Source organism: Streptomyces phaeoluteigriseus (assembly GCF_001896135.2).
In the GTDB taxonomy this organism is placed as follows: Bacteria; Actinomycetota; Actinomycetes; order Streptomycetales; family Streptomycetaceae; genus Streptomyces; species Streptomyces phaeoluteigriseus.
In genome coordinates, this window is sequence record NZ_MPOH02000019.1 from 249,077 (window position 1) to 305,783 (window position 56,707).

At 71.8% G+C, this 56,707-nt stretch carries 48 protein-coding genes and 6 pseudogenes (1 of these 54 only partly in view); 23 read left to right on the plus strand and 31 right to left on the minus strand.

Annotated features, from left to right (window positions below; genetic code table 11):
• Positions 1-72: 72 nt before the first annotated feature.
• Positions 73-426 carry an ATP-binding protein gene (locus tag BM536_RS30725; RefSeq protein ID WP_073499326.1) on the minus strand — a complete coding sequence of 118 codons (354 nt, stop codon included), beginning with the start codon at positions 424-426 and terminating at the stop codon, positions 73-75.
• Positions 427-565: 139 nt separating this feature from the next.
• Entirely contained in the window at positions 566-1,723 is a 1,158-nt protein-coding gene (locus BM536_RS30730; protein WP_073499328.1) for an adenosine deaminase, read from the minus strand.
• 113 nt (positions 1,724-1,836) lie between these two features.
• Here BM536_RS30730 and BM536_RS30735 point away from each other — a divergent pair, with 113 nt between their 5' ends.
• Complete coding sequence (locus BM536_RS30735; protein ID WP_073499330.1) at positions 1,837-2,598, plus strand: alpha/beta hydrolase family protein; 762 nt, start codon at positions 1,837-1,839, stop codon at positions 2,596-2,598.
• Positions 2,599-2,632: 34 nt separating this feature from the next.
• Here the strand turns inward: BM536_RS30735 and BM536_RS30740 are convergent, their stop codons facing one another.
• On the minus strand, positions 2,633-3,583 hold the full coding sequence (locus BM536_RS30740; RefSeq protein ID WP_073499332.1) for a LysR family transcriptional regulator: 951 nt from the start codon (positions 3,581-3,583) through the stop codon (positions 2,633-2,635).
• Between the two features lie 63 nt (positions 3,584-3,646).
• Between BM536_RS30740 and BM536_RS30745 the strand changes: the two are divergent.
• Both BM536_RS30745 and BM536_RS30750 read left to right on the plus strand, forming a co-directional pair.
• A pseudogene (locus tag BM536_RS30745) lies at positions 3,647-4,935 on the plus strand (MFS transporter).
• 164 nt (positions 4,936-5,099) lie between these two features.
• A complete protein-coding gene (locus tag BM536_RS30750) occupies positions 5,100-6,116 on the plus strand; it encodes a sigma-70 family RNA polymerase sigma factor (protein ID WP_073499334.1) in 1,017 nt (338 codons plus the stop codon).
• Here BM536_RS30750 and BM536_RS30755 read toward each other — a convergent pair.
• Positions 6,000-6,386: an STAS domain-containing protein gene (locus BM536_RS30755; RefSeq protein ID WP_143651041.1), complete on the minus strand. Its 387-nt coding sequence runs from the start codon at positions 6,384-6,386 to the stop codon at positions 6,000-6,002. The two genes, BM536_RS30750 and BM536_RS30755, sit on opposite strands and share 117 nt — an antisense overlap.
• A gap of 98 nt (positions 6,387-6,484) precedes the next feature.
• Here BM536_RS30755 and BM536_RS30760 point away from each other — a divergent pair, with 98 nt between their 5' ends.
• Together BM536_RS30760 and BM536_RS30765 are read left to right on the plus strand one after the other, a co-directional pair.
• Positions 6,485-7,063 (plus strand): TetR/AcrR family transcriptional regulator, encoded by a 579-nt coding sequence (locus BM536_RS30760; RefSeq protein WP_073499338.1) that lies wholly within the window; start codon positions 6,485-6,487, stop codon positions 7,061-7,063.
• Positions 7,064-7,067: 4 nt separating this feature from the next.
• Entirely contained in the window at positions 7,068-8,255 is a 1,188-nt protein-coding gene (locus BM536_RS30765; protein WP_094103761.1) for a GDSL-type esterase/lipase family protein, read from the plus strand.
• Positions 8,256-8,336: 81 nt separating this feature from the next.
• Here BM536_RS30765 and BM536_RS30770 read toward each other — a convergent pair whose 3' ends face one another.
• From BM536_RS30770 to BM536_RS30805, 8 genes are all read right to left on the minus strand, one after another.
• Positions 8,337-9,614 (minus strand): thymidine phosphorylase, encoded by a 1,278-nt coding sequence (locus BM536_RS30770; protein ID WP_211362981.1) that lies wholly within the window; start codon positions 9,612-9,614, stop codon positions 8,337-8,339.
• Positions 9,615-9,743: 129 nt separating this feature from the next.
• Entirely contained in the window at positions 9,744-10,145 is a 402-nt protein-coding gene (locus tag BM536_RS30775) for a cytidine deaminase (RefSeq protein WP_073498603.1), read from the minus strand.
• Positions 10,142-11,401 (minus strand): ABC transporter permease, encoded by a 1,260-nt coding sequence (locus BM536_RS30780; protein WP_073498601.1) that lies wholly within the window; start codon positions 11,399-11,401, stop codon positions 10,142-10,144. The genes BM536_RS30775 and BM536_RS30780 overlap by 4 nt, the downstream gene beginning before the upstream one ends.
• Positions 11,401-12,522 (minus strand): ABC transporter permease, encoded by a 1,122-nt coding sequence (locus BM536_RS30785; protein WP_073498599.1) that lies wholly within the window; start codon positions 12,520-12,522, stop codon positions 11,401-11,403. The genes BM536_RS30780 and BM536_RS30785 overlap by 1 nt, the downstream gene beginning before the upstream one ends.
• The gene (locus BM536_RS30790; protein WP_073498597.1) at positions 12,519-14,171 is read right to left on the minus strand and encodes an ABC transporter ATP-binding protein; all 1,653 of its coding nucleotides are present in this window, start codon (positions 14,169-14,171) and stop codon (positions 12,519-12,521) included. The genes BM536_RS30785 and BM536_RS30790 overlap by 4 nt, the downstream gene beginning before the upstream one ends.
• 254 nt (positions 14,172-14,425) lie before the next feature.
• Entirely contained in the window at positions 14,426-15,472 is a 1,047-nt protein-coding gene (locus tag BM536_RS30795; RefSeq protein WP_073498595.1) for a BMP family lipoprotein, read from the minus strand.
• A gap of 452 nt (positions 15,473-15,924) precedes the next feature.
• Positions 15,925-16,986 carry a BMP family lipoprotein gene (locus BM536_RS30800; RefSeq protein ID WP_158086569.1) on the minus strand — a complete coding sequence of 354 codons (1,062 nt, stop codon included), beginning with the start codon at positions 16,984-16,986 and terminating at the stop codon, positions 15,925-15,927.
• 336 nt (positions 16,987-17,322) lie between these two features.
• Complete coding sequence (locus BM536_RS30805; RefSeq protein WP_094103763.1) at positions 17,323-18,552, minus strand: amidohydrolase; 1,230 nt, start codon at positions 18,550-18,552, stop codon at positions 17,323-17,325.
• Positions 18,553-18,865: 313 nt separating this feature from the next.
• Between BM536_RS30805 and BM536_RS30810 the strand changes: the two genes are divergently transcribed.
• The gene (locus BM536_RS30810) at positions 18,866-19,549 is read left to right on the plus strand and encodes a class I SAM-dependent DNA methyltransferase (protein WP_245873882.1); all 684 of its coding nucleotides are present in this window, start codon (positions 18,866-18,868) and stop codon (positions 19,547-19,549) included.
• A gap of 472 nt (positions 19,550-20,021) precedes the next feature.
• On the opposite strand, the pseudogene BM536_RS30815 reads toward BM536_RS30810, so the two are convergent.
• The 4 genes and pseudogenes from BM536_RS30815 to BM536_RS30830 form a co-directional block, all read right to left on the minus strand.
• A pseudogene (locus BM536_RS30815) lies at positions 20,022-21,109 on the minus strand (hypothetical protein).
• Positions 21,110-21,164: 55 nt separating this feature from the next.
• Positions 21,165-22,103: an N-acetylneuraminate synthase family protein gene (locus BM536_RS30820; protein WP_073498228.1), complete on the minus strand. Its 939-nt coding sequence runs from the start codon at positions 22,101-22,103 to the stop codon at positions 21,165-21,167.
• A 12-nt stretch (positions 22,104-22,115) separates the two neighbouring features.
• The gene (locus BM536_RS30825) at positions 22,116-23,372 is read right to left on the minus strand and encodes an N-acylneuraminate cytidylyltransferase (protein ID WP_073498230.1); all 1,257 of its coding nucleotides are present in this window, start codon (positions 23,370-23,372) and stop codon (positions 22,116-22,118) included.
• Between the two features lie 56 nt (positions 23,373-23,428).
• Positions 23,429-24,790: a DUF6716 putative glycosyltransferase gene (locus BM536_RS30830; RefSeq protein ID WP_094103765.1), complete on the minus strand. Its 1,362-nt coding sequence runs from the start codon at positions 24,788-24,790 to the stop codon at positions 23,429-23,431.
• A 197-nt stretch (positions 24,791-24,987) separates the two neighbouring features.
• Here BM536_RS30830 and BM536_RS30835 point away from each other — a divergent pair, with 197 nt between their 5' ends.
• The 5 genes from BM536_RS30835 to BM536_RS30855 all read left to right on the plus strand — a co-directional run bounded on the left by BM536_RS30835 (position 24,988) and on the right by BM536_RS30855 (position 31,430).
• The gene (locus tag BM536_RS30835) at positions 24,988-25,989 is read left to right on the plus strand and encodes a glycosyltransferase family 2 protein (protein ID WP_073498233.1); all 1,002 of its coding nucleotides are present in this window, start codon (positions 24,988-24,990) and stop codon (positions 25,987-25,989) included.
• The gene (locus BM536_RS30840) at positions 25,989-27,323 is read left to right on the plus strand and encodes a polysialyltransferase family glycosyltransferase (RefSeq protein WP_073498235.1); all 1,335 of its coding nucleotides are present in this window, start codon (positions 25,989-25,991) and stop codon (positions 27,321-27,323) included. The genes BM536_RS30835 and BM536_RS30840 overlap by 1 nt, the downstream gene beginning before the upstream one ends.
• A 179-nt stretch (positions 27,324-27,502) precedes the next feature.
• Positions 27,503-28,810 (plus strand): hypothetical protein, encoded by a 1,308-nt coding sequence (locus BM536_RS30845; RefSeq protein WP_094103766.1) that lies wholly within the window; start codon positions 27,503-27,505, stop codon positions 28,808-28,810.
• On the plus strand, positions 28,762-30,093 hold the full coding sequence (locus BM536_RS30850) for a glycosyltransferase family 4 protein (RefSeq protein ID WP_073498239.1): 1,332 nt from the start codon (positions 28,762-28,764) through the stop codon (positions 30,091-30,093). The genes BM536_RS30845 and BM536_RS30850 overlap by 49 nt, the downstream gene beginning before the upstream one ends.
• A gap of 176 nt (positions 30,094-30,269) precedes the next feature.
• The gene (locus BM536_RS30855; RefSeq protein ID WP_073498241.1) at positions 30,270-31,430 is read left to right on the plus strand and encodes an acyltransferase family protein; all 1,161 of its coding nucleotides are present in this window, start codon (positions 30,270-30,272) and stop codon (positions 31,428-31,430) included.
• Positions 31,431-31,491: 61 nt separating this feature from the next.
• Here the strand turns inward: BM536_RS30855 and BM536_RS30860 are convergent, their stop codons facing one another.
• Positions 31,492-33,072: an acyl-CoA mutase large subunit family protein gene (locus tag BM536_RS30860; protein ID WP_073498242.1), complete on the minus strand. Its 1,581-nt coding sequence runs from the start codon at positions 33,070-33,072 to the stop codon at positions 31,492-31,494.
• A gap of 244 nt (positions 33,073-33,316) precedes the next feature.
• Between BM536_RS30860 and BM536_RS30865 the strand changes: the two are divergent.
• Positions 33,317-34,241, plus strand: a pseudogene (locus tag BM536_RS30865) (L,D-transpeptidase family protein).
• A 203-nt stretch (positions 34,242-34,444) separates the two neighbouring features.
• Here BM536_RS30865 and BM536_RS30870 read toward each other — a convergent pair.
• The 9 genes and pseudogenes from BM536_RS30870 to BM536_RS30910 form a co-directional block, all read right to left on the minus strand.
• The gene (locus BM536_RS30870; protein ID WP_094103768.1) at positions 34,445-34,942 is read right to left on the minus strand and encodes a hypothetical protein; all 498 of its coding nucleotides are present in this window, start codon (positions 34,940-34,942) and stop codon (positions 34,445-34,447) included.
• Positions 34,894-35,595 (minus strand): hypothetical protein, encoded by a 702-nt coding sequence (locus BM536_RS30875; protein WP_094103769.1) that lies wholly within the window; start codon positions 35,593-35,595, stop codon positions 34,894-34,896. Before BM536_RS30875 ends, BM536_RS30870 begins: the two co-directional genes overlap by 49 nt.
• Entirely contained in the window at positions 35,595-36,254 is a 660-nt protein-coding gene (locus BM536_RS30880) for an RNA polymerase sigma factor (RefSeq protein ID WP_073495401.1), read from the minus strand. Before BM536_RS30880 ends, BM536_RS30875 begins: the two co-directional genes overlap by 1 nt.
• A gap of 377 nt (positions 36,255-36,631) precedes the next feature.
• The gene (locus BM536_RS30885; RefSeq protein ID WP_211362982.1) at positions 36,632-37,531 is read right to left on the minus strand and encodes a hypothetical protein; all 900 of its coding nucleotides are present in this window, start codon (positions 37,529-37,531) and stop codon (positions 36,632-36,634) included.
• Positions 37,532-37,618: 87 nt separating this feature from the next.
• Complete coding sequence (locus BM536_RS30890; protein WP_073495395.1) at positions 37,619-38,236, minus strand: RNA polymerase sigma factor; 618 nt, start codon at positions 38,234-38,236, stop codon at positions 37,619-37,621.
• A 184-nt stretch (positions 38,237-38,420) separates the two neighbouring features.
• Positions 38,421-38,861, minus strand: a complete 441-nt coding sequence (locus BM536_RS30895) for a hypothetical protein (protein ID WP_245873883.1) — start codon at positions 38,859-38,861, stop codon at positions 38,421-38,423.
• Between the two features lie 279 nt (positions 38,862-39,140).
• Positions 39,141-39,454: pseudogene (locus tag BM536_RS30900) on the minus strand (hypothetical protein).
• A gap of 541 nt (positions 39,455-39,995) precedes the next feature.
• Positions 39,996-40,571 (minus strand): hypothetical protein, encoded by a 576-nt coding sequence (locus BM536_RS30905; protein ID WP_073495392.1) that lies wholly within the window; start codon positions 40,569-40,571, stop codon positions 39,996-39,998.
• A gap of 121 nt (positions 40,572-40,692) precedes the next feature.
• Positions 40,693-42,298, minus strand: a pseudogene (locus BM536_RS30910) (beta-N-acetylhexosaminidase).
• 237 nt (positions 42,299-42,535) lie between these two features.
• On the opposite strand from BM536_RS30910, the pseudogene BM536_RS30915 reads away from it, so the two are divergent.
• From BM536_RS30915 to BM536_RS30935, 5 genes and pseudogenes are all read left to right on the plus strand, one after another.
• A pseudogene (locus BM536_RS30915) lies at positions 42,536-43,089 on the plus strand (2-oxo-4-hydroxy-4-carboxy-5-ureidoimidazoline decarboxylase).
• 209 nt (positions 43,090-43,298) lie between these two features.
• The gene (gene sdhC, locus BM536_RS30920; protein ID WP_073495389.1) at positions 43,299-43,679 is read left to right on the plus strand and encodes a succinate dehydrogenase, cytochrome b556 subunit; all 381 of its coding nucleotides are present in this window, start codon (positions 43,299-43,301) and stop codon (positions 43,677-43,679) included.
• A 5-nt stretch (positions 43,680-43,684) separates the two neighbouring features.
• Entirely contained in the window at positions 43,685-44,167 is a 483-nt protein-coding gene (locus BM536_RS30925) for a succinate dehydrogenase hydrophobic membrane anchor subunit (RefSeq protein ID WP_073495386.1), read from the plus strand.
• 24 nt (positions 44,168-44,191) lie between these two features.
• Positions 44,192-45,946, plus strand: coding sequence for a succinate dehydrogenase flavoprotein subunit (sdhA, locus tag BM536_RS30930; protein ID WP_073495383.1), 1,755 nt, complete (start codon positions 44,192-44,194; stop codon positions 45,944-45,946).
• Entirely contained in the window at positions 45,946-46,719 is a 774-nt protein-coding gene (locus BM536_RS30935) for a succinate dehydrogenase iron-sulfur subunit (protein ID WP_073495380.1), read from the plus strand. The genes sdhA and BM536_RS30935 overlap by 1 nt, the downstream gene beginning before the upstream one ends.
• Positions 46,720-46,792: 73 nt before the next feature.
• On the opposite strand, the gene BM536_RS30940 is transcribed toward BM536_RS30935, so the two are convergent.
• From BM536_RS30940 to BM536_RS30950, 3 genes are all read right to left on the minus strand, one after another.
• On the minus strand, positions 46,793-47,056 hold the full coding sequence (locus BM536_RS30940) for a TM2 domain-containing protein (protein WP_073495377.1): 264 nt from the start codon (positions 47,054-47,056) through the stop codon (positions 46,793-46,795).
• Positions 47,057-47,406: 350 nt separating this feature from the next.
• Positions 47,407-47,817 carry a DUF2752 domain-containing protein gene (locus BM536_RS30945; RefSeq protein ID WP_245873884.1) on the minus strand — a complete coding sequence of 137 codons (411 nt, stop codon included), beginning with the start codon at positions 47,815-47,817 and terminating at the stop codon, positions 47,407-47,409.
• On the minus strand, positions 47,810-48,274 hold the full coding sequence (locus BM536_RS30950; RefSeq protein ID WP_094103770.1) for a TM2 domain-containing protein: 465 nt from the start codon (positions 48,272-48,274) through the stop codon (positions 47,810-47,812). The genes BM536_RS30945 and BM536_RS30950 overlap by 8 nt, the downstream gene beginning before the upstream one ends.
• 221 nt (positions 48,275-48,495) lie before the next feature.
• Here BM536_RS30950 and BM536_RS30955 point away from each other — a divergent pair, with 221 nt between their 5' ends.
• From BM536_RS30955 to BM536_RS30970, 4 genes are all read left to right on the plus strand, one after another.
• Entirely contained in the window at positions 48,496-48,906 is a 411-nt protein-coding gene (locus BM536_RS30955; RefSeq protein WP_094103771.1) for a VOC family protein, read from the plus strand.
• 136 nt (positions 48,907-49,042) lie between these two features.
• On the plus strand, positions 49,043-49,450 hold the full coding sequence (locus tag BM536_RS30960; RefSeq protein WP_073495374.1) for a hypothetical protein: 408 nt from the start codon (positions 49,043-49,045) through the stop codon (positions 49,448-49,450).
• 3 nt (positions 49,451-49,453) lie between these two features.
• Positions 49,454-49,984, plus strand: coding sequence for a thiol-disulfide oxidoreductase DCC family protein (locus BM536_RS30965; RefSeq protein ID WP_073495371.1), 531 nt, complete (start codon positions 49,454-49,456; stop codon positions 49,982-49,984).
• A complete protein-coding gene (locus BM536_RS30970) occupies positions 49,881-50,780 on the plus strand; it encodes a TetR/AcrR family transcriptional regulator (RefSeq protein WP_425444701.1) in 900 nt (299 codons plus the stop codon). The genes BM536_RS30965 and BM536_RS30970 overlap by 104 nt, the downstream gene beginning before the upstream one ends.
• Positions 50,781-50,786: 6 nt before the next feature.
• Here BM536_RS30970 and BM536_RS30975 read toward each other — a convergent pair whose 3' ends face one another.
• A complete protein-coding gene (locus BM536_RS30975; RefSeq protein ID WP_094103772.1) occupies positions 50,787-53,192 on the minus strand; it encodes an MMPL family transporter in 2,406 nt (801 codons plus the stop codon).
• Between the two features lie 159 nt (positions 53,193-53,351).
• On the opposite strand from BM536_RS30975, the gene BM536_RS30980 reads away from it, so the two are divergent.
• Both BM536_RS30980 and BM536_RS30985 read left to right on the plus strand, forming a co-directional pair.
• Complete coding sequence (locus tag BM536_RS30980; protein ID WP_073495368.1) at positions 53,352-54,077, plus strand: response regulator transcription factor; 726 nt, start codon at positions 53,352-53,354, stop codon at positions 54,075-54,077.
• 20 nt (positions 54,078-54,097) lie between these two features.
• Entirely contained in the window at positions 54,098-55,516 is a 1,419-nt protein-coding gene (locus tag BM536_RS30985; RefSeq protein ID WP_073495406.1) for a sensor histidine kinase, read from the plus strand.
• Positions 55,517-55,695: 179 nt separating this feature from the next.
• Here BM536_RS30985 and BM536_RS30990 read toward each other — a convergent pair whose 3' ends face one another.
• On the minus strand, positions 55,696-56,707 hold the 3' portion of the coding sequence (locus tag BM536_RS30990; RefSeq protein WP_425444702.1) for a metallophosphoesterase. The gene runs 350 nt beyond the window's last position; only the last 1,012 of its 1,362 coding nucleotides appear in the window; its start codon lies beyond the right edge, outside the window; its stop codon occupies positions 55,696-55,698.

Sequence of the window (56,707 nt, forward strand, 5' to 3'; positions counted from 1 at the left end):
GGCTGGCGAGCGCGACGCCGTCGGGGCGCGCCCGGAGAAAAAGGGCGCGCGAGGCGTACGTGCGGGGGTGGTTCAGCCGAGCGGGATCCCGTTCACCGGCAGCCCGTGCGTGGGCAGGCCCTGGAGCGGCAGACCGCCGAGCAGACCCGCGACGGGGGCGGTGGGGCCTTCGGCGAGCAACTGCTCGGCAACGGGCTGGACGGCGGTCAGACCCGCGCCGAGCGCCGGCTGGGCCTGCGCGAGGGCGTCCCCGGCGCCCGGCAGGGCCTGGGCGACGTTCTCCGCCGGCAGCGTCCTGGTGACACCGTCCAGGGTCTGGGTGGCGTCCGGGACGGCCGGGGCGGCGTTGGCGGCGCCCGCACCGGCGGCGGCGAAGGCGGCGCCGAGGGCGGCGACACCGAGGGTCTTGACTGCAGACTGCTTCATGATGAATGCGTCCTCGAATACGGGGAACTGAGCGGTCCACGACCGTAAACACGGGACGCCGCTCTCCGCAAACAACGAAATGCGGACGGATCGTGAAGACCCGTCCGCACCCGGAGCCGGAATTATCGGAAATTCGGACTCAGTTGTCCGTGGAACCGCTGGTGGAGGCGGTCTGCTGGAACAGCCATTCGGACTTCAGTTCCGCATATCCGGGCTTGATCACGTCATTGATCATGGCCAGCCGTTCATCGAAAGGGATGAATGCTGACTTCATAGCATTGACGGAGAACCACAGGAGATCTTCGAGCACATAACCGAACGCGTCGACAAGGTGCTCGAATTCCCGGCTCATATTGGTGCCGGACATGAGCCTGTTGTCCGTATTGACCGTGGCCCGGAAGTGCAGCCGCCGCAGCAGTCCGATCGGATGCTCGGCGTACGAGGCGGCGGCCCCGGTCTGGAGGTTGGAGCTGGGGCACAGCTCCAGCGGGATGCGCTTGTCGCGGACGTACGAGGCGAGCCGTCCGAGCTTCACCGAGCCGTCCTCGGCGACCTCGATGTCGTCGATGATGCGGACGCCGTGCCCGAGCCGGTCGGCGCCGCACCATTGGAGGGCCTGCCAGATGGACGGCAGCCCGAAGGCCTCGCCCGCGTGGATGGTGAAGTGGTTGTTCTCGCGCTTGAGGTACTCGAAGGCGTCGAGATGCCGGGTGGGCGGGTAGCCCGCCTCCGCGCCGGCGATGTCGAAGCCGACCACGCCCAGGTCGCGGTAGCGGTTGGCGAGTTCGGCGATCTCCAGCGCGCGGGCGGCGTGCCGCATCGCGGTGAGCAGGGCGCCGACGCGGATCCGGTGGCCGTTGGCGCGGGCGAGCCGCTCGCCTTCCCGGAAGCCCTCGTTGACGGCCTCGACGACCTCCTCGAGGGTGAGGCCGCCGTCGAGATGCTGCTCGGGCGCGTATCGCACCTCGGCGTAGACGACGCCGTCCTCGGCGAGGTCCTCGGCGCACTCGCGGGCGACCCGCACCAGCGCCGCGCGGGTCTGCATGACGCCGACGGTGTGGGAGAAGGTCTCCAGGTACCGCTCCAGGGACCCGGAGTCGGCGGCCTCCCGGAACCAGATCCCGAGCTTGTCGGGGTCGGCCTCGGGGAGCCGGGTGTACCCGGCGTCCCGGGCGAGGTCGACGATCGTGCCGGGACGCAGCCCGCCGTCGAGATGGTCGTGCAGCAGAACCTTGGGCGCCCGGCGGATCTGATCCGGGCTGGGGATGGCGCCCTTCTGGATGCTCTGGCTCGTCATTTTCGCACCCTAACTCCTACGCGCGTAGATCGCTCGGCGGTCAACTCGGTCGATACGCAACGGTGACCGCACGGCCGGGTGGAGTACACCGGCGCTTCTGACACTGTTCTGTCATGGGACAGCAAGCGACGCCGCTTCGGTCGGCCAGGCTGGGGAGGGCCATCGGTCCGGAGCCGCAGTCGGTGAGTGGGGCGGTGCTGCTGCTCCCCGAGGGCGAGGAGGTCTCCGCCCGCAGACCCTCACCGCTGTGGCCGAGCGCCTCCGTCCGCGCCCTCGGGCGCAAACTCGCCCGCGCGGGGCGGGAGGAGGGCCTGGCCGTGCATGTCGTGCAGTACCGCTACCGCGGCTGGAACGGCAGCGAGGCCCACTTGGCCGCCGACGCCTCCTGGGCGGCCGACGAGATCGTACGGCGCTACGGGGACGTCCCGGTGTGCCTGGCCGGGGTCGACATGGGCGGGCGGGCCGCGCTGCACGCGGGTGGCCACGAGGCGGTCACCTCGGTCCTGGCGGTCGCCCCCTGGCTGCCGGAGGAGGACGTGGCGGTGCCACCCGAACCGGTGAAGCAGTTGGCGGGACGGCGGGTGCTGATCGTGCACGGCACCAACGACGAACGGACCGATCCGGAGCTGTCGTTCCGGCTGGCGGCGCGGGCGAAGAAGGCGAACCGGGACGTGTGCCGGTTCGAAGTGCACTCCGACGGACACGGGTTGCATCAGCACCGCGCCGAAGTGCTGTGCCTGTGCGAGGACTTCGTGATGGGGGCACTGTTCGGGCAGGCGCTCTCCCGCCCGGTCGAGGACGCGTTCGCGGCTCCGCCGCCCCTGGGGCTGCGGATGCCGTTGGCTTCGGGGTTCGGACGGTCGTTGCGGCGGTAGGCGGCGGGCGGTGCGCGGCGAGTGAGCGCCCTGTCTACGGCAGCAGGTTGCCCCTTCTCGACAGCAGGAACTTCTTGAAGGCCGCCACCGGGGGCGTGTCCGGGTGGCCGTCCAGCCAGGCGACGCCGATCTCACGGGCCGCTCTCGGGGCCGTGACCGTCAGTTCGACCACTCCGGGGCGGGGGACGGCGGGAGGTGGGAGCAGGGCCACGCCCAGGCCCGCGGCGACCAGGCCGCGCAGGGTTTCCGCCTCCTCGCCCTCGAAGGCGATCCGCGGGCGGAAGCCGGCCTGCCGGCAGAGGTCGTCGGTGATGCGGCGCAGACCGTAGCCGGGTTCCAGGGTCACGAAGGTCTCGTCGGCGGCCTCGGCGAGGCGGACGCGCCGGCGGGCGGCGAGGCGGTGGTCGGCGGGGACGACGAGGCGCAGTTTCTGCTCGTCGAGGCGGCGGCCGACGAGGTCGGGGGCGTCCGGGACGGGCGAGGTCAGGCACAGGTCCAGTTCACCGGCGCGCAGCCGCTCCAGCATGGCCTCTCCGTAGTTCTGGACGAGGCTGAAGCGGACCCGGGGGTGGTCGGCGCGGAAGGCGTGGATCAGGCCGGGGACGGTCTCGGCGCCCATCGTGTGCAGGAAGCCGAAGGCGACCTTTCCGGTGGCCGCGTCGGCGTCGGCGCGCACCTCGTCGGCGGCCCGCTCGACCTCGGCGAGGGCGCGTTCGACGGAGGTGAGGAAGGTGCGTCCGGCGGGCGTGAGGGAGACGGTGCGGCCGCGGCGGGCGAAGAGGTCGACGCCGAGGTCCTGTTCGAGGCGGACCATGGCCCGCGACAGGGTGGACTGCGGGACCTGCATCTCCTGTGCGGCTCGCGTGACGTGCTCGGTGCGGGCGACGCCCGCGAAGTACGCGAGTCGCGGGGCGAGCAGTGTGACGATGTCTTCCGTGTCACCGGACGGTGACAGCTGACCCTGTGACCTGTGCTGATGCGCCATGGGAACGATTATGGCGATTCCATGCATTGGACGGATGAGCGGGGCGGTCCGTACGTTCGATGCATGTCTCCCGCCAGTACCGGGGCGTCCACCAGCGTGGGCGCGTCCCGACCGTTCCCGCCGCCGCCTCCCCCGCCTCCCCCTCCGACACCCTGATGGCTCCGGGCGGTCCCGGTTACCGCCGGATGAGCTTCGCCCTCTTCCTGGCCGGGGTGGCGACCTTCGCCCTGCTGTACTCCACGCAGGCGCTGCTGCCGCTGATCTCCGGTGAGTTCGGGGTCGCGGCGAGCGACGCGAGCTGGACGGTGGCGGCGGCGACCGGTGGGCTGGCCCTGTTCGTGCTGCCGATGAGCGCCCTGTCGGAGCGCTACGGCCGCCGTACGGTGATGACCGGCTCGCTGGCGGTCGCGGTGAGCGTGGGGCTGCTGGTCCCCTTCGCGCCTTCGCTGGGCTCACTGGTGGTGCTGCGGGGCCTCCAGGGGGCGGCGCTGGCCGGTCTGCCGGCGTCCGCCACCGCGTATCTCGCGGAGGAGGTCCGGCCTCGGTTCCTGGTGACGGCGATCGGCCTGTTCGTGGCGGGCAACAGCGTCGGCGGGATGAGCGGCCGGGTCATCACCGGCTGGGTCGCGCAGGAGTGGGGCTGGCGGGTCGCGGTCGGCGTGATCGGGGCGGTCGCGGTGGCCTGTGCGATCGCCTTCCGGCTGCTGCTGCCGGCGCCGAGGCACTTCACGCCGGGCTCGCTGCGTCCGCGGGTGCTGGCGCGCACGGTCCGCGATCACCTGGCCGACCCGCTGCTGTGCCGCCTGTACGCCATCGGCGCGCTGTTCATGACCGTCTTCGGCGGTGTGTACACGGTCATCGGCTACCGGCTGACCGAGGCACCGTTCTCGCTGCCGCAGGGCATCGTCGGCTCGGTCTTCCTGGTCTATCTGGTGGGCACGGTGTCCGCGTCGACGGCGGGCCGGCTTGTCGGCCGACTGGGCCGGCGCGGGGCCCTGTATCTGGCGGGCGGCACCACGGCCCTGGGCCTGCTGGTCTCCCTCGCGGACTCGCTCCTCCTGGTGCTGCTGGGTCTGGTGCTGATCACGGCGGGCTTCTTCGCCGGGCACGCGGTGGCGTCCTCGGCGGTCAGCAAGACGGCGACGACCGGCCGCGCGCAGGCCTCGGCGCTCTACCAGTCCGCCTATTACATCGGCTCCAGCGCGGGCAGCACGGTGGGCGCGGTGGCGTTCCACGCGGGCGGCTGGGCGGGCACGGTCGGCGTGGGCGTCCTGGCGGTGCTCGGCGTCGTGACGATCACGGTGTTCGGGACCCGGGCGGCACGCCGGCAGCCGCTGGTCGCCGCGCACTGAGGCGCTCTCCTCCCTGGGTGCCCCTTCGGGGGCACCTCACCACCACCCGCCCGACCTGCGGGTTCGCCGAGTCGGGGAGCCGTTGTCAGTGGGCTGCGGTAGCTTCCGAAGTACCGGGGCGCACAGGCGCGTGACAGAACGGCCACAGGGGTGGGTGGACGACGATGAGTGACAGTACGGCGACGGTGGACGATCTCGACGCCAGGCTGGAGAAACACCGGGTCGAGCTGACGGGGTACTGCTACCGCATGCTCGGTTCCTCCTTCGAGGCGGAGGACGCGGTGCAGGACACCCTGGTGCGCGCCTGGCGGAGCTACGACAAGTTCGAGGGCCGTTCCAGTCTGCGGTCCTGGCTGTACCGCATCGCGACGAACGTCTGTCTGGACATGCTGAACGCGGGCAACAAGCGGGCCCGCCCGATGGACCTCTCCGAGTCCACGCCCCTCGCCAGGGCGGCGCTCTCGCCCCGTCCGGACAACACCTGGCTGGAGCCCATGCCCGACGCGCGCGTGCTGCCCACGGTCGAGGACCCGGCGGAGGCGGCCGTCGCCAAGGAGTCGGTGCGGCTGGCCTTCATGGCCGCGCTCCAGCAACTGCCGCCGAAGCAGCGGGCCGTGCTGATCCTGCGCGAGGTGCTGGCGTGGAGGGCGAGCGAGGTCGCCGAACTGCTGGACACCTCGGTCGCCTCGGTGAACAGTGCGCTCCAGCGGGCCCGCGCGACCCTCGCCGAGCGCGCCGACCGAGGTGCCGAGGCGGCGGTCTCCGACCCGTTGGACGAGGAGCAGCAGAAGCTCCTGGAGCGCTATGTGGCGGCCTTCGAGGGGTACGACATGTCGGCGATGACGGCGCTCCTCCACGAGGACGCCGTCATGACGATGCCGCCGTTCGACCTGTGGCTGACCGGCCATGACGACATCGCGGGCTTCATGACGACGATGGGCTCGGCCTGCGAGGGGTCGCGTCTGCTGCCGGTCGAGGTCAACGGCCTGCCGGGCTTCGCGCAGTACAAGCCGGACCCGGAGAAGGGCGGCTTCACGCCCTGGGCGGTTCAGGTCCTGGAGATCTCAGACGGCCGCCTCACCGGATTCCACTTCTTCCTCGACACCGAGCGGTGGTTCCCGCTGTTCGGGGTCCCCCTCCACCTCGAAGCGGAGGCCGACCAGGTCGAGCAGGGCGAGTAGCGCCGGGTCGGGGGCGCGCAGGCGTATGCGTCCACCACCCCGGCGGGCGGTCAGCTGGAGCCGTGCCAGCAGGTCGACGGTCGTCACCCCCGGCGCCCCGAGTCCGGCCACCTCGCATACGACCACGCCGCCCGCGGCGCGCTCCAGCAGGGCCCGCAGGTCGTCGCAGAGTCCCCCCACCCGGCTCCGCGCGAGGGGGCCGGCGAGGGTGAGTACGGGGGGTGTCGTCGCGTCCACGGGGGGTAGACCGGCCGTGTTCGCGTAACTCATCGTCGCCGTGGGGCTAAGCCAAGCCCTCATTTGCCTAAAACCTTTAGCCAAATGCACACTGAGGTCCACTGTCTGGCGAGAGGACATGGTGAGCTGTCATGGCGCGCGTGGGCCTGACCCCGGATCGGCTGACCCGGGCGGGCGCGGACATGGCCGACGAGGTCGGCTTCGATCAGGTGACCGTCTCGGCGCTGGCCCGCCGGTTCGACGTCAAGGTCGCGAGCCTGTACTCACATGTGAGGAACTCGCACGACCTCAAGACGCGCATCGCCCTGCTGGCCCTGGAGGAACTGGCCGACCGGGGCTCCGCCGCGCTGGCCGGCCGCTCCGGCAAGGACGCCCTCACCGCCCTCGCCGACGTCTACCGCGACTACGCCCACGACCACCCCGGACGCTATGCCGCCGCCCAGTTCCGGCTCACCCCGGAGGCCGCCGCGGCCAGTGCCGGGACACGGCACTCCCAGATGACCCGGGCCATCCTGCGGGGCTACGACCTCGACGAACCGGACCAGACTCACGCCGTCCGGCTGCTCGGCAGCGTCTTCCACGGATACGTCAGCCTCGAACAGGCCGGCGGTTTCAGCCATAGTGCCCCCGACTCCCAGGCGTCCTGGTCCCGCATCCTCGACGCCCTCGACGCGCTGCTGCGGAACTGGCCGACCACGGAAGCAGGCTGAAGCGATGTCTCCCGAGACCCGCTGGACCACCACCCCCATCACCGCCGGCCTCCTGCGCGGCGCCCTGGAGACCGAGCGCACCGAGCACGGCCTCCTGCCGCACCGCCTGCCGGCCTGGGCCCGCGCCCAGTGCGCCGACGAGCAGCTGGCCATGGCCGAGTCCCAGCCGTCCGGCGTCCGGCTGGCCTTCCGTACCCGGGCCACCGCCGTCGAGCTGGACACGCTCCCCACCAAGCGGCAGTACGTGGGCGCCCCGCCCCGGCCGGACGGGCTCTACGACCTGGTCGTCGACGGACGCCCCGCGGGCCAGGGCACCGTGCCGGCGGGGCACGTGCTCGTCATCGACATGATGGCGGGGACCTCCGAGCGTCGGCCCGGCCGGCCCGGCACGCTGCGCTTCACGGACCTGTCCGAGGGCGCGAAGGACATCGAGATCTGGCTGCCGCACAACGAGACCACCGAACTCGTCGCCCTGCGCACCGACGCGCCCGTGGAGCCCGCGGGCACCCCCGACCGACGGCTCTGGGTGCACCACGGCAGTTCCATCAGCCATGGCTCGGACGCCGCCGGTCCGACCGGTATCTGGCCCGCGGTCGCCGCCCGGGCGGGCGGGGTGGAACTGGTCAACCTGGGGCTGGGCGGGAGCGCGCTGCTCGATCCGTTCGTCGCCCGCGTCCTGCGGGACACCCCGGCCGACCTGATCAGCATCAAGATCGGCATCAACCTCGTCAACACGGACCTGATGCGGCTGCGGGCGTTCGGGCCCGCCGTGCACGGGTTCCTCGACACCGTGCGGGAGGGGCATCCCCGTACGCCGCTGATGGTCGTGTCGCCCGTCCTGTGCCCCATGCACGAGGACACGCCCGGGCCCAGTGCGCCTGATTTCCGGGGGCTGGAGCAGGGGGTGCTGCGGTTCGTGCCCATGGGGGATCCCGCGGAGGTGGCGGGCGGGAAGCTGACCCTGCGGGTCATCCGGGAGGAGCTGGCGCGGATCGTCGCGCAGCGGGCGGCCGACGATCCGCACCTGCACTACCTCGACGGGCGGGAGCTGTACGGGGAGGGGGACGTGTCGGAGTTGCCGCTGCCCGACCAGTTGCATCCGGATGCGGCGACCCATCGGCTGATGGGCGAGCGGTTCGCGGCGGCCGTCTTCGGCGAAGGGGCCTTCGGCGAAGGGGTCGGGGCCGGGTGAGGGCCCCGGGACCCTGGGGCGCGCCCCCACACCCCCGCTTTCGGCCTGAACGGCCTCGGCCTCGAACGCCGGTCGGGCTGTTTACGCGATGCGCTCCCGAACCACCGGGGACGCCTCGTGACGCGTGCCCGGGGCCGCGATGTCGTAGGAGCCCTCCACCGATTCCAGGGCGTAGGCGAAGCGCTCGGGGGTGTCGGTGTGGAGGGTCAGGAGGGGCTGGCCCTCGGTGATCGTGTCGCCGGGCTTGGCGTGGAGTTCGATGCCGGCGCCCGCCTGTACCGGGTCCTCCTTGCGGGCGCGGCCGGCGCCCAGGCGCCAGGCGGCGACGCCGATGCCGTAGGCGTCGAGGCGGGTGAGGACGCCGGTGGCCGGGGCCTTGACGACGTGCTGTTCCCGCGCGGTGGGGAGGGGGGCGTCCGGGTCGCCGCCCTGGGCGGTGATCATGCGACGCCAGGCGTCCATCGCGGAGCCGTCGGCGAGGGCCTTCGCCGGGTCGGCGTCCTTCACCCCGGCCGCGTCCAGCATTTCGCGGGCCAGGGCGAGGGTCAGTTCGACGACGTCGGCAGGGCCGCCGCCCGCGAGGACCTCGACCGACTCACGGACCTCCAGGGCGTTGCCCGCGGTGAGGCCGAGGGGGGTGGACATGTCGGTGAGGAGTGCGACGGTCCGCACGCCGTGGTCGGTGCCGAGACCCACCATCGTGGAGGCCAGCTCGCGCGCGTCCTCGATGGTCTTCATGAAGGCGCCGGTGCCGACCTTCACGTCCAGGACCAGGGAGCCCGTGCCCTCGGCGATCTTCTTCGACATGATCGACGAGGCGATGAGGGGGATCGCCTCGACCGTGCCGGTGACGTCGCGCAGGGCGTAGAGCTTCTTGTCGGCGGGGGCCAGGCCGTCGCCCGCCGCGCAGATCACGGCGCCGGTGGTGTCGAGGACGTGCAGCATCTCCTCGTTGGACAGGAGCGCGCGCCAGCCGGGGATCGACTCCAGCTTGTCCAGGGTGCCGCCGGTGTGGCCGAGGCCGCGGCCCGAGAGCTGGGGGACGGCCGCGCCGCAGGCCGCCACCAGGGGGGCCAGCGGGAGGGTGATCTTGTCGCCGACGCCGCCCGTGGAGTGCTTGTCGGCGGTCGGGCGGGACAGGGACGAGAAGTCCATGCGCTCGCCGGAGGCGATCATCGCGGCCGTCCAGCGGGCGATCTCACGGCGGTTCATGCCGTTGAGCAGGATCGCCATGGCGAGCGAGGACATCTGCTCGTCGGCGACCTCGCCACGGGTGTACGCGTCGATGACCCAGTCGATCTGTTCGTCGCTGAGTTCACCGCGGTCCCGCTTGGTGCGGATGACGGAGATGGCGTCCATGGCCATGGCTTTCCTTCCGAGGGACACAAGCTTCGCAGGGGCCGGAGCTTGCGGGGTGCAGAGATCGGTGCCGAGAAAGTGTGCGGCCCCTCTGCCCGGTTCACGCGGGTCAGAGGGGCCGCACGGGAGTCACTTGGTGAGGTGGTCCGGGCCGAAGGCCTGCGGGAGCATCTTTGCCAGCGGGAGGATCCCGGCCGGCGTCTCCAGCAGCAGGTCCGGGCCGCCGAACTCGTACAGCAGCTGGCGGCAGCGGCCGCACGGGACGAGGATCTCGCCCCGGCCGTCCACGCAGGTGAAGTGGGTGAGGCGGCCGCCGCCGGTGCGCTGCAGCTCCGAGACCAGACCGCACTCCGCGCACAGGCCGATGCCGTAGGAGGCGTTCTCGACGTTGCAGCCGGAGACGGTACGGCCGTCGTCGACCAGGGCCGCCACGCCGACCGGGTAGTCCGAGTACGGGGCGTACGCGTGGCGCATGGCCTCACGGGCCAGCTCGCGCAGGGCGTCCCAGTCGACGGCGGCGGCCGGGGTCACTTGCCCTGCCCCTTGTAATAGGGCAGGCCGTCGGCCTTGGGCATGCGCAGGCGTTGCGCGGAGAGCGACAGCACCAGCAGGGTCACGACGTACGGGGCCGCGGAGACGACCTGGCGCGGGACCTCGTCCACGCTGGTGTACCAGAGGAACATCAGGGCCGAGATCACCAGGGTGACGACGGCGGAGACGTACTTCTTCTTCCAGGCCAGGTAGGCCGCGCCGATGACCAGCAGGATCGCGAGGAGCAGGATGAGGGCGTGCACGTTGGTGGTGCCGCCGCGCAGGTTCAGGCTGTCGGTGTAGCCGAACAGGCCCGCGCCGAGGGCGAGGCCGCCCGGCATCCAGTTGCCGAAGATCATCGCGGCGAGGCCGATGTAGCCGCGGCCGGCGGTCTGGCCGTCGAGGTACACGTTCGAGGCGACGATCGACAGGAAGGCGCCGCCGAGGCCGGCGAAACCGCCCGAGACGATCACGGCGATGTACTTGTACTTGTAGACGTTGACGCCGAGGGATTCGGCGGCCACCGGGTTCTCGCCGCAGGAGCGCAGCCGCAGGCCGAAGGCGGTCCGCCACAGCACCCACCAGGTGGCGGGGACGAGGGCGACCGCGACGACGGTCAGCGGGGAGAGGTTGGTGACCAGACCGCCGACCAGGCCGGCGATGTCGGAGACCAGGAACCAGTGCTTGTCGTTCAGGGTCTCCAGCCAGCCGGACAGCCCGGGGATGTCGAAGGTGCCCAGCGATTCGATCGGCGGGGACTGCTTGGAGGAGCCCTGCGGGGCGTCCTCGAAGGTGAACTTCGACAGGTAGCGGGTGGTGCCCAGGGCCAGGATGTTCAGCGCCACACCGGAGACGATGTGGTTGACCTTGAACGTCACGGTGGCGATGGCGTGCAGGACACCGCCGAGCGCGCCGCCGATGATGCCGAAGGCGACACCGGTCCACGGGCCCCACTGGTAGCCGGCCCAGGCGCCGAACCAGGTGCCGAGGACCATCATGCCCTCGAGGCCGATGTTGACGACGCCCGCGCGCTCGGCCCACAGGCCGCCGAGGCCGGCGAGGCCGATCGGCACGGCCAGGCGCAGCGCGGTGGACATCTGGCCGGTCGAGGTGATGCCGTCCGCGCCGGAGATCAGGCGGACGATCGAGGTGAGGACCAGCACTCCCGCGATGATCAGCAGGATTACCGGGAGAGACATGCGGCGGCCGCCCTTGCCGGGCTTCGCCTGCGGCTTGGCGATGGTCGCGGTGGACATCAGGCCGCCACCTCCTTCTTGGCGTTGTTGTTGGCGGCCGCGGCCAGCTCGGCGCCGACCAGCTTCTGCTGACGGCGCAGACCCCACTGGCGCACGGCCTCGTAGGAGATGACGACCGCGAAGACGATCAGGCCCTGCATGATCGTGGCGATCTCCTTCTCGTACGCCACCGGGGTGGCGTAGTCGAGGGCGGGGGACGTCTTGTCGAGGAAGGCCCACAGGAGGGCGGCCAGCGCGATGCCGCCGGGGTTGTTGCGGCCGAGGAGGGCGATGCCGATGGCGGTGAAGCCCAGGCCGGCCGGGAAGCTGAGGCTGTAGGTGTGGGCGTCGCCGAGCAGCAGCGGCAGACCGGAGATGCCGGCGACTGCGCCGGAGATCAGCATCGCGGTGAGCACCATGCGCTTGGCGTTGACGCCGGAGGCCGCCGCGGCGGTCTCGGACTCGCCGGTGGCGCGCAGGTCGAAGCCGAAGCGGGTGCGGTTGAGGACGATCCAGTAGCCGATGCCGAGCGCGACGGCGAGGAAGACCAGGCCGTAGATCTCGCCGACGTCCTGGCCCAGGTCGATGCCGGGGACCCAGCCGGACTCCTTCATGACGCCGGTGGTGACATTGTCGCCGAGTAGGACGCCGAAGTTCTCGCGGAGCGTGAGGTAGCCGATGAGGCTGGTGGCGATCGCGTTGAGCATGATCGTCGCGACGACCTCGCTGACACCGCGGGTGACCTTCAGGACGCCCGCGATGCCCGCCCACATGGCGCCGGTGAGCGCGCCGACCAGGAGCAGCAGCGGGACCTGGAGGAAGGACGGCAGCGACACGTGCGCGCCGACCACGGCGGTCATCATGGCGCCGAGGCGGTACTGGCCGTCGACACCGATGTTGAACAGGTTCATGCGGAAGCCGAGGGCGACCGCGAGGGCGGCGATGTAGTACAGCGAGGCCTGGTTGACGATCAGGACCTGGACGTCGGAGAACCCGGCCTGCTCCAGCATCAGCCGGTACGGCTCGAACGGGTTCTTGCCGGAGGCGATCAGCACGATCGACGTCAGCAGGATCGCCGAGACCAGCGCGATGACCGGGCCGGCCACCGCGAGGAGCAGGCGCTCCTTGTCGAACTTCTTCATCGGGCCTCGTCCTCCGGGGCGGCTTCTTCTTCGACGTGCTCGAGGTGCCCGGACGCGGCGCCGGTCATGGCCGAGCCGAGTTCCTCGGGGGTGACGGTCGCCGGGTCGGCGTCGGCGACCAGCCTGCCGTCGTAGATCACCCGGAGGGTGTCCGACAGGCCGATCAGCTCGTCCAGGTCGGCCGAGATCAGCAGCACCGCCAGGCCCTCGCGGCGGGCCTCGCGGATGCGGTCCCAGATCTGGGCCTGCGCGCCGACGTCCACACCGCGGGTGGGGTGGGCGGCGATCAGGAACTTGGGGTTGTGGCTCATCTCTCGGCCGACGATCAGCTTCTGCTGGTTGCCGCCGGAGAGGGAGGCGGCCGTGACGTCGATGCCGGGGGTGCGGACGTCGTACTCCTGGACGATCCGGCGGGTGTCGTCCTGCGCGCCCTTGGGGTTCAGCCAGAAGCCCTTGGCGTTGGGGGCCTCGGTGACGTGGCCGAGGATGCGGTTCTCCCAGAGCGGGGCCTCCAGGAGCAGGCCCTGGCGGTGGCGGTCCTCGGGGATGTAGCCGACGCCCTGCTCACGGCGCTTGCGGGTCGGCCAGGGGGTGATGTCCTCGCCGAGGAAGGCGATGGTGCCGGAGTCGGCGTCCCTGGTGCCGATCAGCGCGTCGATCAGCTCGGTCTGGCCGTTGCCCTCGACGCCGGCGATGCCCATGACCTCACCGGCGTGGATGGTGAAGGAGACGTCGTCGAGGACCTTCTTGACCTCGCCGGCCGCCTCGACCAGGGAGCCGGGGCCCACGGGCTCGGACTCCGGGCCCAGGGAGGCGCCGCCGCTCGCGTAGACCGTGAGGTTCTCGACCTTGATGACGGGCTTGTCGGTGACCGTCGACTCGGCGGTCTCCGGGGTGGGCAGTTCGCTGCCGACCATCATCTCGGCGAGCTGGCGGGGGGTCGTCTTCGCGGGAACGGCCGTGCCGACCGTCGTACCGCGCCGGATGACCGTGATGTCGTCGGCCACCGACAGGACCTCGCCCAGCTTGTGGGAGATGAAGATGACGGAGAGGCCCTCGGACTTCAGCTCGCGCAGGTTGGCGAAGAGCGCCGCCACCTCCTGCGGGACCAGGACCGCGGTCGGCTCGTCGAGGATCAGGGTGCGGGCGCCGCGGAAGAGGACCTTGAGGATCTCCACGCGCTGGCGGTCGGCGACACCGAGGTCCTCGACCAGGGCGTCGGGGCGTACGCCGAGGCCGTAGCGGTCGGAGATCTCCTTGATCTTCCTGCGGGCGCCGCCGCCGATGCCGTGCAGCTTCTCGCTGCCGAGCACCACGTTCTCCAGGACGGTCAGGTTGTCCGCGAGCATGAAGTGCTGGTGGACCATGCCGATGCCGCGGGCGATGGCGTCGGCGGGGCTGGAGAAGCTCACCTGTTCGCCGTCGACCGCGATGGTGCCCTCGTCCGGCTTCTGCATGCCGTAGAGGATCTTCATCAGGGTCGACTTGCCGGCGCCGTTCTCGCCGACGAGGGCGTGCACGGTGCCCTTGCGGACGCTCAGGTGGATGTCGTGGTTGGCGACGACACCGGGGAATCGCTTGGTGATGCCCGCGAGCTCTACCGCGACTGTCGACGGGGCGGTGAGCGGAGGGCTGCTGGACGCGTCGATGGCGCACTCTCCTCGGGAAAGGGGCCGCTCTACGCGCGTAGCGCCCCTGCTTTAAATAGTGCCCGGACCTGATCGATCTTGATTGACCTCTCGGTCAGTCTCGATCCGTTCCGAGCATTCTGCCGCGCGAACGGGGCGCGGGGAGTCATCGTCCCCGCACCCCGTTCCGAGGCCGTAACGCTGTCATTACAGCGCCTCTTTGGCCATGCCTTCGACAGGTCTCGCCACGTCTCGGCAGGCCGACGCCACGGTCGTCAGGAGGTCTGCACCTTGATGGTGCCGTTCTTGATGCCTTCCTCGGCCTTCTTGACGGCGTCCTGCATCTCCTTGTTCCCGGCGAAGACCGGGTTGGAGTTCGACAGGCTCACGCCGCCGTTGGCGAGGTCGCCACGGACCACACCGGTGGCGGGCTTGCCGTCCTCGACCGACTTGGCCAGCGTGTAGACCGCGCCCTCGACGTTCTTCATCGCGGACGTGAGGATCGAGTCCTTGTACGTCTTCAGCGCGTCCTGCTTGTACTGGTCCGAGTCGACGCCGATCGCCCACACCTTGTTGGCGTTGGCGGCCTTGATGACGCCCTGGCCGGAGAGGCCGGCGGCGGCGTAGACCACGTCGGCACCGGCGTCGATCTGACCCTCGGCGGCGCTCTCACCCTTGTCCGGGCTGGAGAAGCCGCCCTCGGCGGCGGTCTCGGTCAGGTACTGCGACTTGACCGTGACCCCCTTCTTGGTGTCCGCGACGCCCTGCTTGTAGCCGGCCTCGAACTTGTGGATCAGGGGGACGTCCACACCGCCGACGAAGCCGACCACGTTGGACTTGGTCGCCTTGGCGGCGGCGACGCCCGCCAGGTAGGAGGCCTGCTCCTCGGAGAAGACGAGGTCGGCCACGTTGTCGGCCTTGGTCTGCTCGTCGTCGACGATGCCGAAGGTGGTCTTCGGGTACTTGGCCGCGGCCTCCTTCACGGCGGGCGCGTAGGCGAAGCCGACGCCGATGACCGGGTTGTAGCCCTGCTTGGCGAGGCTCTCCAGGCGCTGGACCTTGTCGGCGTCGGACTCGCCGTCCTGCGGCTCGACGGCGGTCGACTTGTAGCCGAACTCCTTGTCGGCCTTCTCCAGGCCGGCGGTGGCGGCGTCGTTGAAGGACTGGTCACCCTTGCCGCCGACGTCGTACGCGAGGGCGAGGCCCAGGTTCTTGTCGTCACCGGAGGAGGACGACGTGGAGGAGCTTCCGCAAGCGGAAACGCTGACTGCGAAGGCTGCGGTAGCAACACCAGCAACCGCGATACGGGACACCCGGCGCATGGAACGAGACTCCTTTGTGCAAGCGCCCATACCAGGCGCTGGTTCCGCCGCAGCGTAACGCGCGTAGACCAGACGGAAAAACCCTTCTGTCCGGTCCGTTATCGAGCTGTGGCCACAGTTTGCGCTCCAGCCTACGGACGTCGGAGCGCCGCTTGCGGGAGGCAGGGGCCGCTGGTCTGCGAGGACGCCCTCAATGGGCGTAGGCGGGGGTGGAACCGGGGCGGTGCCCCGCCCCCGCCGCCCCTTCCCGTCCCGAACCCGGGGGCCGCGCCCCCGGACCCCCGCTCCGGCCCGAACGGCCTCGTCCGCACGCCGACGGGCCGCGGGGCCGGCCCCCTCCGACGGGTGCGGACGCAGGCGCCCCGCCTCGCGCGCCCCCCGGGGTGGGGGACGGGCGGGCGGGGCCGGTGCCGGGAGTCGGTGTGCCGGGACTCTGTATGCGGGTGGGCGGGTTACTTCGTGTTGACGGTGATCTTGCCGTCGACGATGTCCTTCTTGGCCTTGTTCACGGCGTCGACGACGTCCGTCATGGCCTTGTACTTCGGGTTGGTGTCGGCGAAGCCGACGCCGTCGTTGGAGAGGCTGCCGCGGACCACGCCGGAGAGGGGCTTGCCCTCGTGGACGGACTTGGCCAGGTCGTAGACCGCGCCGCCGACGTTCTTCAGGGCCGAGCCGAGGATGTAGTCCTTGTACGCGGCCAGCGAGGTCTGGGCGTACTGGTCGGAGTCGACGCCGATGGCCCACACCTTCTTGCCCGCGGCCTCGGAGATCACGCCCTGGCCGGAGAGACCGGCCGCGTGGTAGATGACGTCCGCGCCGGCCTCGATCTGGCCGCTCGCCCCCGCCTTGCCCTTGTCGGGGCTGGAGAAGCCGCCCTCCTGGGGCGTCTCGGTGAGGTACTGCGACTCGATCTTGATGGCCGGGTCGACGGACTTGGCGCCCTGGATGTAGCCGGCCTCGAACTTGTGGATGAGCGGGATGTCCACGCCGCCGATGAAGCCGATGTGGCCCTTCTTCGACGCCTTCGCCGCGGCGACGCCGGCCAGGTAGGAGGCCTGCTCCTCGTGGAAGACCATGTCGGCGACGTTCTTCGCCACCACGGTCTCGTCGTCGATGATGCCGAACGTGGTGTCCGGGAACTTCGCGGCGACCTCCTTGACGGCCGGCGCGTAGATGTAGCCGACGCCGATCACCGGGTTGTAGCCCGACTGGGCGAGCTGGGTCAGCCGCTGGACCTTGTCCGCGTCCGACTCGCCGTCCTGCGGCTCGACGTCCCGGCCGCCGATGCCGAACTCCTTGTCGGCCTTCTCGAAACCGGCGTACGCGGCGTCGTTGAAGGACTGGTCGCCCTTGCCGCCGATGTCGTACGCCAGGCCGATGCCCTTGCCGGTGTACTTGCCGGACTCCTTCTCGCTGGGCTTGGAGCCGGTGCTGGACTCGCCGCAGCCGGCCGCCGCGAGAGCCACGACCGCGACGGACGCCGCTGCCTGGATGAACCTGGTCCTTCGAGATATGAGACGCACAGCAAGCACCCTTCATCCCCACGGCGCCGTCACCGGCCCGCATTCCCCAATGTGACGCCTCCGGCACGGCTCCCCAACAGGCCGTTCCGAGGGGCGATTTCGGCGCACAGTAACGCGCGTAGACGGGGAGGGGAACGGGGTTTCTCGTGGCCGTTATCGATTCGTGCCGCCCCCGGGTCGCAACCGGGTCCCACGGGTTACACCCCGGTGACACAAGTGGACGAAGGGGCGCCTTTCGGGCACCCCTTCGTCCGGCCGTCCCCGTGTCGGACCTCACCGGTGACGGCCTTCACCGGCTTCGGTCCCCCACCGGCTTCCCGTGTCTGCTCACGCCGTGCGGGTCGCCGCGTCCAGCAGTGCGGCGGCCGTGAACAGCTCCACTCCTACGGTGATGGCGTGTTCGTCGGCGTCGAAGTCGCCCTGGTGCAGATCCCGGACGGTGCGCTCACCCGGCGTACGGACACCGAGGCGGGCCATGGCTCCGGGGACGCGCTCCAGGTACCAGGAGAAGTCCTCGCCGCCGAGGCTCTGCTGGGTGCCCTCCACCGCCTCCTCGCCCCGCCGGGCGTGCATGGCGTCCCGGAGCAGGCCGGTGACGTCGGTGTCGTTGACGACCGGGGGGACGCCGCGGACGTAGTTGATCTCGGACTTGGCGCGGTGCAGGTTGGCGACCTCGTCGATCGCGGCGACCACGAGGTCGGGCGCCTGCCGCCAGGCGTCGATGTCGAGGCAGCGCACGGTGCCGGACAGTTCGGCGTGCTGCGGGATGACGTTCGGGGCGTGGCCGCAGTCGATCCGGCCCCAGGTCACCGCGAGGCCGGCCCGTGTGTCGACGCGGCGGCCGACCAGCGCGGGTACGTCGACGACGACCCGGGCGGCGGCGGTGACCAGGTCGGTGGTCAGGTGCGGGCGGGCGGTGTGGCCGCCGGGCCCGTCCAGGGAGATCTCCAGACGGTCGCAGGCGGAGGTGATGGCCCCCTCGCGCAGACCGATCAGACCGGCGTCCACGCGCGGGTCGCAGTGCACGGCGATGATCCGGCCGACGCCCTCCAGGGCGCCGTCCGCGATGGCGTCGGCGGCGCCGCCGGGCAGCACCTCCTCGGCGGGCTGGAAGATCAGCCGCACGGGGCGCGGGAGCCTGCCCTCGCGGTGCAGGTCGGCGAGGACCAGGCCGGCACCGAGGACGACGGCGGTGTGCACGTCGTGACCGCAGGCGTGGGCGCGGTCGGGGACGGTGGAGCGGTAGTCGCAGTCCGCCTTGGTGTCCGGGATGGGCAGGGCGTCGATGTCGGCGCGCATCGCGAGGACCGGGGTGCCGTCGGTCCAGTCGCCGATGTCGCAGATGAGCCCGGTGCCGCCGGCGAGTACGCGGGGCTTGAGGCCCGCCTGCTCCAGGCGCTCCTTGATCGCCGCCGTCGTACGGAACTCCTGGTTGCCCAGCTCGGGGTGCATGTGCATGTCGCGGCGGAAGGCGACGAGCTCGGCGCGCAGGGCCTCCGGCAAAGTGCCGGGGAGCACGGCTTCCCCTGAAGGATCGGCCTCGGACTCTCGGGACATCAGTTGCTTCACCCTTTGAAGGGTAGGACGCCGGGGTGGTCTGTTGACCCACGATCAACAAAACTTCAACCTGTTAGGGGAAGAAAAGTTGGCCGCGCGGCGCATGGCTGGCGTTCGGACTGGGTAAACTCGGCCGGTTTCGAGTCGAGTCGATCATGGCTTTCCGGCCACCCCTCAATCTTCCTCCTTCACGGTTACCACGGCTCACTCGATGCACGCCCGGCTGTCCACGGAGCGGAACGTGCGGACGGGTACCCGGCTCTTCGTGGGTTCGGCTGCCGGGGGGCCGGGCCCGCCACTAGAGTCCGGGCACGTGAGCGAACCGAACACCCGCTCGGCCCTGGCCGACGCCGATCCCGGCTTCGTCCGGGACACCCGTGCGGCGTACGACGCCATCGCCGAGGAGTACGCCCGTGAGTTCCCCGACGGGCTCGGGGAGCGGGTCCTGGACCGGGCGCTGCTCTCCGGGTTCGCGGAGCTGGTGCGGGCCAGAGGCGAGGAGCCGGTGGCGGACGTGGGCAGCGGGCCCGGCAACGTCACCGCGCTGCTGCACCGGCTCGGGGTGCCCGTCTTCGGCGTCGACGTCTCGCCCCGCATGGTGGCCCTGGCCCGCCGGGCGCATCCGGAGCTGCGTTTCCACATCGGGTCGATGGACGCCCTGGACCTGCCCGACCGCACGCTGGGCGGGCTGCTCGCCCTGTTCTCGGTGATCCACGTGCCGGACACGCACCTGTCGGCGGTGCTCGCGGAGTTCCGGCGGGTCCTCGTTCCCGGCGGGTACCTGCTGCTCTGCTTCCAGACCGGGAACGGCGAGCGGCAGCGCCTCACGGAGCGGTTCGGCCGGCGGATCGTCCTCGACTACTACTGGCGCACCCCGGAGTCGGTCGCCGCCCGCCTCACCGAGGCCGGCCTCGACGTCCAGGCCCGCGTGGCCCTGGAGCCCGAGGGCGGCGCGACCCGACCCCGGGCATTCCTGTTGGCGCGAAGGCCGGGGTAGTCACCGGCGGTGGCAGCCGACCGGCGGGGCGGCGGCGGGCAGTCACCGGCCGGGGGCAGCGGGCCGGGGCAGTCACCGACGGCGGCAGCGGGCGGGGCAGTCACCGACGGGAGCGAACGGCGGGAGCGGCGGGCCGGACCGGCCTCCGGCGCAGGCGGCGGCCGGGGCAATAACCGGCAGGGGCAATAACCGGCAGGGGCGGCGGGCCGTGGCAGTCACCGGCGGGAGCGGCGGGCTGGACCGGCTTCCGGCAAAGGCTGCGGGCCGGGCCGATCCCAGGCGGGGCGGTCGGTCAGGCTGATCCACGACGAGGGCCGCGGGCGCCGGACTTGCCCCGGCGGGGAGCTTCGGTCAAGGCCGGTGCGGCCGGCCGCGGGCCCGACTGCTGCCGGCGCGCGGCCGGGATGTACGCCGCCGGCCCGGCAGGTCAGGTCAGGTCAGGTCAGGTCAGGTCAGGTCAGGTCAGGTCAGGTCAGGCTGTGGTGATCGTGGCCAGGTGGTCCACTCCGCGGGCTGTTCCTGTGACGCCGGAGAGGAAGCCCTGGGCTCGGGGGGAGGCGTGCCGGGTGAGCCAGGCCGGGTCGATGTCGCAGACCGCGACGCGGACCTCCGTGCCGGCGAGGGCCAGCGGGAGGGTGTGGACGACCGTGGAGGGGAAGCTGAGGACCGTTCTGCCGATGGGGCCTCTGCGGGCGATGAGTTCGAGGGGAAGGTCGGGGCGGACGACCTCCAGGCCCGTCTCCACGGCGAGTCGGTGCAGCTTCTCGGCGCTCTCGCGGCGGTGGGCGAAGTAGCGGGCGGCGCCGTGGGTCCTGGCGAGGACGCCGACGGCGTGCAGATAGCGGTCGCCGTCGACGACGCCGGTCTCGACGAGGGACGTACCGACCATGTCGGCGCCCTTCGTCACGCGGGGCGGGCCGAAGCGCTCGCGGGTCCAGGCGAACGTGTTGGAGGTGACGGAGACGCCGTCCGGGGCGTCCTCCATCGGCATGGAGGAGAAGACCTCCACGCGGCGGGCCGGGCCGGGGGTGAGGCGGCGCCGGGCCGCGGCGGACACCGGGGCGAACAGCAGGTCGCGGGGGCCGGGGCGGCCGCCCTTGCGGTGCCAGCGCACCAGGCGTTCGCCGCGGGCGAGCTGGCCGACGAACTCCATCGTGGCCGTGCCGTCGTCGACGACGACCAGGTCGTCGGCGTGGGTGATGGTCAGCAGGAGCTGGACGTAACGGGAGAAGGGGTCGCCCATGACGATCCGGTCGCCAGGCGCAGCTCGCGCGCCAGGCCGCCGATGGTGCGGAAGGGGGCCGCGGGGCCGCCGCGGGCCTCCTCCCAGCGGACCTCGTGGCCGTCGTGGCGGGCCAGTTCGGCCATGCGGCGCAGTTGGCCACGGGTCATCGGGTCGGTCGGGGACAGGACGACGAGGGTGAACCCCGCGCCGGGCCCCTCCTGGGGGCGGGGCCCCTGGGAGTGGGCCCACTCCAGGACGTTCAGGAGCTGTACCGGGCTCTCGACGAACGCGAGGGTGTGGGGGGTGGTGCCGGGTTTCCCGGCGCGAGGGCTCATCGTCGTACGACCGTCCCGTAGGGCACTGGTAGCGGCAGTCGGAGAGGTTCCGGGGTCAGACGCCGACGGGCTCGCCGGCCGCCGCGGCGATCTCCGCCTCGGCGACGACGCCCGAGACGCGGCGCAGCTTCTTCATCGGGCCCAGCTCCGACTCGTAGACCTTCTTGACGCCGTCGCCGAGGGAGGCCTCGATGGTGCGGATGTCGCGGACGAGGCGGGTGAGGCCCTGCGGCTCCACGGAGGCGGCCTGGTCGGAGCCCCACATGGCGCGGTCGAGGGTGATGTGGCGCTCGACGAAGGTGGCGCCGAGGGCGACCGCGGCGAGCGTGGTCTGCAGGCCCGTCTCGTGGCCGGAGTAGCCGATCGGGACGTTGGGGAACTCGGCCTGGAGGGTGTTGATGACGCGGAGGTTCAGCTCCTCGGCCTTCGCCGGGTACGTCGAAGTGGCGTGGCAGAGCAGAATGTTGTCGCTGCCCAGGACCTCGACGGCGTGGCGGATCTGCTTCGGGGTGGACATGCCGGTGGAGAGGATGACCGTGCGGCCGGTCGAGCGCAGGGCGCGGAGCAGCTCGTCGTCGGTGAGGGACGCGGAGGCCACCTTGTGGGCGGGGACGTCGAACTTCTCCAGGAAGGCGACGGCCTCGGTGTCCCACGGGGAGGCGAACCAGGCGATCCCCTTCTCCTTGCAGTACTCGTCGATCTGGCGGTACTCGTCCTCGCCGAACTCCACGCGGTGGCGGTAGTCGATGTAGGTCATCCGGCCCCAGGGGGTGTCGCGCTCGATGTCCCACTGGTCGCGCGGGGTGCAGATCTCCGGGGTGCGCTTCTGGAACTTCACGGCGTCGCAGCCGGCCTCGGCGGCCGCGTCGATGAGCTTGAAGGCGTTGTCCAGCTCACCGTTGTGGTTGATGCCGATCTCGCCGCAGATGTAGACGGGGTGGCCGGGGCCGGCCGTACGCGAACCGAACTGGCGGAGGCGGGAGTTGGTGCTCATGAAAGGGGTTCCTTACTGGGTGAGGGGGTCGAGAGAGTCGAGAGAGGGTCCGAGGATCCAGCCGGCGATCTCCCGGATCGCGCCGTCGCCGCCGGGGAGGGTGGTGACCGCGCGTGCGGCGCCGCGTACGACGTCGTGGGCGCTCGCGACCGCCACGGGCCAGCCCACGAGGGCGAAGCACGGGAGGTCGTTGACGTCGTTGCCGACGTAGAGCACGCGCTCCGGCGCGATGCCCTGCTCCTCGCACCACTGCTTGAGTGCGAGGTCCTTGCGGTCGATGCCGTGCAGGACCGGGAGCCTGAGCTTCCGGGCGCGGGCGGCGACCACGGGGTTCTGTTCCGTGGACAGGATCAGCAGCTTCAGTCCGCTCCTGCGCAGGGCGGCGATGCCGAGGCCGTCGCCGCGGTGCACGGAGACGAACTCCCGTCCGTCGGAGTCGATCAGCACCCGGTCGTCGGTCTGGGTGCCGTCGAAGTCGAGGACCACCGCGTCGATGTCGGCGGCGGTCGGGAGCGAGCCGGGCCGGGCCGCGTCGAAGAGCGGGGCGAGGGCGCGGGCTCGGGCCAGGTCGTGCGGGTCGTCGATCTCCAGCACGCGGGCGGGGTCGGTGCGCACGAGGTCGGTGCGGCCGAAGAAGCGGTGGCCGTGCTCGCGGAAGCCGGCCGCGTCCATTGCGTAGGCGGCGCCGGTCTCCAGGAGGTCCTGGGGGCGGTCCTGACGGCGCGGGCGGTACGACTTGTCGTGGTTGACGCCGAAGCCGCCGCCGGTGCTGTCGGTGCTGTCGGTGCTGTCGGTGCTGCCGGCCGTGCCGTCACGCCAGACGAAGCCGTGGAAGGGAGCGACGGTGACGGCCGTGTCGGCGCCGTTCTCGACGACCGCGGCGGCGACGCCGTCGATGTCCTCGCGGACGATGAACGGGCTGGTGCACTGCACCAGGAGCACCGCGTCGACGGCCGCGCCGTGCAGGGCCTCGTGGGTGTCCATGGCGTGCAGGACGGCGGCCTCGGAGGTGGCGGTGTCACCGGCGATGGCGGCCGGGCGCAGCACGACCTCGGCGCCGGCCTCGCGGGCGGCCACGGCGATGGCCTGGTCGTCGGTGGACACCACGACGTCGGTGACCAGGCGGGTGGCCAGGCACTCCCGCACCGCCCGTGCCACCAGGGGCACGCCACCGACGGACGCGAGGTTCTTCGCGGGGACGCCCTTGGAGCCACCGCGCGCGGGGATCACGGCGAGGACGCGACGCACGCCCGCCTGGAGGTCGGACATGGGCTGGACTCCTTGGGAGGACACCGGAGAAGGAGCGGGTGCGGACGTCGGGGACCTCACAGGTCCCCCATCCGGCGGATGACCGGGGCGACCCGCTGGACGCCGTGGCGGTAGGCGCCGCGGGCGGCGCGGCGGACGATCTGGCGGACCGGGCCGGGTTCCCCGTCCGAGGCCGGGGCGCCGGGCAGCGGGCTGCCGTCGGGGCCGAGGTGGTGACGGGCGAGGATGCCGGGGAGGTAGCCGGGCGCGGTGGCGGGTGTGTAGTACGGGGTGAGCGGGGGCAGGCCGCCGGGGCGGTCGAGCAACCGGGCGATGCGGTCGCGCGCGGTGTCGAAGGCCCGTTCGTACGCCCCTCCCCCGGCGGCGACGCCCTGCCTGGCCACCCAGTCCTCGTCGGGGGTGGGCCGGTGCCCGGCGTCGAGCTGGTCCCAGGAGGCGAGGCAGCCGGAGCCGACGAAGTGGTGGTTGCCGAGCGCCTCGCGCACCCCGAGGTCGGTGAGGACCACGGTGGGGATGCCGCGGTGCAGGGACTCGAGGGCGGCGGTGGAGCTGACCGTGACCATGAGGTCGGTGCGGTCGAGAACCTCGCCCATGTTGCCGTACACCAGGCGGAAGTTGTCGGGCGGATCGAGTCGCTGCGCCAGCTTCTGGTACGGCAACTCCTCGATGTGGGTGGTGTGTTCACCCGGCTTGGAGCGCAGCTTGAGCAGCACCTCGCGCTCGGGGTGCAACCGGGCGTGCCGCACGAGCCGTTCGAGCAGGTAGGTGCGGTCCTTGCGGTTCTCCGGCACGGAGGGCTGGGCCGCGAAGACGACGGTGTACGGGTCGTGCTCGCCGGTGTAGGGGGCGCCGCCGAGGAAGGGCAGGGCCACCTCGGTCACCGAGGAGGCGTCGGCGCCGACACCCTCGTACACCGCGCGGAAACGCTCGGCGTCCTGGCGGGAGTTGGCGAGGACGAGGTCGGCGCCGTGCCGCAGCAGCAGACCGTCGGCGAGCTTCTCGTAGACGACACCGACGTAGCCGGTGACGACGACGGGCCGCTCGCCGCCGTCCTCCCAGATCCGCTTGAGGCCGTGCAGGACGGCCTGGACGCCGCCGCCCACCAGCGCGAGCACGAGGACGTCGTACTTCTCGCTCGCCATGGCACGCAGGAACTCGACGGCCGTCACCTCGCGCAGCGAGTCGGCGCGCACGCCGACTTCGGCGAGTTGACGGGGCGTGGGGGTGGCTCGGCCGCGCAGGAGGTAGCCGTCGAGGACGGGGGCGACTTGCGCGTCGCCCCGCGGTCCGGCTTCCATGGACGGGCCCGGCTGCCCGCCCGGAGCGATCCGGCCCGCGGTCAACGCACCCCATTTCCAGCGGGTGTCGGAGTCCGCGAGTACGGCGATCCGCGAGGGCTCAGAAGTACGTGGTGGCACGTTGAAGACGCTAGGAAGCAAAACCCAGGCTTTGCCCAACCGCGACTCAACGGAAAGTTAACAGCGCGCCACCGGTTTCCGAACCGGCTCGTCGACTCCGGGGAAATACGCGTGATGCACCAATCCGACACATCGAGTTCATCGCCCGTACCCTTACCGGAAATTTTCACCGCCGGGCGCACTCCTAGGATTTCCGCGTGCCCAAGCTTTCCGTGATCGTGCCGTTCTACAACGTCCAGCAATACGCCCCGGACACCCTCAGAAGCCTTCGTCTGAACGCCCGCCCGGACTTCGAGTTCGTGCTGGTGGACGACCGCTCGAAGGACGAGACGCCCGCCATTCTCGAACGGGCTGCCGAAGAACTCTCGAAGGTCGCCCAGGTGCGTCTGATCCGTCATGAGGAGAACGGAGGGCTCGCCACCGCACGCAATACCGGACTGGATGCCGCGCAGGGCGAGTACCTGACGTTCCTGGACGGCGACGACTGGCTCGCGCGCGGATATCTGACCGAACTGGTCACCGCGATCGAGGAGCTGGGCTGCGACTTCGTGCGCGTCGACCATGTGCAGGCGACCGCGCGCGCCCGCACGCTGGTCCGGCATCCGCACGGGCTGCGCGGTCAGGTGCTGAACCCGCGCGACACGATCCTGCCCGCGGACCGCTCGACGTCGGTGGACTACCCCTACGCCTGGGCCGGCGCCTACCACCGCCGTCTCGTCGACCGCGGGCTGCTGCACTTCACCCACGGGCTGCGGACCGCCGAGGACCGGCCGTGGATCTGGAAGCTGCACCGGGAGGCGGAGTCGTTCGCCGTGCTGAACCTGCTCGGCGTGTTCTACCGGCGCGGGGTCGCCTCCTCCCTCACCCAGATCGGCGACGCCCGCCAACTGGACTTCATCCGGGCGTTCGACCAGGTCATCGATGAGACCGCGCGGGACCGCGAGGCCGACCGGCTGCTCCCCAAGGCGGTGCGCACCTACTGCGCGATCATCGCCCACCACCTCGGCGAGATCGAGAAGTTCGAGCCGTCGGTGGCCCGGCAGCTGCGCGCCATGAGCGCGGCGGCCATCAAGCGCATGCCGCAGGAACTGCTCGCCGAGGTCCTGGACACGATGGACCTGGAGCGCTCGTCGACACTGCGCCGGCTGCGCCGCAGGATCACCTCTTCGAAGACCGGCACCCCGAAGGCGGCCGCCTGATGCCTCGCACGACTCAGATCCTCTGCGCCTCCACGCTGTACGGCGCCGCCACCCTGGCCGCCGCGCTGGACGCCGGCTGCTTCCCGGCGGCGGACCGCCGGCTGCTGCTGGTGTGCAACAACACGACGACGCCGGAGACCACCCCGGCCGTCGACGAGATGCCGGGCTTCGCCCCGCTGCGGGACCGCTTCGACGCGGTGCTGTCCTGGAACGAGGCCATCAGTCCCTTCCACCCGGGCGCCTGGGCACCGCGCCCCGACGACGCCCCGCTCCTGGAGCGGTATCTGCGGATGCTGTGGGGGCTGGGCGAGGACCGGGTCGAGATCGTCGTGGAGTCGATCCAGGTCAACCCGGCGCAGGCGATCGCGCAGGTGTTCCCCGGAGCGCCCGTCGAGGTCTACGCCGACGGCCTGATGAGCTACGGGCCGACCCGCAACAAGCTCGACCCGCTGATCGGCACCCGGGTACGCCGGCTGCTCCACCTGGACCTGGTGCCGGGACTGGTGCCGCTGTTGCTCACCGAGTTCGGGGTGCCCGCGCGGACCGTGCCGGCGAGTGGCTTCCTGAAGGTCCTCGGGGAGATCGGCGAGGCCGTGGAGGGGCTGCCCGCGCTGCCCGACGACTCCGCGCTGCTGCTGGGCCAGTACCTGTCCGCCCTCGACATCCTCACCGTGGAGGAGGAGGAGGACCTGCATGTGCGGATGATGCGGGGGGCGGTCGCCCGCGGCCACCGGTCCGTGGTGTTCAAGCCGCACCCGACCGCGCCGGCCCGCTACAGCAGGACCCTGGAGGCGGAGGCCGCGAAGCTGGGCGTCGACCTCACGGTGCTGGACACGCCGGTCCTCGCCGAGGTGCTGTTCGCCAGGGCGCGGCCCGCGCTGGTGGTGGGCTGCTTCTCCACCGCCCTGTTCACCGCGTCGGCGTTCTACGACCTGCCGGTCGCCCGGATCGGCACCGAGCGGCTGATGGACCGGCTCACCCCGTACCAGAACAGCAACCGGGTGCCGGCCCTGCTGGCGGACGCGCTGCTGCCGGACCTGGAGGAGGGCGAGGGCGAGACGCGCGTCCCGGAGGAGTCGCTGACCGATCTGGTCAGGACGGTGGGCTATGTGATGCAGGCCCAGATCCACCCGAGCCTACGGCCGGTCGCCGAGGAATATCTGCGCACCCGTCTCGGGCCGCGCACCAAGCGGTACTTCAAGCGCCGCCGGCTCACCGCGCTGGGCCTGCCGGGCGGTATCCCGGAGCGGTTGTCGTTCATTCCGCGCAACTCCACCGCACGCCGGGTGGTGCGTCGGGCGAGAGCGATGCGCAAGGCGGTGAAGCGGGCGTAGACGGCCGGTTCCACGGGTCCCACGCGCCCTGCGCATTCACGCGGAGCGGCGGGCAGATGCGGGTGCGGGCCGCGGGAACTCCCGTGCACGCGGACGTATCCTGACGCTCATTCACTGTTCACCGGGAGTTCGATCCGGATGACAGGTATGGGGAAACCCGTTCGTATTTCATTCACACGGTGCGCATCGCTGTGTTTGTCGAGAACCGCAATGGCGTCGGCCTCGCCTCGGAGATCATGCGAGCCGAGGGAGCCGACGCCCACTCGTTCCACCTCCTCGTCGCCGACCGGGACGCGATCAACGCCGGACGGCTCGAACAGGAGGCCGCGGCCCGGTGCGAGGGCCTCGTGGCCCGCAACCTGTTCCCCGTGGACGAGGGGCTGGACAACGCGGAGTTCCTGGAGGAACTCGGTCACCGAATACGCGCCTTCGCCGAAGAGGAGCGCATCGACCGGCTGCTGTTCTTCGACGACCAGTCGCAGCGCGGCCGCCGGGTGGCCGGCACGCTGGGCCGTACGCTGCCGTTGATCCTCGTCCAGGACTGTCACCTGGACTTCCGCTACAAGAAGACCGGCACCGGACGGCGCGACCAGAGCTGGTACTACGGCTCCTCGTCCCCGGCCGCCATCTGCGTCTGGGGCCCGTCGACCGCGCACCACCTGCTGTTCCGCTCCGCCGACGCCGACCCGACCGTCCACATCACCGGCGCCCTCGGCCACAGCGACGACCCGGCCCTGCTGCGGGCGGCCCGCACCACCGTTCACCGGCCCGCCAGGAAGCCCGACCAGCCGCTGCGCATGGCGGTGCTCGCCCAGCCGCTGACCCGCCACAGCCGACTGTCCCGCCAGGACCACCGCGAGCAGCTCGCCGAACTGCGTGCGGCGCTCGCCGAGTTCGGCGAGGTCGACACCGACCCGGACCCCTCCACGCTCGACGGCTACGACCTCGCGGTCACCTTCTACTCCACGGCCTATCTCCAGACCCTGCGGGCGGACACCCCGCTGATCCTGTTCAGCCCGCCCCCGCTGAACATCGTCTTCCCCACGATCAACCACCCCCTGTTGCGCAATGTGGGCACCCTCGGCGAACTCGTCGACGTGGTGGCCGACCTCAGGCGCTCGGCCGAGTTCGCGGCCAACGACCACGGTGAGCCCCTGGAGCACTTCATCGCCTTCCGGGACGACGTCGCCGGGCGCGTGCTGCGCGTCGTCGAGGAGGCCGCCGTACCCGTCGAACCGCCGGCCCCGCGCTGGTCGCCGCGGGACGACGGCGGAGGGGCCGGGCTGTCCCGGGCCGAACGGGCGCTGCGCGCCGTGCGCGGGCGGGTGGCACGGCCACGCTCGCTGGCCGTGCTGGGACTGGGCTTCGACTACGTCACCGGAGTGGCGATCCCCGTCCTCACCTACACGCAGGCGCTGCTCGCGCAGAGCCGGTCGACGTGCGCTACTTCGACCTCGGGGCCTACGGCCGCCACGAGGACGTCCTGACGGACCTGGCGGACGCCGAGGTCGTCCTGATCAACAGCCTGGCCCCGTTCTGGCGTTCGCCGCTGGCGGGCGAGCTGGTGCCGGCGTTGCGGGAGCGGGGCAGGTCCGTGGTGGTGTACGCCCACGAGACCGAGTACGTCATGAACTTCGAGGGCTCGCGCAACGCTCCGCGGCACCAGGAGATGGTCGGCCTGCTGCCCGGACTGAAGGTGCTGTGCGTGTCGAACGCCCAGGCGGACATGTTCCGGGGGCTGGGGGTGAGCGACCCGGTCGTGGTCTACAACACGGTTCCCCGCGACGCCCACCGCGCGCGTGCGAGGCGTACCCCCGGTGCGCGTCCGCGCGTCGTGATGGTCGGTTCGATGCAGGACCGCAAGGGCCTCGACCTGTTCTCGCGGGTCGCCGAACTGGCGTACGGGCAGGGGCTGCCGTGGCGGTTCGCGTGGATCGGCCAGAAGACCTGGCGTATCGGGTCCACCACCCTGCTGTCGGACCGCGTCGAGTGGATGGGGGCGCTCTCGCGCGAGCGCGTGCGGGAGGAGCTGGCCGCCTCGGACGTCTTCTTCCTGTCCAGCGTCGACGACCCGATGCCGCTGTCGGTGGTCGAGGCCGTGCAGCAGCGGCTGCGCACGGTCACCTACCACCGGGTGGGTTCCCGGGAGGTCCTGGACGGCGTGTCCGGCTACCGCTCCTTCCCCGAGTACACCCCGGAGGCGGCGCTCGACGCGCTGCGCCGGGTGCTGGACGACGAGGTCTCGGAGACCGAGTACGGCGACGTCGAGGAACTCTTCGACGTCCCCGCCTTCACCGCGCGGATGACGACGGCACTGGGCCTGCCGGGCCCCGGTGATCCCGTACGGCCTCCGGCCGGTGACGGTGTGCCGGAGACCGACGGCAGGGCGGGCGCGGACCCGGTGGAGCCGCGGTTCCCGACCGTCCCGGTCCCGTCGCGGAAAGGCACCCACCTCATCGAGGACTTCACCCGGCACCTCACCGCGGGCCGCCACGACGACGCCCTGCGGGTCGGCGAGGAGATCCTGTGCCGGCGCAGTCGGTGGACGTCCTCGTGGGCATGGCGGAGATCAGGGCGGGGCGCGGCGAGGCCGAAGAGGCGTGCCGGCTGCTGTCCGCCGCGGCGATCGCGGGCGGCGACCGGGCCAGGGTCTGGACGGAGATCGGGCGGATCGCGGACCTGCTCGGCGCGCGGGGGCGGTCCGTCCGGCAACTGGCGCGGAGGGAGTCGGTCCGCCTCCGGATCGGCAACCAGGCGGCCCGGTTGCTGAAGCGGAACTGACGTCGCGGTGAACACGCGGCGACGGATGGACAAAGGCCATCGTGTCGAACAAAAGACCTCCTGATCAGGCTCTAGGATCCCGGTTGACGACTCTCCGGTGATCCGATCGTCTCCGGTCAGGAGCGTGCACGAAAGAACCCACGGGGCACTGCGAGGGATACCAGCGTGACCGAAACGGTCGTGAGCACATCGAAGCCTCAGCCCGCCGCGGCTGTGTCCGCACAGGAGCCCGGCGTTCCGCTCCCGCCCGCGCCGTCACCCGGCCGCCGGGTGGTCGGCAGGCTCCGGGCGCTCGACGGACTGCGGCTGGTCGCCGCGCTGATGGTGGCGGTGTACCACTACGCCGGCCGCGGCGGCTATGTCACCGAGGCGTGGGGCACCACGCCGAAGCACCAGTTCCCCACGCTGCACGCGTTCGCCGCCTACGGCTGCCTCGGGGTCCAGGTCTTCTTCGTGATCAGCGGGTTCGTGATCTGCATGAGCGGCTGGGGCCGGCCGCTCAAGTCGTTCTTCGCCTCCCGCGCCTCCCGGCTGATGCCCGCCTACTGGGTGGCCGTCGTACTGGTGACGGCGGTGTTCGCCCTGCCCTCGGTCGTCTACGAGGCCGTGTCGCCGAGCGACGCCCTGCTGAACCTGACCCTGCTGCAGCAGCCGCTGGGCGCGGACCGGGTGCTCGGCGTGTGCTGGACGCTGTGGGTGGAGATCCGCTTCTACGCCCTCTTCGCGCTGTGCGTCGTCCTGCCGGGGGCGAACCGCCGCCGGGTCATCATGTTCTGCGCGGGCTGGACGCTGGCCGCGGCCATCGCGCAGGCCGCCCGTCAGCCGCTGCTGGACCTGGTCCTGATGCCGGAGTACGCACCGTTCTTCATCGGCGGCATCGGCCTCTACCTCGTCCACCGCGACCGGCGGGACGCCTACGCCTGGGGCATCGTGCTCGTCAGCTTCCTGATCGGCCAGCACTACGCGGTCGGCGAGCTGTGGAACGCCTCCGACCCGAACGCCTTCGCCCACCGCACCACCACCGGCATCGTCGGCGTCGTCGCCTTCGGCTTCGTGGCCGTGGCCGCGATCGCGCTGGGCTGGCTGAACCGGGCGAACTGGCGCTGGCTGACGGTGGCCGGGGCGCTGACGTACCCCTTCTACCTGGTCCACGAGCACCTGGGCTGGGTGGTCATCCGGGTCCTGCACCGCACCCTGGAAGTGCCGGCGTCGGTGACCTTCGCGCTGACCATCGCCTCGATGCTGCTGCTGGCCTGGCTGATGAACCGTTTCGTCGAGAAGCCGATGACCCCGTGGCTGCGGGGCGTGCTGTCCAGGAAGCTCTGAGAGAACAGGCCGGCGCCCGGGCAGCCGGACCCACCGGCTGCCCGGACCGCTTCGGCGCTGCTCAGAACGCGTCGCTGGGCACGTAGGTGCCCCAGACCTCACGCAGGGCGTTGCAGACCTCGCCGACCGTCGCGCGGGCCCTGAGGGCGTCCTTCATCGGGTAGAGGACGTTGTCCTCGCCCTCGGCGGCCTTCTTCAGCTCGGCGAGGGCCGCGTCCACCGTGGCCTGGTCGCGCTCGGCGCGCAGCTTCGCGAGGCGGTCCGCCTGCTGGGCCTCGATCGCGGGGTCCACGCGGAGCGGCTCGTACGGCTCCTCCGCGTCGAGCTGGTAGCGGTTCACTCCGACCACGACCCGCTCACCGGAGTCGGTCTCCTGGGCGATGCGGTACGCGCTGCGCTCGATCTCGCCCTTCTGGAAACCGTGCTCGATGGCGGACACCGCGCCGCCGAGGTCCTCGACCTTCGTCATCAGCTCCAGCGTGGCGGCCTCGACGTCGTCGGTCATCTTCTCTATGACGTACGACCCTGCGAAGGGGTCGACCGTCGCCGTCACGTCCGTCTCGTAGGCGAGGACCTGCTGCGTGCGCAGCGCCAGCCGGGCCGACTTGTCGGTGGGGAGCGCGATCGCCTCGTCGAAGGAGTTGGTGTGCAGGGACTGGGTGCCGCCGAGGACGGCCGCCAGACCCTGGACGGCGACCCGGACAAGGTTCACCTCGGGCTGCTGCGCGGTCAGCTGCACGCCCGCGGTCTGCGTGTGGAACCGCAGCATCAGCGACTTGGGGTTCTTCGCACCGAACTCGTCCCGCATCACGCGCGCCCAGATCCGGCGCGCGGCACGGAACTTGGCGACCTCCTCCAGGATCGTCGTACGGGCGACGAAGAAGAAGGACAGGCGGGGTGCGAAGTCGTCGACGTCCATGCCGGCCGCGACGGCCGTGCGCACGTACTCGATGCCGTCGGCGAGGGTGAACGCGATCTCCTGAGCGGGCGAGGCACCCGCCTCCGCCATGTGGTAGCCGGAGATCGAGATCGTGTTCCACTTCGGGATCTCGGCCTTGCAGTACTTGAAGATGTCGGCGATCAGGCGCAGCGACGGCTTCGGCGGGAAGATGTACGTCCCCCGCGCGATGTACTCCTTCAGTACGTCGTTCTGGATCGTGCCCGTCAGCTTGTCGGCGGGGACGCCCTGCTCCTCCGCGACGAGTTGGTACAGGAGCAGCAGCAGGGCGGCGGGCGCGTTGATCGTCATCGACGTGGACACCTTGTCCAGCGGGATCCCGCCGAACAGCACCCGCATGTCGTCGATGGAGTCGATGGCGACGCCGACCTTGCCGACCTCGCCGGAGGAGATCGGCGCGTCGGAGTCGTGGCCCATCTGGGTCGGCAGGTCGAAGGCGACCGACAGACCCATCGTGCCGTTGGCGATGAGCTGCTTGTAGCGGGCGTTGGACTCGGTCGCCGTGCCGAAACCGGCGTACTGGCGCATCGTCCACGGCCGGCCGGTGTACATCGACGGGTACACGCCCCGCGTGTAGGGATAGGCGCCCGGCTCGCCCAGCTTCTCCGCCGGATCCCAGCCCTGAAGGACGTCCGGTCCGTAGACCGGTTCGATGGGCAGTCCGGACTCCGACTCGCGCGCCATGGTGTGTTGCCTCCCGCTGAACGTTACTCGCCAGTTACCAGCTGGTACGGTCCGACCCTTCGACGGACTGTAGCGGTGTGCCTGCACCCCGTGGAGGGGAGCACGCTGGGACCTTGCTCACAGACTTGTTGCGGTCCCCGTCACCACCATGCCGGGCCGTTCGCGTGGCGTCATCCGCGGGGAACATCCGGGGTGAGACAGTGCGCCGGTGAGACGACGGGGGTCACGCGTGCGTATGACGGGCATGAGAAGCGCGACGGCCGGGCGGAGATCGCTCCCCGGTCGAAGATCGCAGGCCGTGCGGGCAACGCTCGCCGTGCTGACCGGCGCGGCGGCGCTCGCCGCGGTGTGCGGCTGCACCGCGGGGACGGCCGGCGCGGACGGCGGCGCGGCGCGCCCGCCCGTGCGCGTCGACGTCAGCCCCACGGCCCCCGGCGGGCCCGGCGACGGCAAGGCGGCGAGTACGGCGCCCGCGCGTCCGGCGGGCGACGGCCCCCCGAGCCCGAAGGCCTCCGCCACCACCCCCCGCTCCCCCGCCCCGCGTCCTGTGGTCGCCCGGCGACTCCGGGCGCGACGTCCGCGAACTCCAGGCCCGGCTGCGGCAGGTGGCCTGGCTGTTCGAGGGGCCCAGCGGGAGCTACGACGCCCGCACGGAGGAGGCCGTGAAGGGGTTCCAGGGCAAGCGCGGGCTGCCCAGGACCGGGCGGACGGACACCGTCACCTGGCAGCGGCTGCTCGGCATGACGCGCGAGCCGGGGCAGTGGGAGCTGTACCTGATGGGCGGTCAGCCCGCCGCCGAACCCGACGCCCGCTGTCTGACCGGGCGGGTGCTGTGCGTCGACAAGACGAGCCGCACCCTGCGCTGGATGATCGACGGGCGGACCCTGACCACGGTGTCGGTCCGGTTCGGCTCGCAGTACACCCCCACCCGCGAGGGGGTGTTCCGCGTCTACTGGAAGTCACGCCATCACGTGTCCACGCTCTACGACTCGCCGATGCCGTACGCGATGTTCTTCAGCGGTGGGCAGGCGGTGCACTACTCCTCGGACTTCGCGGCCCGGGGATACGCCGGGGCCTCGCACGGCTGCGTCAACGTACGCGACGAGGCGGCGATCGCGGAGCTGTTCGCGCGGGTGAGGAACGGCGACAAGGTCGTCGTCTCGTGGTGAGAGGTATGGGGCGCGGGCGGGACCGGGGGAACGTGTCCCGCCCGCGCCAGGTGCACGAGCCGTAGGTACGGGGGGAACCCCGGCTCCGTGCGAGGGCCGATGACCAGTCGGCTCACTCCTTACTGCGCGGGAGCCGCCGAAAACGTCACACCTTGCGGCAGGAAGTTTCTACGGACCGAGAAACCGCAGGTCACGGCCCAGGGTCAGTGGGCGTTGGTGCCCTTGCCGCCGTTACCGCCGTTACCGCCGTTGCCTCCGTTGCCTCCGTTGCCTCCACCGGAGGACTTCCCGCTCTCGGCGCCCTTGTCGTCCTTGCCGCCCGGCTTACCCGGCGCCTTCGCGCCCTTGTCGGCCTTGTCGCTCTTGTCAGCCTTGTCGCTCTTGTCGGTTCCCTGGTCTTTGCCGTCCTGGCCGGTCGTGCCACTGGTCTGCCCGCCCGACCGGCCCGTGCTCCTGCCGTCGTTCGACTCGTCGCCCTTGCCGCCCTGACCCTTGCCGCCCCCCGACCCGCCGGAGCCCTCGCCGCCCCGGTCGTCGAGAAGGCCCGCGCAGTACGCCGGTACCCGCGCGGAGCCGCCCGCCGCGCGTTCCAGGGTGCGGCGGCGCTCGGCGTCCAGCGTCCGGCCCGCGCCCTTCTCGCGGCAGGCCGCGGTCAGGTCGTCGACGGTGCCCGGCGCGCCGGATCCGGGGTGGCCCCGCACGCCGTCGGGGTGGCCCGCGGCGGGGGCGAGACGAGCGGGCGGTCCGGTCCGGGGGTCGCGGCGGCCGACACGGACGCCGCCGGGCCCGGTTCGGCGTCGTCGAACGGCGTGGGCAGGACCCCCGTACCGGCCGCGACGGCCACCCCGCCGACCATGCCGACGGTCAGGGCGGCGGCCACCCCCAGCCGGGCGGGGCGGCTCCAGCGGGGTCGACGGCGACGGTTCGACGGGGTACGGCCGCCGATGCGGACCACACCGGCGTCGTCGGCGGGCGGCATCGGCCCGGACGAGAAGGCCGGCCCGGACGGGAACGCCGGCCCGGACGGGAACGCCGACTCGGAGGCGAAGTCCGGCCGCGCGTCCGCCGCGCGGTCCGCGTGGACCTTGCGGAACGCGGCGAGGGCCGCCGCCTCGCCGGGGAGTTCCTCGTCGTCCGGGACGGGTGCGGCGGCCGACATCGCGGCGAGCGCGCCCAGGGTCCTCGCCAGCCGGTCCGCCTCGGCGCGGTGTGCGGGCGCGACAGCGTTGTCCGCCGTCTCCCCGTTCAGCAGGCGCTCCGCCGTCTCGCGGTTCAGCCAGCGGCCGTCGGAGCGGCCCGCGGCGCCGGTGGGGGGCTCCCCGTCCCCGGGGAGGACACTGCGGTCGTCGGCCATCACATGTCCTTCTGCGTCGGCGCGCACGCGTGCGTCACACCGCCGGACGACACCGCGCGCCCCCTCGGGCGCCGTTGCGCCGGCAGCGCGTCGAGCACGCCCGCCATGTCCGGGTCCTCGCCGAGCAGCTCGGCGAGTTTCCTCAACCCTCGGTGCGCGGCCGTACGTACGGCGCCGGGTCGTTTGCCGAGCGTCTCGGCGGCGGTCTTGGCGTCGAGCCCCACCACCACGCGCAGGACGACGGCCTCGGCCTGGTCCTGCGGCAGGCGGGCGATCAGGCCGAGGGTACGGCCGGTGGCGAGCGCTTCCATGGCCTCGCCCGCGGTGTCGGACTCGGCGGCCCGGCCGGTCAGTTCCGTCTCGTCGCCGACGGCCACGGGACGGCGCCCGCGCATCCGGATGTGGTCCAGCGCGCGGTTGCGGGCGATCCGGGCGGCCCAGCCGCGGAAGCGGTCGGCGTCCCCGCTGAACCGCTCGAGGTCGCGCGCTATCTGGAGCCAGGACTCGGAGGTCACGTCCTCGGCGTCGAGGTCACCGACCAGGGTGCGGACGTACCCGAGGAGCCGCGGGTGCACCGAGCGGTACACAGCACGGAAAGCGGTCTCGTCCCCGTTCTGTGCCGCGAGCACCGCGGCTGTCAGCTCCGCGTCGTCCCCCACGTGGTGGTTCCTCGGTCGATGGTGCGGTTCGCCGACCGAAGATGGTCGGGGCCGCTCATGGTCGCGGGCGCAGCCGGTCACGCTGCTCCAGCCCTTCGCCGTCCGGCGCGAAAGGCACGTTACGACCTGAAACCACGCGTCGTCCATGTCCGAACAAGCTGCAACCGACTCGTGACGCGTGTGCGCGGGCACCGGGTGTGACAGAAACCGCACTCATGGCGCTGTAGGAAATACGGGTCGCCGCGCGGCCCGTGCCGCGCGACGGCCGGGGCCTCTCCTGTGGGGGGTGGCGGCCTCGGCCGTTGCCGTGGCAGCACTGCCGCGGCAACCTCCGGGACACCGCCGAGGGTAGGCCTGCGAGCGGTTGCCGCTCCCGGTCACCGGTCTCCGCGCTTGGCGACCGACGTCTTCCCGGCCTCCGGCCGACCGTTGTTCCCCGGGTCGCCGGCCGTTCCCTCGTTGCCGGCCGTTCCCTCGTTGCCGGCCGTTCCGGTGTTGTCGGCCGTTCCGGTGTTGCCCGCCGTTTCGGCGTTTCCGGTGTTCCCCGGGTTTCCGGTGCTCCCCGCGCTGTCGCTGTTCCCCGGGTTTCCGGCGGCCGGGTCCGTGCCGTCGCCGCTCTTGCCCTGACCGCTGTCTCCGCCGCTGTTCCCGGGGGGCGAGGTGGCCGACGCGGTACGGGCCGCGCAGTAGGCGGTCACGTTCTCCTCGCCGCCCGCGGCGGTGACCAGGCGCTGCCACGCCGTGGCCTCCAGCGCCCTGCCCCGGCCCGCGGCCTGGTCGTAGGCGCGGCACCGGGCCTCGGTGTCCTGGGCGGACGGCGGCCGGTCCTGGTCGGCGGAGGCGCCGGACGGGAGGGTGGGCGCGGGCTCGGCGCGCCGGCCGTCGGGCGTGCTCGCCGACGGAGTCCGGCGTCCGGCGTCCTCGGCGGTGTCCGCCGAGGAGCCGGCCGAGCCGATCGCGGCGACCGCGACACCACCGACGGTGAGGCTTGCCAGGAGTACGGAGAACGTGGCCTTCAACGAGCGGACGGTGTGCCGCTGCGCGCGGGGCCGCCAGTCGTCCCGCCGCCGGGTGCGGGCCCGCTGCGCGTCGGCGTCCCGCGCGGCCCGGAAGGCCTCGACCGCCTGCCGTTCGCGCTCGGGACCGCCGTCCGTCTGCCGCAGGGCGCGCGCGAGCAGCGCCTCCACCCGGAGGTGACCGTCCGTGTCGGGTACGGAGCGGGCGGAGTGTGCGTGTCGGCGGTGGACGTCCCCGCCGCCGCTCATCCGTTCACCCATGTCCGCTTCCGCCTGTCGCGCTTGTTCGATCTCTTCCGCCGGGAACGTCCGCCGCCCCTGATCCATACGGGCCGCGATCGCCACCGTTCATTTCGACTCCCCCAGCGTCCGGGAGTCGTCATCCGTCACACCTTCGACGCCGAGCTGGCGCGCGAGCCGCTTCAGCCCCCGGTGGGCGGCGGTACGGACCGCGCCGGGACGCTTGCCGAGGACGCGGGCCGCCGCGGGTCCGTCCAGGCCGACGACGACTCTCAGCAGTACGGCCTCGGCCTGGTCGGGCGGCAGCCCGCGCACCAGCTCCAGGGCCCGTTCGGTGGACAGCGCCTCCACGACCTGCTCGTGGGTGTTGTGCGGGCCGGGCAGGTCGAGCATGTCCTGTTCGAGCGCCGCCGACCGGGGCCGTACCCGCAGCCTGCGCAGGTGGTCCAGGGCCCGGTGCCGGGCGATGGTCGCCGTCCAGCCCCGGAATCCCGCCCCGTCGCCCTTGAACCGTCCGAGGTCGCGGGCGATCTCCAGCCAGGCGTCGGAGGCGACGTCCTCGGCGTCCTCGCCGACGATGCCGCGCAGATAGCCGAGCAGACCCGGCTGCACGATCCGGTACGCGACCGCGAACGCCGACTCGTCGCCGTCCTGGGCTCGCGCTACCGCCGCGCCCAGTTCCCCGTCGTACGCCTGCGCGCGCCGGGGTTCCCCTCCCTGGCCCAAGACTGTCCTCGTTCGTGCGGAGTTCGTGGCGGGTGCGTGGCGAACGCGCCGTGCACACGTCCCGGCCGCGTCCTCGCCCCCACGGTCATCAGCGTCAGGCCTCACAGAAGTGTCACAGGACACCGCCGGCACCGGCTCGGTCGCCCCCGCGGGACCGTGCCGGCACCGGCGGCGCGTCCCTGGGTCAGGCCGCCGCCCCCCTGACCGGCGTACCCCTGCCCGGGGACCGCCGGGCCCTGCCGTGCAGGGTCAGGTAGAAGGTGTGCAGGGATTCGTCGGCGCCGCCCGCCTCGAAGCGGTTGACGACCTTGCCGAGGGGGTTCCAGACGCGTCCGTCCGGCATGCGCACCCCGACGGACTGGCCGAACCAGGCCCGCTGCCGGTCGTCGAGGTCGACCCATTCGGCGCCCGCCCGACGGACCAGGACCTCCCCCACGTACGCCCCGAGTTCGACCAGCGTGTCGTGCGCCCGCTCCCGGTCCGCGCCGCCCTTGCGCAGGCCGTCGACCAGGAAGTCGACGACGCGCAGGCTGGCCACGGAGTAGTCCAGCGGCAGCCGGCCGCGTGCGCCGACGCGCGCGACGAATCCGGCCGCGCACGCTCTCATCCCGCCCTCGCCGTCCATGGGTTCCGTCCCCTCCCCTCGGGTGGGGGGACCGCCGAGCCAGGTCCCCCGCCTGCCCCAGCGGATCGGACCCCGAAAGCATCACGCGCACCGACTGTGCCAGTGGTCACAGCGGGACGGGGAGAGGCCCGGTGGCACGGGGAGCCGGGGTCCCCGCAGGCCCCGGGCGTGGGTCGTCGTGAGCGGGGACGACGGAACCCGGACGACGCCGGGCACCCCGGCGGCCGGCCGCCCGACGGGAGGCTCCTGAAGCACTGACCGTCTCCTCACCGGGCGCGGTCAGCCCGTCGCGTCCCGGCACAGCAGGCGCAGGGAGCCGTGGCCGGCGAAGCAGCGGCGGGCCTCGTCGACCGGTCCCACAGCCGGCCGTCGGGGGTGCGGACCCAGTGGTCGCCGCCCGTCGACCACCACTCGCCGCCGGTCTCGCGGACGATCACCTCACCGCCGTACGCCCCGAGCCCGCGCAGCACGTTCTCCACGGCGCCGTACGGCGTGTCCTCGCGGCGCAGCTCGTCGATCACCCGGTCGACGCGCCACAGGCTCTGCGCCGAGTAGTCGAGGGGCAGCCGCGCGCCCTCGCGCAGGGCGGTCACGGCGTCCGCCGCCCACCGCGCCGGTCTCGCGGCGGCGGAGGGCCTGCCGCCGGGCTGGGTCTGCCCCGGCGCCGGGGGCTCCGTCGCGGCGTCCGCCGCTCCTCGCGTCACATTCCACGTCACATACGGAACAGCGAGGTCGGCGCGGTTTCCGTCACGCCGTTCGGGGCTGTTCCCGGGACCGGCGCACGACCGCCCCACCTTCCCCGCAGGACGGTCACCGGAGTGACACTTCCGCCCTCCGGTGCGCTGTCGGGCCGGGTGGAGATCCTGGGCGGAGCAGTAGCCGTTCGCGCCCCCACCGCGGCCCGGACGACCCGCGTCCGGCCTCCTCGCGGACCCCGACCTCGACGGCCCGTGGCGCCCGGTCCGCCCGAGCCGTTCCCCGCCCCGGCGGCGTGGGCCGAGGAGGCACACACCCGCGCCGCCCCGCCCACGCCGCGCCCACACCGCCCTCCCGCGCGACGCGACCGCGCGATACCGCGACGCCGTGGTCGAGTGGCCGCACAAGTGCGTCACCCCTCCGATCGACCCGCCGGGGTCACTTCCGCCCGCGCGCCCTGCGGGACACCACCGCCCGGAGCACCCGGCGCCCCTCGACGGACACCTCCAGCGCCCGGCGCAGCCCGCCCGCGCCGTGCTCGGCGAGGACCTCCAGGACGGTGATCTGACGGCGCAGTTCCGCGGCGGCCAGCGGCGGCATGGCCTCCGTACGGCCCGCGCGGCGGGAGTCCAGCGTGGCGGGGTCGTCGGCGGGGTCGAGGAGCCGGTGGATCTGGAGCGAGGCGACCGAGCAGGCGTCCGCCCAGACGCGGACCTGCGTGCCGGTGCGTTCGGCGGGGGCGGCCGCCAGCATCCGCCGGGCGAGCAGAACGGCCTCGTCGTCACCGTCGGCCTCGCTGTCACCGTCGGCCTCGCTGTCGCCCAGCTTGCCGCGTATCCGGTCCAGGATCCCGCCCCAGTCGGCCGTGTCGGACGCCTCCGTGAGGTTGCCCCACAGCGGGCGCAGGATCTCGTCGTCGCCCCCGAGGAGAGGCACGCATCGATCCAAACAAGCCAGTCCGCTCGCGGCCAGACCGCGTTCGTCGGCCTGGGCGATGAGGTCCACCAGGCTCATTCACGTCTCCCTGTCCAGGGCACCACCCTTACGGAGCCCGCACTTCCCCTTACTGCGTGCGACAGCCGAGGAGTGTCACAGGGGGCGGGAGGAGATGTTTTCGGCCAGGCCGCTCAAGGGCTCAGCCCAGGCGGTCGGCGAGCGCCTTGAACTGCGTCCAGGACAGCTCCGGCGCACCGGGGTCCCACAGCTTCTGCACGGTCGCCCGCAGCGGCATCCTGATGCCGGCCGCGACCTGGTCCTGGGTCTGCGAGTTCGCCAGGTCGCACCAGACGGCGAAGGTCCCGCCGAGGATCTGGCCGTCGTAGCGCGCGGGCACCGGCGTCGTGCCGCGCAGCACGCGCGGGGTCCACTGCTCGTAGATCCGCTGCCCGGTCGGGTAGACGAAGGTCTGCGGCTGTCCGAGGACGTAGTAGAGGTACTCGTCGTTGTAGTTGACGACCTCGCGGCCCGCGCTCAGGTAGTCGGTGGGCGGGCGCGCGCCGATCTCCTTGCCGGTCCAGTAGGCGACCTGGAGGGCGGCGTCGGCCTTCACGGACGTGCCCTTGAAGAAGCCGTCGTTCCAGGCCCGCACGGTGCGGTCGTGGGTGCGGACGGTGTCGGCGCGGTCGTCGAGCCAGCCGGTCGCGAGGTCGGCGACGGTCGCGCCGGAGCCGTACCGCTCCCGCGCGGCGGCGGCCAGCTGCGGGTAGGAGGCCTCCGGGTCGGAGACGGTCAGGGCCTGGTACTCGTCGCCGCCCAGGTGCCACTGCCCGCCGGGGAACAGCTCGGCGTACTCGTCGAGGAGGTCGTCGAGGAGGGCCGCGGAGGCGTCCTTGGAGATGTCGATCGCCCCGCGCGTGGCGACACCGCTCGCGTTGCGCAGTTGGAGTTCGGGGTGGGCGGCGAGGACGGCGCCCAGGTGCCCGGGCGAGTCGATCTCGGGCACGACCGTGATGTGCCGGCTCTCCGCCAGGTCGACGATCTTCCTGACCTGCGCCTTGGTCAGGTGCTGCCGGGAGACGATCTCGGGGTGGGTGTCGGACTCGATCCGGAAGGCCTGGTCGTCGGAGAAGTGCAGGCCTATCTCGTTGAACTTCAGGTCCCCCAGCTCCCGCACCCGGGCCTCGATCCACCCGGCCGTGAAGTTCTTGCGCGCGATGTCCAGCATGAACCCGCGCCGCGGCTTGGCCGGCTCGTCGCGCACGACTCCCTCCGGTGCCGTACCGCCGCCGCGCACCTCCTGCTTCAGGGTCCGCGTGCCGTAGAACACGCCCGCGTCGGTCGGCCCGCTGACGGTCACCCGTCCGCCGCGCACGGTCATGGTGTACGACTCCGGGTTCGCGCCCTCGTCGTCGTTGAGCGCCAGCCGCAGGTCGCCGGCGCGCACGTCGTCCCGCTCGCCCGCGTACGTCATCCCCAGCTCACCGGCGACCAGCCGGCCCTCGTCGGCGAGGTCCGCGTCGCTCACCACGACCCGCCGCTCGGCGGCCGGCCGCCAGCCGGGGCCGCGCGCCGGGATGTGCGCACGGACGGCGGGAATCGTCCGGGGGGCCTTGGAGAGGGCGTACGACCGGGTGGGGGTCGGGCTCGCGCCCGACGCCGGACGGGGCGGGATCGCCGCTCACCCCGCCGGACGTACCGGCGGCCCGGTCCGCCGCCGATCCCGCGGGCGACCCACCGCCGCCGTCCCCGGAGGCCCAGACGCCCACCCCCGCCCCGAGCACGACGACGAGGCCGCCGGCCAGGAGCGCCCGCCGTACGGCCTTGTCCTGCGGCCTCTTCTCCGGCGCGCGGCGCCGATGCCTGTGCCTGCTCACCCCGCCAACCTACGACCCTGGTCCGGCCGGGGCGCGCCGAAGGGGGCCGTCACCGGTTCCGAAACTCTCCCGTGCGGGTGAAATTCGGGCATCCGTCGGACACGCCATGACCACTCTCGATAACGTGATGTCACACCCTTCACTGCATCCCCTGCCACACCACACGTGACGCGAGGATCCACGCTGCCTGCGCACCGTCTCTCCGACCTTCCGGACCGGGTCGCCATACCGACCCTGCCGGAACAGCCCCGCACCCCTCCGCCGGCCTCCACCGCGCTGGAAGGGTTCAACGGCGCGCCCGAGGCCGAGGCGCACCGCACCCTCCTCGGCTGCCTCCGCAGCCTCCGCTGGGCGCACCGCCTCGCGGCCCACCGCCCCTACCCCACCCTCGACGCCCTCCTGGCCGCGTCGACGAGGCGGCGTACGACCTGACGGCGGGGGACCTGACGGAGGCACTGGCCGCCGAGTCCCAGCCGTCGCTGCCCGAGGACGCGTACGGCGCGGCCCACACGGCGCTCGGCGCGGCCCACGCGGCCTACGAGGCGCGCTTCGGCCACACGTTCGTCATCTGCCTGGACGGCGTACCCCCGGACGAGACCCTGGACTACGTCCTGGAAGCCATCCGGTCACGGTTGACGAACGATCCGGAGGAGGAGCGGGTGGTGACGGCGGAGGAACTCCGCCGCCTCGCCAGGCAACGGCTGTCCGAGTCGCTCTGAGGGGCACGGGGCCGCGACATCTGCGGCACCTCACCCCATATGCCGCAATCCTCACCCATACGCGTGCCAGTTTGATCACACCGGTAGGCCCCCCGTAAGCCGAGCGCCAGCGCGTCGCTACGATGCTGGGGGCCGGTGGACCGTACCCGGCCGGCCCGTCCGACGCCGAAGCCGGCAGGCCCCAATCCCCGCTCCCGGAGGGTTCTTCCGTGCCGGCTGGAACGCTGTACCGCGGCCGGGAAGGAATGTGGTCCTGGGTGGCTCATCGAGTCACCGGCGTCCTCATCTTCTTCTTCCTGTTCGTACACGTGCTGGACACCGCACTCGTGCGTGTCTCCCCCGAGGACTACGACAAGGTCGTAGCCACCTACAAGACCCCGATCGTCGCCGTGCTTGAGTACGGCCTGGTGGCCGCCATCCTCTTCCACGCGCTGAACGGTCTGCGCGTCATCGCCGTCGACTTCTGGTCGAAGGGCCCGCGCTACCAGAAGCAGATGCTCTGGACCGTCGTCGGCATCTGGGTCGTGCTGATGATCGGGGCGATCTACCCCGTTCTCGGCCACGCCGCTCGTGAAGTGTTCGGGAGCTGAGACAGATGGCCACCACTGAAACCACCGCGTCCGGGATCGGCCCCGTCGAGGGCGCTTCCCAGTACAGCGTCGACAATCCGGCGCCCCTGATCGAGGCTCCGCGTCAGCGGACCAAGAAGTCCCCGAAGTCGACCCGGGGCAACTTCGAGATGGCCGCCTGGCTGTTCATGCGCCTCTCCGGCGTGGTGCTGGTCGTCCTGGTCATCGGTCACCTGCTGATCCAGCTGGTGCTGGACGGCGGCGTCTCCAAGATCGGCTTCGCCTTCGTGGCCGGCCGCTGGGCCTCGCCGTTCTGGCAGGTCTGGGACCTGCTGATGCTGTGGCTGGCGATGCTGCACGGCGCCAACGGCCTGCGCACGGTCATCAACGACTACGCGGAGCGCGCGAACACCCGACTGTGGCTGAAGGGCCTGCTCTACACCGCCACGGTGTTCACCATCCTGCTGGGCACGCTGGTGATCTTCACCTTCGACCCGAACATCCGCTAGGCACGGGGCTGAGGTAATCCACTCATGAAGATCCACAAGTACGACACCGTCATCGTCGGCGCCGGCGGCGCCGGTATGCGCGCCGCCATCGAGTCGACGAAGCGCAGCCGCACCGCGGTCCTGACGAAGCTCTACCCCACCCGCTCCCACACGGGCGCGGCGCAGGGCGGCATGGCCGCCGCGCTGGCCAACGTGGAGGAGGACAACTGGGAGTGGCACACCTTCGACACGATCAAGGGCGGCGACTACCTGGTCGACCAGGACGCCGCCGAGATCCTGGCGAAGGAGGCCATCGACTCCGTCCTCGACCTGGAGAAGATGGGCCTGCCGTTCAACCGGACCCCGAACGGCACGATCGACCAGCGCCGCTTCGGCGGTCACAGCCGCAACCACGGCGAGGCCCCGGTCCGCCGGTCCTGCTACGCGGCCGACCGCACCGGCCACATGATCCTCCAGACGCTGTACCAGAACTGCGTGAAGGAGGGCGTGGAGTTCTTCAACGAGTTCTACGTCCTGGACCAGCTGATCAGCGAGGTCGACGGCGTCAAGAAGTCGGCCGGCGTCGTGGCGTACGAGCTGGCCACCGGCGAGATCCACGTCTTCCAGGCGAAGGCCGTGATCTACGCCTCGGGCGGCACCGGCAAGTTCTTCAAGGTGACGTCCAACGCGCACACGCTGACGGGTGACGGGCAGGCGGCGGTCTACCGTCGCGGCATCCCGCTGGAGGACATGGAGTTCTTCCAGTTCCACCCGACCGGCATCTGGCGCATGGGCATCCTGCTGACGGAGGGCGCCCGCGGTGAGGGCGGCATCCTCCGCAACAAGGACGGCGAGCGCTTCATGGAGAAGTACGCGCCCGTCATGAAGGATCTGGCGTCGCGTGACGTCGTGTCCCGGTCCATCTACACGGAGATCCGTGAGGGCCGCGGCTGCGGTCCCGAGGGCGACCACGTCTACCTCGACCTCACGCACCTCCCGCCGGAGCAGCTCGACGCGAAGCTGCCGGACATCACCGAGTTCGCGCGCACCTACCTCGGTATCGAGCCGTACACGGACCCGATCCCGATCCAGCCCACCGCGCACTACGCCATGGGCGGCATCCCGACGAACGTCGCGGGTGAGGTGCTGGCCGACAACACCACGGTGGTGCCCGGTCTGTACGCCGCCGGTGAGGTCGCCTGCGTGTCCGTGCACGGCGCCAACCGGCTGGGCACGAACTCGCTGCTGGACATCAACGTGTTCGGCAAGCGCGCGGGCATCGCCGCCGCCGAGTACTCCCAGAAGGCCGACTTCGTCGAGCTGCCGGAGGACCCCGCGTCCCTGGTCGTCGCGCAGATCGAGCGGCTGCGCAACTCGACGGGCACCGAGCGGGTGTCGACGATCCGCCGCGAGCTGCAGGAGACCATGGACGCCAACGTCATGGTGTTCCGCACCGAGCAGACGATCAAGACGGCGGTCGAGAAGATCGCCGAGCTGCGCGAGCGCTACCTGAACGTCTCGGTCCAGGACAAGGGCAAGCGGTTCAACACCGACCTGCTGGAGGCCGTCGAGCTGGGCAACCTGCTCGACCTGGCCGAGGTCATGGCCGTGTCCGCCCTCGCCCGCAAGGAGTCCCGCGGCGGTCACTACCGCGAGGACTACCCGAACCGCGACGACGTCAACTTCATGCGCCACACCATGGCGTACCGCGAGGTGGGCGACGACGGCACCGAGTCCATCCGTCTCGACTACAAGCCGGTCGTCCAGACCCGCTACCAGCCGATGGAGCGTAAGTACTGATGGCTACCCCTGTTCTGGACAAGGCGGACTCGGCCCCCGAGCCCGGTTTCGCCGACTCCCCCTACATCACGGTCACCTTCCGGATCCGCCGGTTCAACCCGGAGATCTCGGCCGAGGCGTTCTGGGACGACTTCCAGGTGGAGATCGACCCCAAGGAGCGCGTCCTCGACGCCCTCCACAAGATCAAGTGGGAGCTGGACGGCAGCCTGACCTTCCGCCGTTCCTGCGCCCACGGCATCTGCGGTTCCGACGCGATGCGGATCAACGGCAAGAACCGCCTCGCCTGCAAGACGCTGATCAAGGACATCAACCCCGCCAAGCCGATCACGGTCGAGGCCATAAAGGGCCTCACGGTCCTGAAGGACCTCGTGGTCGACATGGACCCGTTCTTCCAGGCGTACCGCGACGTCATGCCCTTCCTCATCACGAAGGACACCAACGAGCCGACCCGTGAGCGGCTCCAGACGGCCGAGGACCGCGAGCGCTTCGACGACACCACGAAGTGCATCCTGTGCGCCGCGTGCACGTCCTCGTGCCCGGTGTTCTGGAACGACGGGCAGTACTTCGGCCCGGCGGCCATCGTCAACGCGCACCGTTTCATCTTCGACTCGCGCGACGAGGCCGGCGAGCAGCGTCTGGAGATCCTGAACGACCGTGACGGCGTGTGGCGTTGCCGTACGACGTTCAACTGCACGGACGCGTGCCCGCGTGGCATCGAGATCACCAAGGCGATCCAGGAAGTGAAGCGGGCGCTGATCACCCGCCGCTACTGATCACTGATCCCGGCGCAACGCCGAGGGCCCCGCTCCATGCAGGAGCGGGGCCCTCGGCGTTGGGCGGGCGGGATCAGCCGCGCAGGACGCGGCCCTGGGCGTCGGTACGGTCGTTGCTCGTCAGGAACAGGATGCCGTCGATCAGCGCCCAGATGCCGAGGCCACCACAGGTGAGGAGCTGGGCGACGCCCACGCCGACGGAGCCGACGTAGAAGCGGCCGATGCCGAGGGTGCCCAGGAAGAGCTGGAGGATGCCCGCGACGATCTTCGACTTGTCGGAGTACGGACGGCCCATCGGGTCGACACCGTAGGGGGCTTCGGGAGTGGGGACGGTCATGAGAACTGCTCCTGGATTGCTTCGTGTTCAGGCGTTCCCGGAGCTGGTTGCTCCGGAACGGGGAGTCCGGGAGGGATGCGAGTTCTACATACGCCGAGCTTGCGCCGACCGTGCGTCGACCACGTCCGCGCACGCCTTTCGGCCGTGCGGACGTCCCCCCTGTCAGCCGTGAGCCTAGATAAGGCGAAGGTAAGAAAGGGAGTGGGCGCGAACGATCGTTCCTATTCCGTGATCAAGTACGGCCGATCACCGGGTACCCGACGGGGTTTGCGCACCGGCGTGCGGGCCACGCGGATGGTGCGGGCGGGCTCCGGCGGGGCGCTCCGGAAGACGTCGCTCCAGAAGTCGTTCTAGAAGACGTTGCGCACGACGGTCCACGTCACGGCGAGCCCCAGGATCGCGGCCTGGGAGCGCTTGCCGAGGGCGGGGCGCCAGCGGCGGCCGTGCAGCCCTTCCCACACCCAGCGGCCCAACAGCGCGAGCGCGAAGGGCGAGGCGAGGAGCAGGGCGCGGTTGTCCAGCCAGGCGGCGCCGAGATGACCGTGCATCAGGTCGTACGTCATGCGCGTGCCGCCGCACGCGGGGCACAGGAGGCCGGTGACGAAGCGGAACGGGCACTGGGGCAGCAGATGGCCGGGCTCGTGAGGGTCGGTGCCGTAGAGGTGGGCCGAGCCGGCCAGACCGGCGGCGAGCACCGCGAGGGGTGCCGCCGCCGGGTGTCGCAGGAGGGAGCCGGGCTCCCCGCCCACCACGTCAGCCACGCAGGATCCGGCCCTGGGCGTCGGTCTTGTCGTTGCTGGTGAGCAGGATGATGCCGTCGATCAGCGCCCAGATGCCGAGGCCGCCGCAGGTGAACAGCTGGGCGAGGCCCATGCCGACGTGGCCGATGTAGAAGCGGCCCACCCCGAAGGTGCCGAGGAACAGCTGGAGAATGCCGGCGACGATCTTCGACTTGTCGGAGATCGGCCGGCCGTAGGGGTCGTAGCCGTAGGGGGCGTTGGGGTCGCCGGTGTAGGCGCCGGGCGGGACGGCGCCGGGGGGCGGGTAGCCGCCCTGCTGGTAGCCCTGCTGCTGGTAGCCGGCCTGCTGGTAGCCCTGCTGCGGGGCGCCGTAGGGGCCGGGCTGACCGGGCTGGCCGCCGTAGGGCTGCTGGCCGGCGTTGGGGTAGCCGTAGCCGGGCTGGGGCGGCTGCTGGGGCTGCTGCGGCTGTTCGGACAAGGTGACCCCCGAGGCGGTTCGGTGTGAGCGGACGAAGTGAGTTCACGTCATCTTGCACGAAGATTCCGCCGCCGGTGAAGCCAGGTCCGGGCAAGGAGCGGGCGAGCGACGGGCGAGGGCGGGCCGAGGCCGCCACGAGGCCGGTGCTCCGCACGGTTGTTCCCGGGGCACGGTCGTCGGCAATCACCGGTTTTCACCCACCACACACTTATTCTGACGGTATGTCAGATGACGAGTCCTACGAACTGCTCGGGTTCGACAACGTCCTGCTGCCCGTCGGCGACCTCGGCGAGGCCGTGAGGTTCTACGAGCGGGCCGGGTTCGCGGTGGCGTTCCGGTTCGACGACGCCGGGATCGCGTTGCTGAAGGTCGGGGGCGAGACGCCCGGCATCCTGCTGCGCGTGGAGGAGGGGCTGGGGCACCGGCCGCCGCCGTGGCCCTCCCCGCGCGTCTGGCTGGAGGTGCCGGACGCGCGCGTGGCGGCCCGCGCGCTGGCGGACGCCGGGATCGCGACCCTGGACGCGCCGTTCCCGGAGGCCACCGGCTGGACCGTGGAGGTCGCCGACCCCTGGGGGAACGTCCTGGGCTTCACGGACTACTCCAAGCGGCCGGAGCTGGGCCGAAGGATGTGAGGCGGGGAGGGGGCACGGGGTCGGGGTGTGACGCAGGCCCCTTTCCCTGCACCCGCAGGTTGGTTGAACGCGTTCAAAAGCAGGACTACAGTCTCCCCTGTCAACGTTTTTGAACACGTTCAGAAGGGGGAGGCGCATGGACCGCACGGTCGTCGCCTACGTCATCTACCTGGTCGTCAGCATCGCCCTGACCATCTGGGTCGCCCGCACCCTCAGCAGCAACGGACGGGTCTTCCTGGCCGACGTGCTGCACGGGAACGAGAAGCTCGCCGAAGCCGTCAACCATCTGCTGGTCGTCGGCTTCTACCTGGTCAATCTCGGTTTCGTCGCCCTGTACCTCAGCGGTGACGAGACCATCGGGAACACCCGCGGCATCTTCGAGGCCCTCTCGACCAAGCTGGGCGTCGTCCTGCTGGTCCTCGGGGTGATGCACCTGGGCAACGTGTACGTGCTCAACCGCATCCGGCGGCGCGGGCTCATGGAGCGCGAGCAGGTGCCGCCCGTCGCGCCGCAGGGCTGGGTCGCCCCCTCGGCCGGGGCCTGAGCCATGACCGCCCGACAGGCCCCCGCCGAGGCCACCGGGGCCACCGCCGACCGGGGCGCCGCGCGCGTCCCGGTCCGCCGACTCACCGTCCTGTACGACCCCGGCTGCCCCCTGTGCGCCTTCCTCGGCGACTGGCTGCGCCGCCGGCCGCAACTGGTGCCGCTGGAGCTGGTCCCCGTGGGCTCCGCCGAGGCGGCCCGCCGCTTCCCCGGCCTGGACCACCGCGCCACCCTCGACGAGATCACCGTCGTCGGCGACGCCGGCCAGGTCTACCGCTCCACGGCCGCCTGGATCGTCGTCCTGTGGGCCCTGCGCGAGCACCGGCCCCTCGCCCACCGCCTGAGCACCCCCTCCGGCGCCACGCTCGCCAGGGGGGCCGTCCTCGCCGCCGCCAAGTGGCGCGGGACCCAGCAGCACCGCGGCGGACGGGGTGGGACGGGGTACCGCCGGGTCGACGGATGGGCGTACGACCCGGCGCGGGGCCGGGTCCACACCTCCCCCGGCTGTGACGACGGCTCCTGCCGCACTGGTTAGGCTCTCTTCCCGTGCCCGCGAACAACGACGCCCCGACGGGGCCGCTCCCCCGACCCGGTCCTCCGAGGCCGCCGTTCCGACCAAGTCGGAGCAGACCCGCGCGCTGATCCTGGAGACGGCGATGCGGCTGTTCCAGGAGCGCGGCTACGACAGGACGACGATGCGGGCCATCGCCAAGGAGGCCGGGGTCTCCGTCGGCAACGCCTACTACTACTTCGCCGGCAAGGAGCACCTGATCCAGGGCTTCTACGACCGGCTCGCCGCCGAGCACCGGGCGGCGATCACGGAGCTGCTGGAGCGGGAGACCGGCCTGGAGGCACGGCTGGCGGGCGTGCTGCGGATCTGGCTGGACGTGGCCACGCCCTACCACGAGTTCGCGGTGCAGTTCTTCAAGAACGCCGCCGACCCGGACAGCCCGCTCAGCCCCTTCTCCCCGGAGTCGGAGCACGCGCGCGAGGAGGCCGTCAACGTGCACAGGGAGGTGCTGGCCGGGTCGAAGGCGAAGGTGCCGGAGGAACTGCGTCAGGTGCTGCCCGAGTTGATGTGGCTCTCCCAGATGGGGCTCGTCCTGTACTGGATCTTCGACCGCACGGAGGGCCGCGAGCGCAGCTACCGGCTCGCGGAGCGGGGCGCCCGACTCACCGCGCGCGGTGTGGCGCTGGCCCGCTTCCGGGTGCTGCGGCCGCTCGTCCACGAGGTGCACGAGCTGTTCACGGACTTCCTGCCCGGCATGACGAAGGCCCTGCCGGACCCGGCGAGGAAGCAGCCGCAGGGCCCGGCCGACCCGGACGAGTAGCGCGCGTCAGCGCGGCGCGTCCACCTCCCCCTGCTCCAGCTCCACGTCGACGACCAGCGGTTCGGACCCGACCACCAGCTGCCGGGCGCGCGAGGCGTACGAGCGTGCGTCGTCGCCAGCAGATACGTCGCCCGCGCGGACCGAGACGATGTAGGAGCCGTCGGCGAGGGAGGTGACCCGGTCCAGCCGGCGTCCCCCCTTGGACATCAGGGTGACCGCCGCGCCCTCGACGGGATCGCCCGCCGGGTCGCGCACGTAGCCGTGGACGGCCGAGGCGGGACCGTCGGTCACCGGTGCCGTCTCCTCGGCCTCCTCGCGCGGTTCCACCGCCAGGTGCGGCAGCCGCTTCTCCAGCCAGGCGGGCAGCCACCAGTTGGACGTGCCGAGCAGATGCATAGCGGCCGGGACCAGGGCCGTACGCAGGATGAACGCGTCCAGGGCGACCGCCGCCGCCAGGCCCACGCCCGCCATCGCGGCACCCGCGTCCCCGCTCAGGACGAACGCGAGGAACACACAGACCATGATCAGGGCCGCGGAGTTGATGACCCGGCTGGTCTCGGCCAGGCCGACGCGCACCGCGCGGGCGTTGTCGCGCGTGTGCACCCATTCCTCGTGCATCCGGCTGACCAGGAACACCTGGTAGTCCATCGACAGACCGAACAGCAGGGACAGCATGATCACCGGCAGGAAGGCGTTGATCGGGCCCTCCTTGCCGAGGCCGAGCAGATCCAGGCCCCAGCCCCACTGGAAGACCGCGACGAGCACGCCGAAGGAGGCCGCCGCCGCGACCAGGTTCATCAGGGCCGCCGTCAGCGGCACCACCAGGGAGCGGAAGGCGACCAGCAGGAGCAGGAAGCCCAGGCCGATGATGGTCGCCACGAACAGGGGCAGACGGTCCCCGGTGACGGTCGCGAAGTCCTTGGAGACCGCGGTGACCCCGCCGACGTGCGCCTCCGCCCCGGCGCCCGGGATCACCTCGCCGCGCAACCGGTCGATGAGCGCGTCCGTCTCCTCCGACTGCGGTGAGGTCGTGGGGATCACCTGGACGACGGTGACGCCCTGGGCGGGCGGCAGCGCGGTGACCCGGGCGACCCCCTCGGTGCCCTCGATGTCCTTGACGAGAGCAGTGGTGTCGCCGTCCGACACCACCACCTGGAGCGGGCCGTTGAAGCCCGGTCCGAAGCCCTCGGCGAGCAGGTCGTAGGCCTGCCGGGTGGTCGTGGTGGTGTCGTCGTTGCCCTGGTCGGTGGCGCCCAGCCGCAGCGAGAGCACCGGCAGGGCGAGGACGGCCATGACCGCCAGGGCGAGCACGGCGATCCGCCACGGCCGCCGCTGCACGCCCGCCGACCAGCGCAGGGCGAGCCCCGTCGCCTTCTCCGGCTCGGGGCCGGTCGTGGCGAGCGTGCGCCGCTGCCTGCGGCTGAGCACGCGCGGGCCGAGGAAACCGAGCAGTGCCGGGAGCAGCGTCGTGGCGGCCAGGACGCTGAGGACGACCGTGAGGGAGGTGCCGATGACGACGCCGTCCAGGAAGCGCAGGTTCGTCACCAGCATCCCGGCGAGCGCGATGCACACGGTGCCGCCCGCGAACAGCACGGCCCGGCCCGAGGTGTTGAGGGCGGTGACCGTCGATTCCTCCGGGTCCATGCCGCTCAGCACGCCCTTGCGGTGCCGGGTGACGATGAACAGGGCGTAGTCGATGCCGACGCCCAGGCCGATCAGGGTGGACAGCAGCGGGGCCAGGTCGGGGATGTCGGTGACATGGCTGAGCAGTTGGGTGGAGAACATGCCGGTGCCGACGCCGAAGACGGCCACGCCGATCGGCAGCAGCATCGCGAACAGCGAGCCGAAGGCGAGGAACAGCACGACGGCCGCGGCGGCGATGCCGACCATCTCGGCGAGGCCGGTGGGCGGCTCCTGCACCCGCTGGACGGCCTGGCCGCCCAGCTCGACGTCCAGGCCGTCCTGCCGCGCCTGACGCGCGGTGTCGACGACGTCCTCGACGAGTTCCTTGGGCACGGCGTTCGCCTGGTCGGTGAAGGTGACCTGGGCGTAAGCGATCCGCCCGTCCCGGCTGATCTGGCCCGCGCCCTCGGCGCCCGCGTACGGGCCGGTGACGCCGCCGACGCCCTTCATGCCGGCGATCTTCTCCAGCGCGGGCTGGATCCGGGACCGCACCTCCTCGTCCCGGACCGAGCCCTCGTCCGTCTTCCAGACGACCGTGTCGGTGTCGCCCGCGCGCGCGGGGAACGCCTTCTCCATCAGGTCGTACGCCTTCTTGGAATCCGTGTCGGGGAGGGAGAAGACGTTCGCGTAGTCCGTGCCCGCGGACGAGGCCGAGAAGCCGAGTCCGAACAACGCCCCCACCCACAGCAACAGGACCACCAGCCGGTGCCGATAGCACCATCGCGCCAATGCCGCCACGCTCGCTCCTTCGTCGTCGGTCGGTCCCCCAGGTCCTGCGCAACAGGATCGGGGCCGCCGCCCGCGCGCGGCGGGAAACCGCGATGACTCTCAAGAAACTCCAAAGCGGGAACCGGCCCCGTTCCCGGCGGCCCCGCCGATACTGGGGGCATGACGACGGCTCCCGGCACCGTGCTGGTCGTGGAGGACGAACCGAGCATCGCGGACGTCCTCTCCATCGCCCTGCGCTTCCACCGCTTCGAGGTCATGACCGCGGGCACCGTCCGCGAGGCCCTCGCTCTCACCGGCCGTGTCAGGCCCGACGTGGCACTGCTCGACGTGATGCTGCCGGACGGCGACGGGCGGGCCCTGGGGCGGGAACTGCGTGAGCGGCGACCGGACCTGGCCCTCGTCTTCCTCACCGCGCGGGACGCGCCCGCGGAGATCGTCGGCGCCCTCGGCTTCGGCGACGACTACATCACCAAGCCCTTCGACATCGACGTGGTCGTCGCCCGCATCACGGCCGTCCTGCGCCGCACCCTCCCCCACGCTCGAACCCGCTCGCGCGGGGGGACCCCCATCGCCGACGTCCTCCCGCGGCGCCCACCACTGCGCTACGGCGACCTGGAGCTGGACGAGGCCACCTACTCGGCGCACCGCGCGGGCCGCACCGTCGAGCTGACCCCCACCGAGTACGCCCTGCTGCGCTTCCTGGTGCGCAACGGCGGCCGGATCGTGCCCAAGGAGCAACTCCTGCGCCACGTCTGGCAGTACGAGCACACCCCGCCCGAGTCGACCGTCGTCGAGACCTACATCAGCTATCTGCGGCGGAAGCTGGACGCGCTCGGACCACCCCTGATCACCACCCGACGGGGCGTCGGATACGGGCTGGCGTGAAACGGCTGCACCGGCGTGGCATGCACTCCCTGCGCGTGAAGCTGACGGCGGCCAACGTGGTGCTGCTCGCGCTCGGCATCGCCGCCGCGACCGCCTTCAGCCTGATGGGCATGCGGCACTACCTGCTGGACCAGGCCGACTCCGAACTGACCAAGACCCGCGCCTCGCTGAGCAGGTCCGGACTCACCCTGCGGCAGATCGACTCGCTGAGCGTGCTGGGCTTCGTGCGGGAGCGGCTGGTGCCCGCGCGGTCCGGGGAACTGCCCACGCCGGACACCGTCTTCGCCGCCGTCGGCCGCGACGGAAAGGCGGTGGCCGTCTTCGGCGTCGAGCCGACCGACGCCCAGACCGGGCTGGCAGCGGCGGTCGACGACCCCGCAGCCCTCGCCCGCGACGCGGACCCGCACGACGTCACCGTGCACGGGGCCGCCTACCGGGCGACCGCCACGCGGCTCCCCGACGGCAGCCACATCCTGCTGGCCACCTCCACCGACGCCCTGCACAAGGGCATGCTCAAGGCGCTCAAGCTCGACCTCGCCGTGGGCACCCTGCTGCTGGCACTGCTCGCCTGCCTGACGCTGTTCAGCGTGCGGCGGCGGATGCGGCCACTGGAGGACATGGTGGAGACCTCCTCGGCGATCGCCGAGGGCGACCTGACCCGGCGCGTGCCCTCGCGGCACGACCCCACCCAGGAGGTCGAGCAACTGCGACTGGCGCTGAACTCGATGCTCCACCAGGTCGAGACGGCGTACCGCACGCGCGAGCGCAGCGCGGCCCAGCTGCGCCGGTTCGTCGCCGACGCCTCGCACGAGCTGCGCACCCCGCTGTCCGCGATCCGCGGCTATCTCCAGCTGTACGACCAGGGGATGCTGCGCGACCCGGCGGAGCGGCGGCGCGCCTGGGACCGGATGAACGGCGAGGTGGACCGCATGGGCCGACTCGTGGACGAACTGCTCACCCTGGCCCGCCTCGACCAGCGGCCCGAGCTGCGGCTGCGCACCGTCGACGTGAGCCGACTGGTGCGGGACGCGGCGGAGGATCTGCGGGCCCAGCAGCCGGACCGGCCGGTCACGGTCGACGCGGAGGGCGCGGTGCTGGTGCGGGCCGACGAGTCGGGGCTGCGCCAGGTCCTCGGCAACCTCCTGGCCAACGTGCGCACGCACACGCCCGCCGACGTGCCGGTCCGGCTGGCGGTGGAGCGCGCCGACGACGCCGTGGAACTGTCGGTGCGGGACAAGGGGCCGGGACTGGCCGCGGAGGACGCGGCGCGGGTCTTCGACCGCTTCTTCCGCGCGGGCGGCGGCGCGGGCAGCGGTCTCGGGCTGGCGATCGTGCAGGGCGTGGTGGACGCCCACGGCGGCGAGGTGAGCGTCCGCACAGCATTGGGCGAGGGCCTGACCGTGACGGTACGGCTCCCGACCCGGCTCAGATCCGGATGAGCCGCACGGGGCGGAACATGGCGCCGCCCGTCCGCACAGCACCGGGCGAGAGCTTCACGGCGACGGCACGGCTGCCAGCCCGGCTCAGGTCCCGTTGAGCCACCACAACCCCAACCCGCCGACACGTTCCGCACAGCACCCGGCGAGAACCTGACGGTGACGGCACGGCTCCCGGCGGCTCAGATCCGGATGAGCCGCCACAGGCGGAGCACGGCGCCGCCGTCCGCCGGACACCAGCGTCGCCGACGTCCACGTCGGTGCTTCTCAGGCCTGCTTCGACGCCAGTTCGATGACGGTGATGTCCGACGGGGCACCCACGCGCGTGGGCGGGCCCCAGGCTCCGGCGCCGCGCGAGACGTACAGCTGGGTGTCGCCGTAGCGCTCCAGGCCCGCGACGGTCGGTTCGCGGCCGCGGCCAGGAGGTTGCCGGGCCAGAGCTGGCCGCCGTGGGTGTGGCCGGAGAGCTGGAGGTCGACGCCGTGCTCGACGGCGTCGTCGATCTGCACGGGCTGGTGGGCGAGGAGCACGCACGCGCGTGCCGTGTCCCGGCCGCCGAGCGCCTTGGTGAAGTCGGGGCCCTGGCCCTCGCTCTCGCCCGAGATGTCGTTGACGCCGGCCAGGTCGAACCACGGCAGTTCGGTCCGCGCGTTCTCCAGGGGGAGCAGGCCGAGCCGCCGTACCTCGGCGACCCATTCCTGCGCGCCGGAGAAGTACTCGTGGTTGCCGGTGACGAAGTAGCTGCCGTGACGCGCCTGCAACTGCGCGAGGGGCGCCGCCGCCGGGCCGAGGTCCTTCACGCTGCCGTCGACCAGGTCGCCGACGACCGCGATCAGGTCGGGCTGCGTGCCGTTGATCGTGTCGACGACCTTCTGCGCGAAGCCGCGGCCGAGGACGGGGCCCAGGTGGATGTCGCTGACGACGGCGATCCGGTAGCCGTGCGCCCGGCGCGGCAGCCTGGCCAGGGGGACGGTGACCCGCTTCACCTGAGGGCCGCGCAGTACGCCGTAGGTGCCGTAGCCGACGGTCCCGGCGGCTGCCACGGCCGCGGCGCCGCCGATGACCCGGGAGACGAACAGACGGCGGGAGGGTGCGGCGAGGAGCACGGAGCCGCTGCCCTCCGGGGCGTCGGGCGGCGCGGGCCTCCCGCTCGCCCGGGAGGACGACGGCACGGTCTCCGTCTCCTCGTGGCGG

Excerpts from the sequence above, each read along its gene's own strand:
- BM536_RS30725 (WP_073499326.1), bottom strand. The coding sequence starts at position 426 with ATGAAGCAGTCTGCAGTCAAGACCCTCGGTGTCGCCGCCCTCGGCGCC.
- BM536_RS30730 (WP_073499328.1), bottom strand. The coding sequence starts at position 1,723 with ATGACGAGCCAGAGCATCCAGAAGGGCGCCATCCCCAGCCCGGATCAG.
- BM536_RS30735 (WP_073499330.1), top strand. The coding sequence starts at position 1,837 with ATGGGACAGCAAGCGACGCCGCTTCGGTCGGCCAGGCTGGGGAGGGCC.
- BM536_RS30740 (WP_073499332.1), bottom strand. The coding sequence starts at position 3,583 with ATGGCGCATCAGCACAGGTCACAGGGTCAGCTGTCACCGTCCGGTGAC.
- BM536_RS30750 (WP_073499334.1), top strand. The coding sequence starts at position 5,100 with ATGAGTGACAGTACGGCGACGGTGGACGATCTCGACGCCAGGCTGGAG.
- BM536_RS30755 (WP_143651041.1), bottom strand. The coding sequence starts at position 6,386 with ATGAGTTACGCGAACACGGCCGGTCTACCCCCCGTGGACGCGACGACA.
- BM536_RS30760 (WP_073499338.1), top strand. The coding sequence starts at position 6,485 with ATGGCGCGCGTGGGCCTGACCCCGGATCGGCTGACCCGGGCGGGCGCG.
- BM536_RS30765 (WP_094103761.1), top strand. The coding sequence starts at position 7,068 with ATGTCTCCCGAGACCCGCTGGACCACCACCCCCATCACCGCCGGCCTC.
- BM536_RS30770 (WP_211362981.1), bottom strand. The coding sequence starts at position 9,614 with ATGGACGCCATCTCCGTCATCCGCACCAAGCGGGACCGCGGTGAACTC.
- BM536_RS30780 (WP_073498601.1), bottom strand. The coding sequence starts at position 11,401 with ATGTCCACCGCGACCATCGCCAAGCCGCAGGCGAAGCCCGGCAAGGGC.
- BM536_RS30785 (WP_073498599.1), bottom strand. The coding sequence starts at position 12,522 with ATGAAGAAGTTCGACAAGGAGCGCCTGCTCCTCGCGGTGGCCGGCCCG.
- BM536_RS30795 (WP_073498595.1), bottom strand. The coding sequence starts at position 15,472 with ATGCGCCGGGTGTCCCGTATCGCGGTTGCTGGTGTTGCTACCGCAGCC.
- BM536_RS30805 (WP_094103763.1), bottom strand. The coding sequence starts at position 18,552 with ATGTCCCGAGAGTCCGAGGCCGATCCTTCAGGGGAAGCCGTGCTCCCC.
- BM536_RS30820 (WP_073498228.1), bottom strand. The coding sequence starts at position 22,103 with ATGAGCACCAACTCCCGCCTCCGCCAGTTCGGTTCGCGTACGGCCGGC.
- BM536_RS30825 (WP_073498230.1), bottom strand. The coding sequence starts at position 23,372 with ATGTCCGACCTCCAGGCGGGCGTGCGTCGCGTCCTCGCCGTGATCCCC.
- BM536_RS30840 (WP_073498235.1), top strand. The coding sequence starts at position 25,989 with ATGCCTCGCACGACTCAGATCCTCTGCGCCTCCACGCTGTACGGCGCC.
- BM536_RS30860 (WP_073498242.1), bottom strand. The coding sequence starts at position 33,072 with ATGGCGCGCGAGTCGGAGTCCGGACTGCCCATCGAACCGGTCTACGGA.
- BM536_RS30875 (WP_094103769.1), bottom strand. The coding sequence starts at position 35,595 with ATGGCCGACGACCGCAGTGTCCTCCCCGGGGACGGGGAGCCCCCCACC.
- BM536_RS30885 (WP_211362982.1), bottom strand. The coding sequence starts at position 37,531 with ATGGGTGAACGGATGAGCGGCGGCGGGGACGTCCACCGCCGACACGCA.
- BM536_RS30895 (WP_245873883.1), bottom strand. The coding sequence starts at position 38,861 with ATGGACGGCGAGGGCGGGATGAGAGCGTGCGCGGCCGGATTCGTCGCG.
- BM536_RS30905 (WP_073495392.1), bottom strand. The coding sequence starts at position 40,571 with ATGAGCCTGGTGGACCTCATCGCCCAGGCCGACGAACGCGGTCTGGCC.
- BM536_RS30925 (WP_073495386.1), top strand. The coding sequence starts at position 43,685 with ATGGCCACCACTGAAACCACCGCGTCCGGGATCGGCCCCGTCGAGGGC.
- sdhA (WP_073495383.1), top strand. The coding sequence starts at position 44,192 with ATGAAGATCCACAAGTACGACACCGTCATCGTCGGCGCCGGCGGCGCC.
- BM536_RS30935 (WP_073495380.1), top strand. The coding sequence starts at position 45,946 with ATGGCTACCCCTGTTCTGGACAAGGCGGACTCGGCCCCCGAGCCCGGT.
- BM536_RS30940 (WP_073495377.1), bottom strand. The coding sequence starts at position 47,056 with ATGACCGTCCCCACTCCCGAAGCCCCCTACGGTGTCGACCCGATGGGC.
- BM536_RS30955 (WP_094103771.1), top strand. The coding sequence starts at position 48,496 with ATGTCAGATGACGAGTCCTACGAACTGCTCGGGTTCGACAACGTCCTG.
- BM536_RS30960 (WP_073495374.1), top strand. The coding sequence starts at position 49,043 with ATGGACCGCACGGTCGTCGCCTACGTCATCTACCTGGTCGTCAGCATC.
- BM536_RS30965 (WP_073495371.1), top strand. The coding sequence starts at position 49,454 with ATGACCGCCCGACAGGCCCCCGCCGAGGCCACCGGGGCCACCGCCGAC.
- BM536_RS30980 (WP_073495368.1), top strand. The coding sequence starts at position 53,352 with ATGACGACGGCTCCCGGCACCGTGCTGGTCGTGGAGGACGAACCGAGC.
- BM536_RS30985 (WP_073495406.1), top strand. The coding sequence starts at position 54,098 with ATGCACTCCCTGCGCGTGAAGCTGACGGCGGCCAACGTGGTGCTGCTC.